The organism is Aeromonas enteropelogenes (assembly GCF_000819845.1).
Lineage (GTDB): Bacteria > Pseudomonadota > Gammaproteobacteria > Enterobacterales > Aeromonadaceae > Aeromonas > Aeromonas enteropelogenes.
On record NZ_CDCG01000038.1, the window covers coordinates 108,451 to 149,106 of the forward strand.

42 protein-coding genes and 2 tRNA genes are annotated in these 40,656 nt (G+C 61.7%); 13 read left to right on the top strand and 31 right to left on the bottom strand.

All coding sequences use genetic code 11. The features are described 5' to 3' along the window. Positions 1-38: 38 nt before the first annotated feature. A complete protein-coding gene (locus BN1123_RS20470) occupies positions 39-4,205 on the top strand; it encodes an Ig-like domain-containing protein (RefSeq protein WP_156130662.1) in 4,167 nt (1,388 codons plus the stop codon). Positions 4,206-4,273: 68 nt separating this feature from the next. Here BN1123_RS20470 and BN1123_RS16405 read toward each other — a convergent pair whose 3' ends face one another. Then, positions 4,274-4,768: a hypothetical protein gene (locus BN1123_RS16405; protein WP_042028326.1), complete on the bottom strand. Its 495-nt coding sequence runs from the start codon at positions 4,766-4,768 to the stop codon at positions 4,274-4,276. A 169-nt stretch (positions 4,769-4,937) separates the two neighbouring features. Here BN1123_RS16405 and BN1123_RS16410 point away from each other — a divergent pair, with 169 nt between their 5' ends. Then, the gene (locus BN1123_RS16410) at positions 4,938-6,902 is read left to right on the top strand and encodes a sensor domain-containing protein (protein ID WP_042028327.1); all 1,965 of its coding nucleotides are present in this window, start codon (positions 4,938-4,940) and stop codon (positions 6,900-6,902) included. A gap of 54 nt (positions 6,903-6,956) precedes the next feature. Here the strand turns inward: BN1123_RS16410 and rraB are convergent, their stop codons facing one another. Continuing rightward, the gene (rraB, locus tag BN1123_RS16415; protein WP_042028378.1) at positions 6,957-7,292 is read right to left on the bottom strand and encodes a ribonuclease E inhibitor RraB; all 336 of its coding nucleotides are present in this window, start codon (positions 7,290-7,292) and stop codon (positions 6,957-6,959) included. Positions 7,293-7,523: 231 nt separating this feature from the next. On the opposite strand from rraB, the gene BN1123_RS16420 reads away from it, so the two are divergent. The 3 genes from BN1123_RS16420 (at position 7,524) to BN1123_RS16435 (ending at position 9,404) form a co-directional block, all read left to right on the top strand. Further along, a tRNA-Phe gene (locus BN1123_RS16420) sits at positions 7,524-7,599 on the top strand. A 4-nt stretch (positions 7,600-7,603) separates the two neighbouring features. After that, positions 7,604-7,679: transfer RNA gene (locus BN1123_RS16425), tRNA-Asn, on the top strand. A 450-nt stretch (positions 7,680-8,129) separates the two neighbouring features. Then, on the top strand, positions 8,130-9,404 hold the full coding sequence (locus tag BN1123_RS16435; protein WP_042028330.1) for an alpha/beta hydrolase: 1,275 nt from the start codon (positions 8,130-8,132) through the stop codon (positions 9,402-9,404). A gap of 57 nt (positions 9,405-9,461) precedes the next feature. On the opposite strand, the gene BN1123_RS16440 is transcribed toward BN1123_RS16435, so the two are convergent. Beyond that, positions 9,462-10,439 (bottom strand): cytochrome-c peroxidase, encoded by a 978-nt coding sequence (locus BN1123_RS16440; protein WP_042028331.1) that lies wholly within the window; start codon positions 10,437-10,439, stop codon positions 9,462-9,464. Positions 10,440-10,888: 449 nt separating this feature from the next. Between BN1123_RS16440 and BN1123_RS16445 the strand changes: the two genes are divergently transcribed. Continuing rightward, on the top strand, positions 10,889-11,614 hold the full coding sequence (locus tag BN1123_RS16445; RefSeq protein WP_042028332.1) for a carbonic anhydrase: 726 nt from the start codon (positions 10,889-10,891) through the stop codon (positions 11,612-11,614). A 59-nt stretch (positions 11,615-11,673) separates the two neighbouring features. Here the strand turns inward: BN1123_RS16445 and BN1123_RS16450 are convergent, their stop codons facing one another. Genes BN1123_RS16450 through BN1123_RS16530 form a run of 17 tightly spaced genes read right to left on the bottom strand, consistent with a single transcriptional unit; the run spans position 11,674 to position 26,637 of the window. Further along, a complete protein-coding gene (locus BN1123_RS16450; protein WP_042028333.1) occupies positions 11,674-12,918 on the bottom strand; it encodes a beta-ketoacyl-ACP synthase in 1,245 nt (414 codons plus the stop codon). Beyond that, positions 12,915-13,640, bottom strand: coding sequence for a 3-ketoacyl-ACP reductase FabG2 (locus tag BN1123_RS16455; RefSeq protein ID WP_042028334.1), 726 nt, complete (start codon positions 13,638-13,640; stop codon positions 12,915-12,917). The genes BN1123_RS16450 and BN1123_RS16455 overlap by 4 nt, the downstream gene beginning before the upstream one ends. Further along, positions 13,637-14,098 (bottom strand): hotdog family protein, encoded by a 462-nt coding sequence (locus tag BN1123_RS16460; RefSeq protein ID WP_042028336.1) that lies wholly within the window; start codon positions 14,096-14,098, stop codon positions 13,637-13,639. Before BN1123_RS16460 ends, BN1123_RS16455 begins: the two co-directional genes overlap by 4 nt. Beyond that, on the bottom strand, positions 14,095-15,261 hold the full coding sequence (locus BN1123_RS16465; protein ID WP_042028337.1) for a beta-ketoacyl-[acyl-carrier-protein] synthase family protein: 1,167 nt from the start codon (positions 15,259-15,261) through the stop codon (positions 14,095-14,097). The genes BN1123_RS16460 and BN1123_RS16465 overlap by 4 nt, the downstream gene beginning before the upstream one ends. Continuing rightward, on the bottom strand, positions 15,258-15,812 hold the full coding sequence (locus BN1123_RS16470) for a DUF3261 domain-containing protein (protein ID WP_042028339.1): 555 nt from the start codon (positions 15,810-15,812) through the stop codon (positions 15,258-15,260). The genes BN1123_RS16465 and BN1123_RS16470 overlap by 4 nt, the downstream gene beginning before the upstream one ends. Next, positions 15,812-18,127: an MMPL family transporter gene (locus BN1123_RS16475; RefSeq protein WP_052449277.1), complete on the bottom strand. Its 2,316-nt coding sequence runs from the start codon at positions 18,125-18,127 to the stop codon at positions 15,812-15,814. Before BN1123_RS16475 ends, BN1123_RS16470 begins: the two co-directional genes overlap by 1 nt. Next, complete coding sequence (locus BN1123_RS16480; protein ID WP_042028382.1) at positions 18,114-18,713, bottom strand: outer membrane lipoprotein carrier protein LolA; 600 nt, start codon at positions 18,711-18,713, stop codon at positions 18,114-18,116. Before BN1123_RS16480 ends, BN1123_RS16475 begins: the two co-directional genes overlap by 14 nt. After that, positions 18,713-19,135: an acyl-CoA thioesterase gene (locus tag BN1123_RS16485; protein WP_156130664.1), complete on the bottom strand. Its 423-nt coding sequence runs from the start codon at positions 19,133-19,135 to the stop codon at positions 18,713-18,715. Before BN1123_RS16485 ends, BN1123_RS16480 begins: the two co-directional genes overlap by 1 nt. Next, positions 19,128-20,678 carry an HAL/PAL/TAL family ammonia-lyase gene (locus BN1123_RS16490; RefSeq protein WP_412149760.1) on the bottom strand — a complete coding sequence of 517 codons (1,551 nt, stop codon included), beginning with the start codon at positions 20,676-20,678 and terminating at the stop codon, positions 19,128-19,130. The genes BN1123_RS16485 and BN1123_RS16490 overlap by 8 nt, the downstream gene beginning before the upstream one ends. Positions 20,679-20,685: 7 nt before the next feature. After that, the gene (locus BN1123_RS16495; RefSeq protein WP_042028346.1) at positions 20,686-22,362 is read right to left on the bottom strand and encodes a glycosyltransferase family 2 protein; all 1,677 of its coding nucleotides are present in this window, start codon (positions 22,360-22,362) and stop codon (positions 20,686-20,688) included. Next, positions 22,359-22,724, bottom strand: a complete 366-nt coding sequence (locus BN1123_RS16500; protein ID WP_042028348.1) for an ApeI family dehydratase — start codon at positions 22,722-22,724, stop codon at positions 22,359-22,361. The genes BN1123_RS16495 and BN1123_RS16500 overlap by 4 nt, the downstream gene beginning before the upstream one ends. Further along, positions 22,724-24,100: an AMP-binding protein gene (locus tag BN1123_RS16505; RefSeq protein WP_042028349.1), complete on the bottom strand. Its 1,377-nt coding sequence runs from the start codon at positions 24,098-24,100 to the stop codon at positions 22,724-22,726. Before BN1123_RS16505 ends, BN1123_RS16500 begins: the two co-directional genes overlap by 1 nt. After that, the gene (locus BN1123_RS16510; RefSeq protein WP_042028350.1) at positions 24,097-24,663 is read right to left on the bottom strand and encodes a COG4648 family protein; all 567 of its coding nucleotides are present in this window, start codon (positions 24,661-24,663) and stop codon (positions 24,097-24,099) included. The genes BN1123_RS16505 and BN1123_RS16510 overlap by 4 nt, the downstream gene beginning before the upstream one ends. Beyond that, a complete protein-coding gene (locus BN1123_RS16515) occupies positions 24,663-24,908 on the bottom strand; it encodes an acyl carrier protein (RefSeq protein ID WP_026457247.1) in 246 nt (81 codons plus the stop codon). Before BN1123_RS16515 ends, BN1123_RS16510 begins: the two co-directional genes overlap by 1 nt. A gap of 4 nt (positions 24,909-24,912) precedes the next feature. Beyond that, complete coding sequence (locus tag BN1123_RS16520; protein ID WP_042028351.1) at positions 24,913-25,173, bottom strand: phosphopantetheine-binding protein; 261 nt, start codon at positions 25,171-25,173, stop codon at positions 24,913-24,915. After that, positions 25,154-25,948 (bottom strand): lysophospholipid acyltransferase family protein, encoded by a 795-nt coding sequence (locus tag BN1123_RS16525; protein WP_042028352.1) that lies wholly within the window; start codon positions 25,946-25,948, stop codon positions 25,154-25,156. The genes BN1123_RS16520 and BN1123_RS16525 overlap by 20 nt, the downstream gene beginning before the upstream one ends. Next, the gene (locus tag BN1123_RS16530) at positions 25,933-26,637 is read right to left on the bottom strand and encodes a beta-ketoacyl synthase chain length factor (RefSeq protein ID WP_042028353.1); all 705 of its coding nucleotides are present in this window, start codon (positions 26,635-26,637) and stop codon (positions 25,933-25,935) included. The genes BN1123_RS16525 and BN1123_RS16530 overlap by 16 nt, the downstream gene beginning before the upstream one ends. Before the next feature lie 274 nt (positions 26,638-26,911). On the opposite strand from BN1123_RS16530, the gene BN1123_RS16535 reads away from it, so the two are divergent. From BN1123_RS16535 to BN1123_RS16545, 3 genes are read left to right on the top strand one after another with little or no spacing between them, the layout of a single operon-like run. Continuing rightward, positions 26,912-27,307: a hypothetical protein gene (locus BN1123_RS16535; RefSeq protein WP_026457251.1), complete on the top strand. Its 396-nt coding sequence runs from the start codon at positions 26,912-26,914 to the stop codon at positions 27,305-27,307. Positions 27,308-27,319: 12 nt separating this feature from the next. Continuing rightward, on the top strand, positions 27,320-28,381 hold the full coding sequence (locus BN1123_RS16540; RefSeq protein ID WP_042028355.1) for a methyltransferase: 1,062 nt from the start codon (positions 27,320-27,322) through the stop codon (positions 28,379-28,381). 42 nt (positions 28,382-28,423) lie between these two features. Beyond that, positions 28,424-28,621, top strand: coding sequence for a hypothetical protein (locus tag BN1123_RS16545; protein WP_042028357.1), 198 nt, complete (start codon positions 28,424-28,426; stop codon positions 28,619-28,621). Between the two features lie 44 nt (positions 28,622-28,665). On the opposite strand, the gene BN1123_RS16550 is transcribed toward BN1123_RS16545, so the two are convergent. Both BN1123_RS16550 and BN1123_RS16555 read right to left on the bottom strand, forming a co-directional pair. Further along, a complete protein-coding gene (locus BN1123_RS16550) occupies positions 28,666-29,574 on the bottom strand; it encodes a pseudouridine-5'-phosphate glycosidase (protein ID WP_042028359.1) in 909 nt (302 codons plus the stop codon). Then, positions 29,568-30,659, bottom strand: a complete 1,092-nt coding sequence (locus BN1123_RS16555) for a PfkB family carbohydrate kinase (RefSeq protein ID WP_042028360.1) — start codon at positions 30,657-30,659, stop codon at positions 29,568-29,570. The genes BN1123_RS16550 and BN1123_RS16555 overlap by 7 nt, the downstream gene beginning before the upstream one ends. Positions 30,660-30,863: 204 nt before the next feature. On the opposite strand from BN1123_RS16555, the gene BN1123_RS16560 reads away from it, so the two are divergent. Continuing rightward, a complete protein-coding gene (locus BN1123_RS16560; protein WP_026457773.1) occupies positions 30,864-31,316 on the top strand; it encodes an RNA methyltransferase in 453 nt (150 codons plus the stop codon). Positions 31,317-31,341: 25 nt separating this feature from the next. Here BN1123_RS16560 and BN1123_RS16565 read toward each other — a convergent pair whose 3' ends face one another. Further along, positions 31,342-32,103 (bottom strand): type 2 periplasmic-binding domain-containing protein, encoded by a 762-nt coding sequence (locus BN1123_RS16565; protein ID WP_197064525.1) that lies wholly within the window; start codon positions 32,101-32,103, stop codon positions 31,342-31,344. A gap of 174 nt (positions 32,104-32,277) precedes the next feature. Here BN1123_RS16565 and BN1123_RS16570 point away from each other — a divergent pair, with 174 nt between their 5' ends. Beyond that, on the top strand, positions 32,278-32,709 hold the full coding sequence (locus BN1123_RS16570) for a universal stress protein (RefSeq protein WP_042028361.1): 432 nt from the start codon (positions 32,278-32,280) through the stop codon (positions 32,707-32,709). Between the two features lie 55 nt (positions 32,710-32,764). Here the strand turns inward: BN1123_RS16570 and BN1123_RS16575 are convergent, their stop codons facing one another. The 4 genes from BN1123_RS16575 to crp form a co-directional block, all read right to left on the bottom strand. Further along, the gene (locus BN1123_RS16575; RefSeq protein ID WP_042028362.1) at positions 32,765-33,397 is read right to left on the bottom strand and encodes a murein L,D-transpeptidase catalytic domain family protein; all 633 of its coding nucleotides are present in this window, start codon (positions 33,395-33,397) and stop codon (positions 32,765-32,767) included. A 177-nt stretch (positions 33,398-33,574) separates the two neighbouring features. Continuing rightward, positions 33,575-34,669 carry a porin gene (locus BN1123_RS16580; RefSeq protein ID WP_042028363.1) on the bottom strand — a complete coding sequence of 365 codons (1,095 nt, stop codon included), beginning with the start codon at positions 34,667-34,669 and terminating at the stop codon, positions 33,575-33,577. Positions 34,670-35,037: 368 nt separating this feature from the next. Further along, positions 35,038-35,838: a putative RNA methyltransferase gene (locus BN1123_RS16585; protein ID WP_042028364.1), complete on the bottom strand. Its 801-nt coding sequence runs from the start codon at positions 35,836-35,838 to the stop codon at positions 35,038-35,040. Positions 35,839-35,953: 115 nt separating this feature from the next. Next, complete coding sequence (crp, locus tag BN1123_RS16590) at positions 35,954-36,592, bottom strand: cAMP-activated global transcriptional regulator CRP (RefSeq protein ID WP_005335304.1); 639 nt, start codon at positions 36,590-36,592, stop codon at positions 35,954-35,956. 326 nt (positions 36,593-36,918) lie between these two features. On the opposite strand from crp, the gene BN1123_RS16595 reads away from it, so the two are divergent. Continuing rightward, positions 36,919-37,323: an OsmC family protein gene (locus BN1123_RS16595; RefSeq protein WP_042028365.1), complete on the top strand. Its 405-nt coding sequence runs from the start codon at positions 36,919-36,921 to the stop codon at positions 37,321-37,323. Positions 37,324-37,372: 49 nt separating this feature from the next. Continuing rightward, entirely contained in the window at positions 37,373-37,669 is a 297-nt protein-coding gene (locus tag BN1123_RS16600; protein WP_026456727.1) for an MliC family protein, read from the top strand. A gap of 116 nt (positions 37,670-37,785) precedes the next feature. Here the strand turns inward: BN1123_RS16600 and BN1123_RS16605 are convergent, their stop codons facing one another. From BN1123_RS16605 to BN1123_RS16620, 4 genes are all read right to left on the bottom strand, one after another. Continuing rightward, positions 37,786-38,319: a DUF4136 domain-containing protein gene (locus tag BN1123_RS16605; RefSeq protein ID WP_042028366.1), complete on the bottom strand. Its 534-nt coding sequence runs from the start codon at positions 38,317-38,319 to the stop codon at positions 37,786-37,788. Positions 38,320-38,334: 15 nt separating this feature from the next. Further along, entirely contained in the window at positions 38,335-39,204 is an 870-nt protein-coding gene (locus tag BN1123_RS16610; RefSeq protein ID WP_026456725.1) for a phosphoribulokinase, read from the bottom strand. A gap of 52 nt (positions 39,205-39,256) precedes the next feature. Then, complete coding sequence (locus BN1123_RS16615) at positions 39,257-39,481, bottom strand: YheU family protein (protein WP_042028367.1); 225 nt, start codon at positions 39,479-39,481, stop codon at positions 39,257-39,259. A gap of 158 nt (positions 39,482-39,639) precedes the next feature. Next, positions 39,640-40,626, bottom strand: coding sequence for a hydrolase (locus BN1123_RS16620; RefSeq protein WP_042028369.1), 987 nt, complete (start codon positions 40,624-40,626; stop codon positions 39,640-39,642). Between the last annotated feature and the right edge of the window lie 30 nt (positions 40,627-40,656).

Consider the following 40,656-nt stretch of genomic DNA (forward strand, 5'->3'; position numbering starts at 1 on the left):
GCGCCGATCTGAGCGGGCTGGCGGATGGCAACCTGACCGTGGTGGCCAGCGTCACCGACGCGGCGGGCAACCCGGCCAGCGCCACCGACGACACCACCTTGCTCGACACCACCGCCACTGTGGCCCCGACCGTGGTCATCACCGAAGACAAGAACAACGACGGCGTCATCAGCCGCACCGAGATCGACGGCACGGTGGGCGTGCAGGTCACGCTGCCGGCCGGCGCGGTGGCAGGGGATGTGCTGACCGTGACCGGCCAGGCGCCGATCACCCTGACCCAGGCCCAGATTGACGGCAAGTTCCTGACCTTCGAGTACCCGCGCCCGGTACAGGGGGGCTCGATCGAGGTGGTTGCGACGCTGACTGACAAGGCGGGTAACGTCTCGCCGGAAGGCAGTGACAGCGCAACCATGTATGAAAATAGCGCCCCGCAGGGTGACGATGTCAGTGTGACAACACGGGAGGATACCCCTGTCTCAGGCAAGCTCACGGCGAGTGATGTAGATGGGGATACGTTGACCTTCGTGAAGGCGAGCGAGCCTGCCCATGGAACGGTCAAGGTCGACGGGAAGGGCAACTGGACCTACACGCCCGGCCAGGATTACCACGGCTCCGACAGCTTCACGGTCACGGTCAGCGACAGTAAAGGGGGTAGCGACACCATCACGGTCAATGTGGGCGTAACCCCGGTGAATGATGCTCCCGTGCTGGTTGATGATAACGGCGCCCCGCTGGGTGAGGACATGAGTGTCACCACACCGGAAGATACTCCGGTGTCGGGCTCACTCAAGGCCAGCGATGTGGATGGCGATAAGTTGACCTTTGTGAAAGACAGCGATCCGGCCCATGGTTCGGTGATGGTTGATAAACAGGGGAATTGGACCTACACCCCGGACAAGGACTACCACGGTTCCGACAGCTTCATCGTCATGGTGAGCGACGGTAAGGGCGGGCGTGACACCATCACGGTCAATGTCGGCGTGACCCCTGAGAACGACGCTCCGGTCACCGAAGGAGGTTATGCCGCCGGGGTTGAAGATCAGCCCCTCTCTCTGAAATGGGATGATTTCAAGGCGAGCGATGTCGATAAGGATGCGCTGGCACTGCGTATTACCTCACTGCCCCGAGACGGCGCGCTGCAATATCGTAACGACCAGGGGCAATGGGTGGCTCTGGCTGTGGGGCAGGTGCTGAGTAAGGCCGATATCGATGCGGGTCGTCTGCAATTCGTTCCCGATCTGCACGAGGCCAGTGGCTCTGCGTCTCAAGTGCAGGATGGCGGGGCGTTGGGCAATCGTCAGCCTGATTATGCCGCCTTCGATTTTGTCGTGACCGATGGCCAGAGTGACAGCTCGGCAGGCAAGTTCGTGATCGATATTCGACCTGTCAGCGATGGCGTGCTGCTCAAGGCGACGTTGCTTCCGGGCGGTGGTACGGGGGCCGAACTGGTGACTGCGGCCGAGCATTTGATTGCCGGCAAGCAACCCAATGCGAACGCGACAAGCGGTAACGATTATCTGGTTGGCCACGGTGGGCAGTGGGTACTGGGCAATGGCGGTAACGACGTCATCAAGTTTGGCAGCGGAATAGCCTTCCAGGCTAATGGCGGTGAGGGCAATGACACCATCATAGGTGGCGCCAGTGTGCAGGATTACCTCAATGGTGGAGCCGGCAACGATGTCTTGATTGGCGGCAAGATAGCCAGTTCCTCTATCACTCTGATCGGTGGGGATGGCAATGACAAGCTGATCTCCCAAAGTCTGAAGGCGACCACCAGCTACTACGGTGATGCGGGGCAAGACACTGTCTATTTACCGGGAAGCATGGGCCAGCTCAAGTTGGTCACGACCGGCCTTCCGCCCAGCTGTGATTTTCTTCTGGAATATCGTGACCCCGCGACTGGTGCCACGACCAGACATGACTTCTATAGCGTGGAGACCGTCTACCTGAGCGATGGCAAGTACCAGTTTGAGAGCGGTACTCTGGTGAAGGCTGCAGACCTTATCAAGCTGAACATTGACGTCGATCTGATTGATTCGGACGGTAGTGAGCGATTCACCAATGTGCTGATTAAGGGGCTGCCGGACGGCGCCACCCTGTCACAAGGGAGCAAGCAGGCCGATGGTAGCTGGGCTCTGCCGGCATCGGCCCTCGATGCAGAGGGTAAGACCTCGCTGCAACTCGAACTGCCGGTGGGTTCCCCTGCACTGAAGTTGACCGTGATTGCCGGCTCGCAGGAGTACAGCAGCTCCGGCCTGGCAGTGGGAGATCCCGCCAGCACTACGCTGGACCTTGGCTTCTTCGGCAAGGCGGCGGACAACCCCAACGGTGATAACCGGGTCGAAGGAGGGGCAGGTGATGACGTGCTGCTGGGGGACATTGGTGGTGTGAAGAGCAATGTGACCCCCGGCAAGAACTACAACATTGCGTTGGTGATCGATACCTCCGGCAGTATGTCGGAAGGGTTGAATGGCCGCACGGCGATGAATGGCACTTCCTCTAAGATGTCGCTGGTGATCGAGGCCCTGCAAAAGCTGGTTGGCCAGCTGGCCGTGCATGATGGGACTGTGAACGTCAAGCTGATTGGGTTCAACGACAGAGCCACTAGCCTGCTGGAGATCTCCGATCTCAATCCGGCCAAATTGGCCAGCTTGCAGAGCCAGATCAGCAAGCTGACTGCGGGCGGTGGTACCGATTATGACGATGCCTTCCGTGAGGCATCCAGGTGGTTTGCAACGTCTCCAGGTAGCGGTTCGGGCAAGGTGTTCGAGAACCAAACCTTCTTCCTCACCGATGGGGAGCCGACGAGCAGCATCAACGATGCTCTGAGAGAGTTCGCGACCCTGTCTGACCAGAGCAGCGTCAGGGCTATCGGCATCGGCACAGCCGTCAAGCAGGATACGCTGGAATTCTTCGATAACACGGGAACGCTGGGCCTTGGCGGTAGCAAAGACTCGGTAACAGTCAACTTGCTCTATGGTTGGGGCATGAACGGCAATGGTGGCCGCGACTACATGCAAGGTTGGGTAGCATTGACCGACAATAAAGACCACGCGGGAATGCAGAAAGCGACGGTTCACTACACGCCAACGCTACAGGTTTCCTATGGTGAGCAGGCCAGTTTCAACCTCGGTGTCGATGCCCGGATTAATGGGGGAGACAAGTCTCACTACTGGTTTGAACGCTGGGATAACGGGCGCTGGGTGCGGGCGAGTGACGTGTCGGAGGTCATGGGGGATATCACTAGTCCCTTACTCGGCGAAGGGTTCTATCGCGTAGCCTTCTCTATTTACGAGAATGGTAATGGTAATGACGCGCTTCTCTTTGTGAGGGATGAGGCTAGCAAGACCTTGTATTTCCCGACCGGCGAGGTGGACATCATCACGCAGGCCCATCAGCTGGAAGCCTTGTTAACCAAGGGGTCGGTGACCAATACGCCGGCGGAGGTGGGGAGCGATACCGTGCTTGGTGGCGAGGGCAATGACATCCTGTTTGGCGACAGCATTAACACCGATCACCTGCCGTGGGGAGTCGATGGAAATCCGGCCAAGCCGGCGGATTGGGTCGATGGACAAGGTCTGGATGGTCTCAAGGCGTTTCTGACGCTCAAAGAGGGCAGTGCGCCCAGCGAGGTGGCGATTTACAACTATATCGAAGCCCACCATGGGGATCTGGAAGTGTCCCAAGACACGCGAGGCGGGGACGATATCCTGTACGGTGGCCAAGGTAACGACATCCTGTTTGGTCAGGGCGGGAATGATATCTTGTTTGGCGGGGCCGGTAGCGATCATCTCTACGGCGGCGTTGGTAACGACATCCTGGTTGGCGGGCTTGGCAACGACATTCTCAAGGGTGATGCCGGATCCGACATCTTCACCTGGTTGAAGGGGGATGCCGAAACAGGCAAGGTGGCCAAGGACTACATCGTTGATTTCAGCAAGTCGGAAGGTGACAAGCTGGATCTGAGCGATCTGCTGGATCACGATGGTTCTCATAACCAGAACGATCTGAAGAGCCTGCTCTCCGTGTTTGAGGACAAAGAGGGAGTACATCTGAAGGTCCAGGAGAGCAGTACAGCGCCCGTGACCCAAGAGATAGTGCTGACAAACCATACCTTCGACAGTCTGACCGGGGGCTCAGGCACCACGGCCAATCAGGTCATCGACTACATGTTGCAGAACAACATGCTCGATATCGACAAGTAATCCCGGTTAGGGGTAACAAAAAGCGGCAGAGAAATCTGCCGCTTTTTTATTGATCGAAGAGCGTGAAATCAGTTGCCGAGGGTAGCGAACAGGCTCTGCTCCAGGGTGCCGCGAGAGACGCAGACCGGCTGGATGGAGGGGGCGGGCACGCGCTCGCCGGACGACTCGACGAAGAACAGCTCGGTGTTGCCTTTGACGTTGACGGTGGCCACGCTGTTGTTGCCGCTCTGGGTGATGATCAGGTTGATCTGCAGGTTGGGGTTGCCCAGTGCGACCTTGGCACCCATGGTGCCGCAATCGAGCCACTCCAGCCCGTCGGCGGCCTGGCTCACGCTGGCGGTCATCAGACCGGAACCACGCTGGCTGTTCTCGATGCTCAGACCATGATCCGCGAACCATTTCTCGGCGCGCGCCCATACCAGATCCACCGGGATCGCCATCTCCTGGGTGTTGTTGGTGGCCTTGGCAATCGGCGGATTGTAGCGATATGCCTCACCACCATTGTTGTCACCTGCACAACCAACCAGCAGCAGCGCCAGGGCGCCCCCCATTATTTTTTTCATTTTTCTCTCGTCCATAAACAGGCCATTGGCCAACCGGTGCCCATTATCGCCGGCGCGCCATTTTCTGTCAGCAGGCATCCTGCATCCAACGTCTCGTCAATTTGTCCGCCGCTTTACAAAATGAGTTGTCTATCATAGATTTGCTCGAAATTCCTCCATAAGCGCCTCCGTGAACAACATCCTCACTCCGGATCTGCTGCAACAGATCATCGACCACTTGCCCATGAGTATCTTTTGCCGGGATAAGCAGGGGCGTTATCTGTTCGTCAATCGCCGCTTTGCCAGCGAGGCACAATGCGCCTCACCGGCGGAGCTGGTTGGCAAGACGGATGCACAGATGCCCTGGGGGGATGTGTTTCGCAGTGAAGACGAGAAGCTGCTGGCAGAGGGGATCCCCCTGCTTAACCAGCAGCTCTATTGCCAGAACGGGGAGCGGGGCAGCTGGTCGGAGACCCACAAGATCCCCCTTTACAACGAGGCGGGGGAGCCCTGCGCCGTGTTTGGCGTCGTCAACGAAATTGCCGAGCGCAAGTCACTCGAGGAGACATTCAGGAAGCAGCAGCTGTTGCAGCGCTTTCTGCTCGATGCGATCCCGGATCTGATCCGTTTCGATGACCACAACGGTGTCTTGCTGGAGTGCAACCAGGCGTTTCTCGACTTCGTTGGCCACAACGCCGAGGAGGTACTGGGTCAGCAGAGCCAACATATTCTGGCGGCACCTCAGGGTATGGGGCCCGGAGAGTGCTGCCTGCTGGATGCTCGTGGTCAGGGGAGACACATGGATATCACTCGGGTGGATGTGCCCGGTGGCGATGGCCACTCCCTGGGAACGCTGACCCTGGGGCGCGACATCACGGGCCTGCGCACCACCCAGGCCCAGTTGCAGCAGGAGCAGCATTACGACAGCCTGACCGGGCTGCTCAAACTCTCCCGTTTTTTGCAGACCAGCCGTCATCTCGGCACCCGTAACGCCACCCTGGTGCTGATCGACCTGCACCATTTTCGCGAGATCAACGATCGCTTCGGGATCCGGATCGCCGACCGCCTGCTAAGCCAGGTGGCCAAGCGTCTGCAGCAGCTGGCGCCTCCCCGTACCCTGCTCTGCCGGGTGGCGGCCGATGATTTTTGCCTGCTGTTGCCCGAGCTCAGCGAGCCGCTCTCGACATGGTGCCGCCATCTTCAGAAACAGCTGATGGAGCACTACCTGATTGAGGATCACCGCATCCAGATCCCGGTGTTTCTGGGGCTGGCCCAGGGGCGGGCGGGCGATGCCGAACGATTGCTGAGCCATGCCGAAGCCGCCCTGGCGCAGGGCAAGCAGTTGCAGCAGAACTACACCCTGTTCGATCCCGCACTTCATGCCAGGCTCAAGCGGCGTCAGCTGATCGCCTCCCAGTTGCCGCTGGCCATCAAGGCCGCCCAGCTGGTTGCGGTCTACCAACCCATCATCTGCACCCGCAGCCATCGGCTGCATGGTACCGAGCTGCTCTGCCGCTGGCCCCATCCAGAGCTTGGGATGATCTCCCCCGAGGAGTTCATCCCGCTGGCGGAGGAGATGGGCCTCATCGGCCAGCTCGGTCAGCTGATGCTGGAGCAGGGCTGCGCCCAGTTGGCCCAGTGGCAAGCGGCACTGCCGGACATGGTGCTCTCCATCAACCTGTCACCGCTGCAGTTTCGGGATCCGGGGTTGTGCGAGCTGGTGCAGGGCTGCATTGCCCGGCACGGGCTCAAGGCAAGTCAGCTGGAGCTGGAGATCACCGAAGGGGTCTTGATGGAAAATGCCGACGAGATAGAGACCAACCTCGACAATCTGCTGGCCGCCGGTTTTCAGCTGGCCATCGACGATTTCGGTACCGGCTACTGCTCGCTCGCCTATCTGCCCCGCCTCAAGGTGGCGACCCTCAAGCTGGATCGCAGTTTCACCCAGGGACTGGAGAGCAACACGGCCACCGCGGCCATCATTCGCTCGGTGATTGGCCTGGGTCATGAGCTGGGGATAGGGATCACCGCCGAAGGGGTGGAAACCCCGGAGCAGCAGCAGTGGCTGATGGAGGCGGGGTGTGATCGGCTGCAGGGGTATCTCTTCAGCCGCCCCCTGCCGCCGGAGGAGTTCGCCGCCACCTATCTGGCGTAACGCCCCAAACAACAAGGCCACCTGACGGTGGCCTTGTTGTTTGATGAGGGGACATCACTCCTGGAAGTAAGTGCCCCAGCCATCGTAATCCACCCCGTATTTCTCGAGGATGGGCATCATCTTGGCGATATCGGCGACGATCGCCTCGACATTCAGCTTGCTCTCGCAGGTGGCATCGAAGCAGAAGATGGTGGCGCCGTCATCCAGCTCCATCTCCTCGGCATCGGTTACCTCGAAGCCGGCCTTGAACAGATCGACCGCGGCCTTCTCCAGACGGTCGAAGTCCTGGCAGGCGAAGTGGTGCTCAATGTCGTAATCCGCATCGGGATTGCTGCCGTCGGCCAGCAGTTCATTGACGATTTCGGTGGTCTCTTCACGCCACTCTTGCATATTCAGACTCATGTTGCCTCCAGGCGTTATCATTGCGGCAAAGCATACTCGCAGAGTGCATCCGGCTCAATGCGGCAGATCGGTGGTGGCAGGATAATGTTGCTGGCAGGCCCCCGTATCACCTTGAAATGGTGAATAACTGCCCGTTACGTTCAGATGTTGAGCGAACGCGCTTTTTATCTTGCATGGCGGTTGACACCCGGCGCCGGAAAGGGTTTAATGCGCGCCGTTGCCCAGATAGCTCAGTCGGTAGAGCAGGGGATTGAAAATCCCCGTGTCGGCGGTTCGATTCCGTCTCTGGGCACCACAATTCCTCCTTAGTTCAGTCGGTAGAACGGCGGACTGTTAATCCGTATGTCACTGGTTCAAGTCCAGTAGGAGGAGCCAAATTCGAAAAGCCCGCTCAATCGAGCGGGCTTTTTTCGTTTATCAGTTGCTGTTGCAGGCGGCCAGAAACAGGGTAGCCCCGCAGGTGGCGCCGAACACCAGCATGCCGGTCTGCAGCACGCCGCCAGGGCTTGCCATCTTTTCCTTCTTTCTGACCCTGATCCACCTGGGTTTCATCACGCTCTTCTCTCTTCTCTCTTCTCTCTTCTCTCTGCTCGCAGTGTCCATCGGCCTGCACTTTACGTGCCGGCGTACGTGCCGGCGAGCCATCTTGGTCGAAGGCAACATGGACGTCAATCGTCCTTGGCGAAGATGTTTCCGGTCGCTGTGGCTTGCGCCATCCTGAGTGTTTAACTCATTGTTAATGTTTTGAAAAACCGAAGTGACCCGGCATCTTTGCAACGTTATGATGAGACCCTCCATGTTCCCATCCTGACGGAGAGATCCCAGATGAACAGCCCCCTGCACTATGTCCTGGACGGCATCCATTGCGAGCCGCATTTTTATACCGTCCCGCTCGATCACGACGATCCGGATGGCGACAGCATCACCCTGTTTGCCCGCACCCTCTGTCGCAAGGACAAGCTGGATGACAAGTTACCCTGGCTGCTCTATCTGCAAGGGGGGCCGGGCTTTGGGTCACCGCGGCCGACCGCCAACAGCGGCTGGCTCAAGCGGGCGCTGCAGGAGTTTCGGGTGGTGTTGCTCGACCAGCGGGGGACCGGCATGTCTAGCCCGATCCATGGCCAGCTGTTGGCTGCCATGACGCCGGCGGAGCAGGCGGCGTACCTCAGCCATTTTCGTGCCGACAACATAGTGCGTGATGCCGAGTTCATCCGGCTGGAGATCTCTCCTTCCCATCGCTGGAGCCTGCTGGGGCAGAGCTTTGGCGGCTTCTGCTGCCTCACCTATCTCTCTTTGTTCCCGGACAGCCTGCGGGAGGTCTACATCACGGGGGGCGTCGCCCCGATCGGGCGCAGTGCCGACGAGGTGTATCGCGCCACCTATCAGCGGGTTGTCGACAAGAACCGCGCCTTCTTCGCCCGCTTCCCCTATGCCCAGGGCATTGCCAACCGGCTGGCCACCCATCTGCACCAGCACGATGTGCGCCTGCCCAACGGCCAACGGCTGACGGTGGAGCAGTTCCAGCAACAGGGGCTAGATCTGGGGGCCAGCGGCGCCTTTGAAGAGCTCTACTACCTGCTGGAAGAGGCCTTTATCGGGGAGCAGATCAACCCGGCCTTCCTCTATCAAGTGCAGGGGATGCAGCCGTTCAACACCAATCCGCTGTTTGCCGTGCTGCACGAAGCTATCTACGCCGAAGGGGAGGCGACCCGCTGGGCGGCCGAGCGGGTCCGAAGCGAATACCCCCTTTTCGACTGGGAACCGGGCAAGGACTTCGCCTTCACCGGCGAGATGATCTTCCCCTGGATGTTCGATCAATTCCGCGAGCTGGTGCCCCTCAAGGAGGCGGCCCATCTGCTGGCACAGAAGCGTGACTGGGGCCGGCTCTATGATCCCGCCCGGCTGGCTCGCAACAAGGTGCCGGTGGCCTGCGCCGTCTATGCCGAGGACATGTATGTGGAATTTGATTACAGCCGCGATACGCTGCGCACACTGGGCAACAGCCGCGCCTGGATCACCAACGAGTATGAGCACAACGGCCTGCGGGTCGATGGTGAACTGGTGCTCGATCGCCTCATCGCCCTGAACCGGGATCGCTGATCCGCCTTGGGTTGTGTTGCATGAAAACAGGGGCCTGATGGCCCCTGTTTCTATTGCTCAGCTCTTGACCACCGGCTTCGGGGTGTCGGGCTGGGAGGGGGGCAAGATAGGCAACACTATTTGGGGTTGTTCACCGGTCAGGCTCTTGAGGTAGGCGGTCATGTCTTCGGCCTCCTGATCCGTCAACTGCTGGCCCAGCTGGATATCGGCCATGATCTGCACCGCCTCTTTCAGATCCCAGATCGAGCCGTCGTGGAAGTAGGGATAGGTCAGCTCGATATTGCGCAGGGTGGGCACCTTGAACCAACCGATGAACTGCTTCTCACCGGTGACGGCTCCGCGCCCCTGGGCCGGGTTGTCGGTCTTGAACGGCTTGACCAGCCCCATCTTCTGATAGGAGTTGCCACCGATGGCAGCGCCGTTGTGGCAGGCGGTACACCCCTTGTCCTTGAACAGCTGATAGCCCTTGAGCTGCTGCGCCGTCAGCGCCTTGCTGTCGCCCTTCAGCCAGCGATCGAACGGCGCATTGGGGGTGACCAGGGTCTCTTCGAAGGCGGCGATGGCATCGGTCACCTCCTTGATGTCGAACTCTGCCTTGCCGTAGACGGCGTTGAAGCGGGCGCGGTATTCGGGCAGGGTGCGCAGGGTCTCCACCGCCAGCTTGTGGCTGAAGGCCATCTCCAGCGGGTTTTCGATGGGGCCGGCCGCCTGGGCCTGCAGATCCTTGGCCCGGCCATCCCAGAACTGCACGAAGTTGAGGCTGGAGTTGAGCACGGTCGGCGAATTGATCGGCCCCTCCTTCCACTTGTGACCGAGGGAGCTGACCTGGTTGTCCACGCCCCCCGTGGCCAGGTTATGGCAGGAGTTGCAGGAGATGGCATTGGATTTGGAAAGTCGCGGCTCGAAAAACAGCATCTTGCCCAGTTCGACTTTTTCCGGTGCGCTCACCTTGGCTGCTTCTATGGGTTGAATGGGTTCGCTTGCCCAGCCCATCCCGGGCAGGGCCAACACCATTAACAGACAATATTTATTCATTCTTTTTCTCTCCCTTTTGGCTGTGCCTAACAGCAGCCCCAGCCTGACCGGGAAAGCCTGGTTGTTATTTGCTCAAGATCAATTGGGCACAACAAAAATCACATTAAAAACAATGAATTGGATAATTGCGGACGGACTGGTGGCGGGGTCTTGCGAGGAAAAAACGTGCGAATTTCTGACCAATAATTTATGGCCTAATTCATCGTTTCCCATAGCCAATTAATTAGATTGCTACCATTGAATAAAGCGATTATCCAATATGCAGAGACAGCGAGTTTATTAATTAGATCTATTTAAAATGCATTATTAAATGCCATCAATAACTCGACTGCTAATAATAAATATTCCGGTCTGAACCACTGCACCCTGCATTCCAGAAATGCCGCCCTCTTTACCTGCCTCGATGAGGAGAGGGGCGACCCGCTTTTCAATCAAGATAAGGATGCATGATGAAAACGTCTCTGCTGGCTTGCAGCCTGTTGCTTGCTCTTCCCGCGTTTGCTGCGGCCCCGCACTGGGAATACAGCGGGGCGGCTGGTCCCGACCACTGGGCCAAATTGACGCCGGAATTCAGCCCCTGTGCGGGCAGCAACCAATCTCCCGTGGATCTGACCGGCCTGGTCGAGGCCGATCTGCCCCCTCTGGTGTTTCACTACCGTACCGGGGGCGAGTCCGCAAGCAACAACGGTCATACCGTGCAGATCGGCTATGCCCCGGGCAGCACGCTTGAGCTCGATGGCATGAGCTTCGAGCTCAAGCAGTTCCACTTCCACGCGCCGAGCGAGAACCATATCAAAGGGAAATCCTATCCGCTGGAGGGGCATCTGGTACACGCCAATGGCAAGGGGGAGCTTGCCGTGGTGGCGGTGATGTTCGAGGTGGGCAAGGCCAATCCTGTGTTGGCCGAGGCGTGGCGGCAGCTGCCAATCAAGGCGGGTGAGAGCCATGCCCTCAAGGCACCGGTTGCGGTCGAGCAACTGCTGCCCGCCAAGCGTGACTACTACCGCTTCAGCGGCTCCCTCACCACGCCCCCTTGCTCGGAAGGCGTGCGTTGGCTGGTGCTCAAACAACCGGTCGAGGCCAGCCAGGCCCAGATCGATGCCTTCAAGGAAGTGATGCACCACCCCAACAACCGGCCGGTGCAGCCCCTTAACGGCCGTGTCGTCCTGCAATAAGGAATGAAGAGGGGGAAATAGAAAGATGCCAGTCAGCGTTTGCCGACTGGCATCTTTGCTTATGGCTGCGAGTTGTCCCAGCGCCGGAAGATAAGGGAGGTGTTGATGCCGCCAAACGCGAAGTTGTTGGACATCAGGTATTCGATCTCCGGCAGCTCGCGGCCCGCCCCCGTGATGTGATCGAGGGGGGCACAGGCCGGATCCGGGTTGGCGAGGTTGAGGGTCGGAGCGAACCAGCCATCGTGCATCATCTCCAGCGACAGCCAGGCTTCGATACCACCGCAGGCCCCCAGGGTATGGCCGAAGTAGCTCTTGAGGGACGAGATGGGGGTCTGGTCACCGAAGATGGCGGCGGTCGCCAGACTCTCGGCGATGTCGCCGCGCTCGGTGGCAGTGCCGTGGGCACTGATGTAACCGATCTGCTCGGGGGTCAGCCCCGCCTGATCCAGCGCCATCTGCATGCACAGCTGCATGGTCTGGCTCTGGGGCTGGGTGACGTGGGCCGCGTCGCAGTTGGTGGCAAAGCCCACCAGCTCGGCGATGATGGGGGCGCCGCGCGAGAGTGCGTGCTCCAGCTCTTCCAGCACCAGGGTGCCGGCCCCCTCACCGATGACCAGGCCGTCGCGATCCCGGTCAAAGGGGCGCGGGGTGAGCTCGGGGGTGTCGTTGAGCTGACTGGTGGCGAACAGGGTGTCGAACACCACGGCTTCGGAGGGGCAGAGCTCCTCGGCGCCGCCCGCCACCATCACTGTCTGGTAGCCGTGGCGGATCGCCTCATAGGCATACCCAATCCCCTGGCTGCCTGAGGTGCAGGCACTGGAGGTGGGGATGACCCGACCGCGCAGGCCGAAGAAGAGGCCGGTATTGACCGCCGCCGTATGGGGCATCATCTGCACATAGGTGGTGGCGGTGATGCTGGCGGTGGTCTTGTCATTGAGCATGGCGCCAAAGGCGCTGATGGGGGCCGTACTGCCGGTGGAGGAGCCGTAGGCGATGCCGGTGCGGCCATCGGTCAGCACAGGATCACCCAGCAGCCTTGCCTGCTCCAGCGCGAGCTCGGTGGCCACGGTGGACATCTCGGAGACGCGACCCATGGCGCGGGTCTTCTTGCGCGGATAGTGGGCCGGCAGGGAGAAATCGGTGATGGGGGCCGCCAGCCGGGTGTTGAGCCCGTCGTAGACGGCCCACTCCGGCATGGTCACCACGGCGCTGCGTCCTGCCTGCAGGCGTGCCTTCACACTGGCCCAGTCGTTGCCAAAGGCGGTCACACCAGCCATGCCGGTGACGACGACACGTCGGTTCATATCAGGCCTCCGTTGATGGAAATCACTTGCCGGGTCACGTAGCCGGCGATGTCGGACATCAGGTAGGAGACCAGACCTGCCACTTCGTCCGCCTGTCCCATCCGCTTGAGGGGGATCATCTTGAGCGCCTCGCTCTCTACCTCGGGGCTCACCATGCCGGTGTCGATAAGGCCGGGGGCCACGCAGTTGACCGTAATGCGCCGCTTGGCCAACTCCAGTGCCAGCGCCTTGGTGGCGCCGATGAGGCCCGCCTTGGAGGCGCTGTAGTTCACCTGGCCACGGTTGCCCATGATGCCGGAGACCGACGACAGGGTGACGATGCGCCCGCCGCGGCGCAGCCCGATCATCGGCATGATGCAGGGTTTGAGCAGGTTGTAGAAGCCGTCGAGGTTGGTGTGAATGACGTCGTCCCACTCCCCGTCCGTCAGGGCCGGGAAGGCGCCGTCGCGCACGATACCGGCGTTGCAGACCACGCCGTAGTAGGCGCCGTGCTGCTCGATGTCGGCCTCAAGGCGCTCGCGGCACTGCTCCCGATCGCCGATATCGAACTGGATCAGGCGCCCGCTCCCGCCCTGGGCGACGATGTCGTTGAGGGTCGCCTGGGCGCCCTGCTGATCCCCGTGATAGTGGACCACCACGGCAAAGCCGTCGGCGGCCAGTTTCAGGGCGATGGCCCGGCCAATCCCCTTGCTGGCGCCGGTTACCAATACGGTCGAGTTCATTGTGACTGGGTCTCCAGTAAGTCTGTCAGTTGGGCCGTCGTGGGCTGGTAGGTGCTCAGGCGCGCCTTGGCGCACAGGGTCTCACCTTGCAGGATGCGGCATTCGAAGCTGGCCATGCCGGCGTCCTGCAGCAGGCAGTGCGCCTCGATGCGCAGCAGGCTGCCGGCGGCAAACGTGGGCAGCTGGCTCTCGTATTTGCGGGTGCCGAGCAGCATGCCGATACGCACCGGCTCGCTACGCTGATGCGCCTGCAAGCCGGCCCAGGCGGCGATGGTCTGGGCCATCAGCTCGATGCCGCACCAGCCGGGCAGATTGCCCTGTGCATCGAGCAGCAGGGCGTGCCGCTCGCCCACCCGGGTCTCACAGCTGATGCTCTGCGCCGCAAACACCGTGACGCGATCGAGCAACAGCATGGGCGCCTGGTGAGGCAGCAGTTGTTCTATGGGAGGAAAAGTCATGGTGCCTCTTTGCCAAAGATAAGGCTCACGTTGTTGCCACCGAAGGCAAACGAGTTGGACATGATGATGCGGGCCGCCCCGGCCTCCCTGACCAGCGTGAGCGGGGCAAGACTCGGGTCTTGCTCTTCCCCTTGCGGGGGCAGCGGCAGGGCGCGCTCCAGGAGCAGGCAGCACAGCGCCGCCTCGGTGGCCCCGGCCGCCCCAAGGGTGTGGCCGGTCAGCACCTTGGTGGAGCTCACCGCCACCCCGTGGGGGAAGAGGCGCGACAGGGCCAGGCTCTCCATCTCGTCGTTAAGACGGGTGGCGGTACCGTGGGCGTTGACGTAGTCGATGCGCTCGGCCTCGAGACCGGCGCGCGCCAGCGCCATGCGCATCGCCCGCTCGGCCCCTTCCCCTTGCGGGTGCGGCGCCGAGATGTGCCAGGCATCCGACGACTCCCCATCCCCCAGCAGGGCCAGGGGGGCGGGATCGCGGCTCACCAGAAACAGGGCCGCTCCTTCGCCGATGTTGATGCCGTCGCGCTCCGCCGCAAACGGACGGCAGCGCCGCTCGCTCAACGACTCCAGGCTGTCGAAACCGTTCAGGGTGAGGCCGCACAGGGCGTCGGCACCGCCGACCAGGGCCACATCGGCCTGGCCGCTCTCGAGCAGGCGGCGCGCCGTGATAAAGGCCCGCGCGCTCGACGAACAGGCGGTCGAGATGGTCATCGCCGGTCCCAGTATGCCCAGATGCTCGGCAAGAAAGGTCGACGGGGATCCCAGCTCCTGCTGGGCATAGTCGAAGCGGGGCGACATCGCTTCACCTCTTAGCTGCGCCGCCACGGCCACCTCGGCCTCGCCGATGCCGGAGGTGCTGGTGCCGAGCACCAGGGCCACCCGATCCGCGCCCACCCGGCTGATGGCCGCGCTCACCTCGGCTTCGATGTCGGCCAGGGCGGCGAGCAGCAGTCGGTTGTTGCGCGAGTCGTGGCGGGGCTGCGCCACCCCGGGCAGCGGATCGCTCACCCGTCCCACCGGCGAGGTGCGGCCATCGACCAGGGTCCAGTGCTCTTTATCAAGGGGGCTCTCAGCCCGGCTATGCCACCCGTTGAGGGCGTCGCACACCGCCTCCTTGCCGCGGCCGAGGGCATTGATAAGGCTGTAGGCGTGAATGTAGAGGGTCATGGGGCCAGGCTCTCCAGTGTCAGGGCATAGCCGAAGCGGTGCTGGGTCAGGCTGACCGGCTCGCGCTGGCCCTGCCAGGTGTGGTAACGGATCTCGGTGACCAGCTCTCCGGCGGGGTCGGTGAGGCGCCGGAGATCCCCCTCGTCCTTGAGCTGCCAGCCGGCGGGCAGGCGGGGCTGCCAGTCGGCCACGGGCCAGTAGCAGAGCATGACATCCGCCAGCACCTGGGCGGGGGGCGGCAGGGCGTTACCCGGCAGGGGAAGCAGGCGCTCGCTATGAATGCCGCTTCGATCGTACTGCACCTTGAACAGGCGTGCCCCGGTGGGCATCAGGCCGACCAGGGTGATCCCTTGCGGGCCCGCCTCCAGGGCGGTGAGCAGCTGGTACTGCTTGCCCTGGGCGCTGGCCAGCAGCAGTTGCTGGCGGGTGAGAGGTTTGGCCAGGGTGGGCGCCGGCAGCGACAGGGGGACGTTCGGGGCGATAAAGGCCTCCACCCCCTGCCGGCTGCTGCAGCCGCCCAGCAGCAACAGCAAACACATCAGATATCTCATCATGACTCCGCAGCCGGCCGCGGGGCCAGCACCATGGGCGATAACAAAAACGCGGTAAAGATCCCGCCGCTCAGCACTATGCCAAAGCCGGCGATGGCCGGGGTGTGGCTAAGCGCCAGCAGGCCGAAGGCCAGCAGGGTGGTGAGGTGGGCGAGCAAAATAGCCAGCAGGGTCGACTGCTGGCGTCCCGGGTCCTCGCCGCAGTGGGCGAAGAAGAGGCCATAGTCGATGCCGATACCGAAGATGAGGCTCAGCGCCAACACCCCGAAGAGGGTCAGCGGCTGCTGGCTGAAACCGAGCAGGGCCAGCCCCATGGCGATGGCCAGGGCGTTGACCAGCAGGATGCGCGCCGCGACGCGCCAGCCGACGCGCCGCCAGAGCAGCCCGGTCACCAGCAATACCGCCACCAGCAGCAGCTCGGCCAGCTTGAGGCGATAGTCGGCGAAGAGCTGGCTCCACTGGCTGCGCTGATCCTGCCACACCACACCATCCAGTTCGGTGGCGAGGTTGGCCAGGGCGGCGGCGTCGTGAATACCGGCGAGTGGCACCCAGATGCCGATCCGGCCATCAGGCAAGGAATGCCAGAGCAGCCGGCTGCCCTCGCTGACCGGGCTCGCCAGCCAGGTCTCTGGGGTAAGCGGCGAGAAGGGGCGTCCCTTGGTCTCCACCGGCAGGCCGGCCCCCTGGAGCGCCGCGATGACGCTCGGTTGCAATTTCATGATGGCGTGATGGTCCGCCTGCTGGCGGGCCAGGGAGGGGAGCCACTGGCTGATGGCGACGAATTGCTCCAGCTGTCCGCGCTGACGGGCCTGCTCGAGGTGGCCGGCCAGGGTCTCGAGGCGGGTGAGGGCCTGCTCGTCATCGCGTCCGACCACCAGATAGCCAGTCATGCCCCCCTGCTGGCCAGTCAGCTGCTGGATCTGGCGCTCCTGCGCCTGCAACTGGTGCGGCAGGGGTTGCAGCTTCTGGATGTCGTCATCCACCACCAGGCGACTCACGCCGATGGCGCTGATGACGAGAACCAGCAGCGGTAGCCAGCGGCGCAGGCCAGCGGGCTCGCGCCAGGCGGCAATCCAGCGCGCCTGCCAGCGGCGGATGGGGAGCGGCCCCTGTGACAATTCCCCGATCCAGGCCGGGAAGAGCAGCAACACGGTCAGGAAGGCGGCCAGCAGGCCGGCCAGGGCGCAGACCGCCAGCTGCTGCAGCCCGGGGAAGGGGGCGAGCCAGAGCAGGGCATAACCGATGAGGGTGGTGAGCAGGGCCAGGCTCAGGCCCGGCAGCAGGTGGGCGCGGGTCTGGGCCGGCGTCTCGTGGCCGTGCAGACGCCGCTCGCTTAGAAAGTGGAGCGCATAGTCGATGGAGATGCCGATGAGGCTGGTGCTGATCACCAGGGTGAAGACGTGGATCTCCCCGAACACCAGCAGCACGGCGCCGAGCCCCCACAGCATCCCCGTGGCCAGCGGCAACAGGGAGAGCAGCAGGGCCCGCGGCGAGCGAAACGCCAGCCAGATGAGCAGCACCACGCCAAAGAGCGACCCCAGGCCGATGGTGGAGATATCCTGCTCGGCCAGGGTGCTGGCGTGCTGGCTATAAAACAGGGTGCCGCGACGCAGCAGCTCGGCTCCGGGGTAGTCCTGTTTCAGCTTATCTTCGGCGCGAGTCAGCTCGGCCAGCAGCTGCCGGTTGCGGGCCATGTCGAAGGCCGAGAGGTTGAGCTCGGCGCGCACCAGATACCAGCGCCGGCCATCGGCCCCCTGGGCGCTCAACCAGCCCTGTTCGCCAAGCTGCATCGGGCTCTTCTGTTCGAGCACGGCGGCGCGGGTCAGCAGCATGGGGTCGGCCTGCCATTCGGCCCGGGAGACGCCGCCGAAGGGGGAGTAGATCTGTCCCAGCACCCACTGGCTCCAGACGCTGGCGCCCCCCTCCAGCCGCGCCCGGGCGGCCGGGGTGAGGTGCTGCCACGCCATCTGCTGTAGATAGGCTTGCCAGGCGGGTGCTAGCTCGGGCTGGGCCCCCTTCACTTGCGCCAGGGCGTCGATGGCTTGCAACTGCCGGCTCCACTCGGTCGCGGCGGCCTCACCGTCTTTGCCAGGAGGCAGGCTCACCAGCCACACCAGCTGCCGGTCCAGGTTGGCGAGCAGCCCGGCGCGCAGCTCGGGGTGCCACTGCTGATGCTCCTCTTTGGGCAGCAGGTCCATCACGCTGGTATTGAAACGGGCGCGGGGCAGGGCCAGCGCCAGAGCGATGCAGACCGCCACGCAGAGCAGCAGCCAGGTCCGCCCCAGCAGGCGCCAGTGTCGTTCAGTGAGCATCAAAGCGGGACTGCTCCTCAGCGCTCAATGGCAGGGGCTTGAGCTGCCAGTTGGAAAAGCGGATCAGGGTGACATCCCCCTGCCTGTCGTGGATAGCGAGGGACGTGAGCTCATGGCTCCCCTTGAGCACCAGGGTGGCGAAGACCTTGTCGAGGGGAGCTCGGATGGGCTCGAGGGTCAGGGTCCACTCCTCTCCCTCGCTGGTGAGGGTGTGGCGAAAATAGCTCGCCAGCGCCGCTTCGCTCGGGTCAAACAGGGCCAGCATCAGGTTGCTGAACTCCAGCAACTGGGGGGTGTCCAGGGTCTGGGTCGGCTGGCCCGGCAACTGCTGCACCATGCGGGTGGGGGTGAGCGTCAGGGTCAGGAGAAAGGGCTTTTGCTGCTGCCACCAGAGCCCCTGGCCCTTGACCAGCAGGATCTCGCCGCCGGATCGCAAGGGTTGGCTCAAGCCACTTATCTGGCGCTCCTGCTCGAAGCGGGCGCTGCGGGCATCGGCGGCGGTGAGCTGACGCTGCACCTCGGCCAGGGTGATCTGACCGGCCAGCAGGGGCCAAGGGAGCAGGGCCAGCAGCAGCCAGAGGCGCGTTATCACTCTGCCACCCCCAGCTTGTCGAGCAGCACCCGGGGCGAGGCGAGGCACATCTCGCCACTCTCCTTGCTGACCGCCACCTGCACCGTGTAGCCCTTGCTGGTGCGTTGATGGGTCGCGGGATCGTAGAGCAGGTAGTCAATCTTGAGGCGGTTCTGGTATTCCACCAGGGTGGCACGCACCCGCACCGTCTGGCCAAAACGCAGGGGCGCCACGTACTTCATCCGCACATCGATGACCGGCCAGAGGTAGCCGGAGGCCTCCATCTGCGGGTAGTTGTAGTCGATGCGATCGAGCAGGGCGCAGCGGGCCAGCTCGATGTAGCGCAGGTAGTGGCCGTGCCAGGCGACGGCCATCATGTCCACGTCGTGAAACGGGACTGTGACGTCGACTTCGGCGCTCAGTTGCCAGGGCTCAGCCATGGGGCACCTCGTCATAGAGCGGGTAGTGACGGGCCTGCAGGCGCCCCATCAGGGCGCGCAGCTCGGCCTCCAGCGGGCGATCTTCAGTCAGGAAGGGGTGATCCCGGCGCACCGCCTCCACCGTGTGAGCCAGCACCGGGCTAAGGGCGTCGGGCCCCTTGCCCTGCAGGGCGAGGCGCAGTTCCACCCCCTGCACCGCGGCCAGCAGGCTGGCACTCGCCACCTGCTCAGTCAGGGTCAGCACCCGCAGGGCGTCGCGGGCCGCTATGGTGCCCATGCTCACCTTGTCCTGATTGTGACACTCGGTGGAGCGGGAGAAGACGCTGGCGGGCATGGTGTGCTTGAGGGCCTCGGCGGTCCAGGCGGAGGCGCCGATCTGCACCGCCTTGAAGCCGTGGTTGATGAAGCGCAGCGATTCGCTGGCGCCCGAGAGGTTGCTCGGCAGCCCCTGATTGAACTTGGTGTCCACCAGCTGGGCCAGCTGGCGGTCGAGCAGATCGGCCAGGTTGGCCACCGCCACCTTCATGCTGTCCATGGCCATGGCGATGTGGCCGCCGTAGAAGTGGCCGCCGTGCATCACATGCTCCCCGTCACCGTCGATAAGAGGATTGTCGTTGGCGCTGTTGAGCTCGTTTTCGATGAGCTGGCGCCACCAGGGCAGGCTGTCGGCCACCACGCCGATGACGTGGGGCGCGCAGCGCAGGGAGTATCTGTCCTGCAGCCGGTTGCTGTGGTGGGGCAGCTCGCCGCTTTGCAGATCCGCGCGCAGCCAGGCGGCGATCTGCTGCTGGCCCGGGTGGGGTTTGGCGGCAAACAGGCGCTCGTCGAAGTGGAAGGCGTTGCCCTCCATGGCCACGCTCACCAGCGCCGTGATGCGGGTACACAGACGCATCAGGTAGTCGCAGCGGGCGAAGGCGAGGCAGGCGAGCGCCGTCATCACAGAAGTGCCGTTCATCAGCGCCAGCCCCTCTTTCGGGCGCAGCTTGAGCGGTGTCATGCCGAGTTCACGGTAGAGATCCGCCGCCGCCATCAGCTGGCCGTCCCGATAGAGATCGCGCTCTCCCACTAACGCCGCGGCCACATAGGAGAGGGGGGTCAGATCGCCGCTGGCACCGACCGAGCCCTCCTCGGGAATGCGCGGCAGAAGATCTTGCTCCAGCAGCCAGGTGAGGCGCTCGAGCAGGGTGACGCTGACCCCCGAGACCCCCTGCGCCAGGGAGTTGAGGCGGGTGGCCAGCACGGCGCGGGTGGCGGCCGGGCTGAGATTTTCGCCCAGGCCACAGCCGTGGAAACGGGTCAGGTGCAGGGGTAGGGCATCGACCAGATCGAGGGGCACGGCACGGGTGACAGAGTCGCCGTAGCCTGTGGTGACCCCGTAGATGACCCCCTCGTCGGCCAGCAGCCGGTCCAGATAGTCGGCGCCGCGCTGGATGCGGGCACGGAAAGCGGGCTCGGGGTTGAGCGTCGGGGTGGCGCGGCGCTCGGCCAGGGCGACCACCTCTTCAATGGTGAGGGGACGGGCCCCGAATACGATCTCGTGCATACCTTGCTCAATCCTGCTCATCGGTCAGATGCCAAAAGTCAAAAAAGTTGAACCACTCCAGCGGCGCCCGCAGGCAGTGGTATTCCAGCCGGTCGGCATAGTGTTGCACCCTGGCCTCGAGACGCTGCTGGCGCTCGGCGCGGGGCAGGGGAGTGCCATCGGCAAAGGGCTCGAAATGGACCCGAAAACGCCCCTGTTCCCGCAGTCCGAACATCAGATAAGTGGGGCAGCCGAGCACCGCCGACAGGGCAAAGGGGCCCAGAGGGAAGGGCGCCTTCTCCCCGAGAAAATCGGCCCAGACCACGCGTTTCTCTTTGGTCACCGAGGTGCGATCCCCCACGATCACCATCCACTCCCCCGCTTCGATGCGGGACTTGAGCATGATGGCGGTATCGGGCCCGAGCTCCTGCACCTGTACCAGGTTGAGGCCCGAATCGGGGTTTACCTCTTGCATCAGGGCGTTGAAGCGGGCGGCGTGGCGGGTGAAGACCAGGGCCGTAATGCGCACTCCCTGCTCCTGGCTGCCGAGGGCGCGACACAGCTCCAGATTGCCCAGGTGTGAGCCGATGATAAGCGCCCCCTGGCCGCGGGCGGCCTCGTAGTGCTCACGGTTGACTAGCTCGATGTCGTCGAGGCGGATGTCGCCGCGCCAGGCGGCCAGCTTGTCGAGGGCCGCCTCGCCAAAGCGCAGGAAGTGGCGCAGGCTCCCCACCCGCTCTGGCAGGGGATGGCCAAGCTGCCCGGCGCGGGCGGTGAGGCGGGCCAGATAGTTGCGGGAGGCCTCGCGCTGGCGGCGACCGGTCAGCCAGAAGTAGGCGATAACCGGCAGCGATATCACTCTGAAACCGGGGCGCCCGAGCAGCCGGTAGCTCCACAGCAGAGTACGGATGCCGAGCAGGGTGCCACGCTCCGGAGTGCGAGACCAGTGCGCCTTCCCCTTGTTCAGCAGCCTCTTGGGCCAGCGCAGCAGGTGGGCGGCGCCATCGTGCAGCAAGGTCAATACCAGCCGGGTGTGCATCCAGGAGATGCGCAGGTTGTCGTGCAGCGGGTTGAAGTGGGAGAGGCCATCTTCTGGGTAGTGCACCTTCACCGGGATAAAGCGCACCTGTATCCCGCGCCAGTGCAGGCGCACCATCACTTCGATGTCAAAATCCATCCGCTCCCCGAGGGCGCACTGTTCGAGCAGCTCGCAGCTTGCTGTCACCGGATAGACCCGCAGGCCGCACATGCTGTCTTTTATCTCGAACGAGAGGGTCTCTATCCAGACCCAGACATGGGTCAGGTAGCGGCCGTAAAGGCGCCCTTTGGGCACCGACTCATCGTACTGGGGGGCGCCGGAGACCAGAGCCTCCGGATGGCGCCTCGCCTCGGCCAGCAGATCCGGCAGGCGGGCGAGATCGTGCTGGCCATCCGCATCGACCTGCAGGGCGTGGCTAAAACCCAGGCCCCTCGCTGCCAGCAGCGCCGTTTTGACCGCTCCGCCCTTGCCCCGGTTGCGCTCATGGCGCAGCAGGGTGACCCAGGTGGCGTGTTCGGCTGCCAGCTGGTCCAGCCGGGCGGCGGCAACCGGTTCGCTGCCATCGTCCACCAGCAGGCAGGGCAGGCCGAGGGGGGCGAGTTCATCGAGCACGCTGGCAAGGGGCGCGGCGTGGTTGTAGCAGGGGATGATAAGGCAGGGCGTCACGATACCTTGACCCTTCCACTGCTCGCCAGAGGCAACTCGGCCAGGGTCTCGGCGCAGCCGACCCGGTACTCGAAACGCAGCTGGCCGTTGTCTTGTCTCTGTAGCATCAACCAGCACTGCTCATCCGGGCGCAGGGGGCGCTGAAATTTAAGCTGATCCATCCCCTGAAATTCACCAGCAAGCAGCCCTTCCTCGCGGGCGTAGTGGATGGCCAGGTGCAGCTGGGCGACCCCGGGCAGCAGGGGGGCGCCGGGAAAGTGGCCACTAAACCAGGGCAGGAGGGCATCAAGGCGCAGCAGTAGTTGCACGCCGTCGGAGGTGACCTGACGCGCCAGCTGCGTGGGGAGCAGTGAAATATCCATCAGGGGTGTTCTCCGGGAATGGGGGCGGCCGGCTCGTCGAAGGTGCGGCGCAGCGCGACGCCGTCGCGCTTGCCGGCGCCGGTGAGGGGCAAAGCCTCAAAGAGTCTGAGACTGCGCGGCAGCGCCACCGGCTCGAGCCAGGGGCGAAGCCGTTGGCGCAGGGCCTGCAAGAAGGCGCCGTGACCGAGGCGGGCAAGGTTTGCCATCCCCTCCGGGGTCAGCACCAGGGCAACCCCCAGGATCTGGCGGCCAGCCTGCTCAAGGGGCAGGATGGCGGCATCGTGCACCTCATCGAGGGCCAGGAGGCGTTGCTCCACCTCGTCGAGAGAGATGCGTTTCTCCTCGAGCTTGATGATGCGATCCAGGCGGCCCAGCAGGCGAAACTGCCCCGGCTCGCCGCACAGGGCGATGCGATCACTCCCGCGCCAGGGGGCGAGCTCGTCCATAAAGGGAGATCTCAACAGCAGGGTCTGCTGCTCGTCACAGCCGACCTCGACCCCGGGGAAGGGGGTCCAGGGGCAATCCGGGGCGCTGCTCTGGCGCCAGCCTATGCCGCCGGTCTCGCTGCTGCCGTAGATCTCCACCGGCAAGGGACCGAGCAGGGCGGCGCACTGGCGCGCATCCTCATACGCGAGGGGGCCACCGGAGGAGACCACCAGTCGGCAGCCGGGGGCATTGAGATTGGCGCCGAGGCGCGAGAGAAACGCCGGCGAGCTGACCAGTGCCCAGTGCTGGCGCTGGCCGAGCAGCTGCTCCGGGTAGTCGGTCTGGCGGCGGGCAAACGGCACGCCGAGGGCCAGCGGTAGCAGGATGCGAAACAGCAGGCCGTAGATATGCTGGTGGCTGACGCTGGCAAAGAGCCGTGCGCCCGTGAGGGCGGGGCCCCAGAGGGTCGCCTGCACCCGCACCTCTGCCTCGATCAGGGACCAGGGCTTGGCGATGGCCTTGGGCTGGCCGCTGGAGCCCGAGGTGTAGAGGGTGAGGGTCGGCGCCAGGGAGGGGGCGTGGCTGATCATGGGCTGTGCGTCGTCGCCAGCAACGCAATCCACCCGCAGCACGGGGCAGGGAAGCGAGAACGCCTCGTCGCAGAGCATGCCGTCGAAGGCCTCTTGCTCGAACAATTCCTTTAGAGCGGCAAGCCGCTGGTGGCCGGGTAGCACTACATCGTGTCCGGCTATGGCGCAGGCCAGCAGGGCAACGGTGAAGTAGTAGCTGTCGTTCAGACAGAGCGCCCAGCGGGTCGCAGAGCCGCTCTTCAGCTGGTCGGCCAGCGTCATGGCCGTGCGGCGCAGGGTCTCCAGCGTGACCTCACCTTGGGCATCGAACGCGACGACGCGCTTGCCATCGGCCAGCAGCAGTTCATCCAGCAGGGTCATGGTGTACCCCGCTTCATCACTCGTTGCCTAATCAGCCACTCGCCGCCCATCAGGGCGCCCATCAGCAGATAGCTGATAAGGCCGTTGTAGAGGCTCCAGAGCGCCAAGTCCCCCTGCCAGATGGTCCAGCCGGAGAGGGCTCCGTTGGCGATGAAAAAGAGGCACCACACCTGCGTCACCTTGCGGGTGTAGCGAACCCCCTGCTCGGGCAAGTCCGGCGTGGTGAGGCGCGCCAGCCGCTCGACCATGGTCATGGGTTGGCGCAGGCTCGCGCCAAACAGGGCCAGCAGGGTGGCGTTGACCGCCAGCGGGTAGTAGAGCAGCCAGTCGTGCTCGCGAAACAAGAGGTTCAGGAGCACCAGCAGCAGGCCGGTGGCCCCGAGCCAACGGGTCGCCCACTGCCACGCCACCGGCATCGCCGAGCCGGCGATGAGGCGAATGGCAAACAGTGGCAGCAGCAGGAGCGTCAGCAGCTGCCCCTCCCCGGATGACAGGCAAAAGTAGACCAGCAGGGGATAGAGCAGCAGCAGGGCGCCTGCCAGCAGGTTGAACCGCCGCACCATTACTCGGCGATCAGGCGTTCGACGGCGTCGACCACGTCGGCGACCGTGCGCACCGACTTGAACTCTTCCGGCTTGATCTTCTTGCCGGTCAGCTTCTGCAGATGCACCACCAGATCGATGGCGTCGATGCTGTCGAGCTCGAGTTGCTGATAGAGCTGGGCATCCAGGGTCACGGCCTCGGGATCGATCTCGAACAGCTCGACCAGGGCATTGCGGATCTCGTTGAAGATGTCGTCTCTGGTCATGGCCTTATCCTCGCTGTGCGGCGACGAGGGCCGCCAGGGCAGTGACACTGGCAAAGTGGCGACGGGTGTTTTCGTCATCGGCGGAGAGCACTATGCCGTAACGACCCTTGATCGCCAGACCCAGTTCTAGGGCATCGATGGAGTCGAGCCCGAGGCCGTCGTTGAAAAGCGGGGCATCGGCGTCGATGTCGGCCGGCGTCATGCCCTCCAGGTTGAGGCTGTCGATGATCAGTTGTTTGATTTCTTCAGTTAAGGTGTGTTGCATCTTGAGTCCATCGCGGTGCTGGTTGGGTCGGGCTCAATACCCGTTTGAAATAGTGGGTCAGATGACGTGCCGCCAGTGAAGGGGTCTCTTCCTGTGGCAACATCTCCTGAACCTGGCATTGGGGCAGAAATTCTACCGTAAAGACCGGCTTGTGTGCGGGCACCCGAAACCAGGGGTGCTGCTTGGTCAGAAAAGGGGCCGAGCAGTGAATGCGCACTGGTTGCAACCTCGCATTGCAGCGCACGGCGAGGTGGGCCGCCCCCCGCTGCAGTTGCAGCGGCTGGCCCGGCGTGGTGCGGGTGCCTTCCGGAAATATCAACAGCACGCCACCCCGTTGCAGGCGCTCACTGCACAGGGGCAACAATTTTTCGGCCGCCACGTTGGGAATATACCCGGCGGCGCGGACAATACCGGCGACAAAAGGATTATGCCAGAGCGCCTCCTTGACGATGCAGTCGCACTCCGGCATATGGGCCGCCAATAATACGTAATCGAGCAGGCTGGGGTGATTGGCCAACACCAGCACGCCGTTTAGTTGCTGCGGAATATGGTGGAAACGGTAATCCAGCACACCCAATAGTTTGAGAATATTGATAAACAGACGGAAGGTGACCCGGATGGTGGTCTGGGCAAGATGACGCTGCATATCACCACGGACAAACAGCCACAGCAAAGGAAACCAGAACAGAGTCAGCAACAGGCAACCCAGGCCAAATAGGGTAAACCCCAGCATGGTGCCGAACAAGCGCCAGAGCTGATTCAATTTCGCTGCCATAGCCACTCCCGACGCCCGTCGAAAATAGAAAAACGCGACTCATCGGTCAGCAGCGCCCGCCAGCAGGCGAGGGCATCTCCTGTGCCGGTTGCGCATGAGGGCGTTGTCATCACCTCTCCTTGCCACTGCGTTCCCCTGGTCAACACCAGGCCCACCGCGTGGGGTGGCGCTTCATCGGGCAGCCAGGGCTGACTGAAGGCGGGGATCGCGCCTTCGAAGCTGACCACCAGCACCCGTTTCATGCCGTCGGCCAGCATGCCCATCGCCTCCTGCAGCGCGGCAGCAACACTGCCGGTGCCGGCGGCCAAGGAGCTCATGGGGATGGGCTGCTTGCCCTGAATGGAGGTCAAACCGGCGGCCGTGTTGTGCACCGATTGGGAGAAATCGGTGGGAGAGAGGCTGCGCCGCTCGGCCAGGGCGCCGAGCAAGCCCAGGGAGCGATCCAGCTCACCGTGGCGACTGGCAAACACGGCGCCATCCACCGGATGGCGGGAAAGCAGCTCCAGCGCCACCTCGACCGCCAGGCGTCCACCCAGGCTCATGCGCCTGGCCACCATCATGGGGATATGGGGCGTCACAGCGAGTGCCGGAGGCAGCCAGAAGCCATCCTGAGCCCACGCCAGCCACTGCTCACGGGTCGACATGCCCGGAGCCAGGGCGTGGCTTTCAACGATGGAAAAAGTGGGCATTCTGTGCACGAAACGACCTTGATGCGCTAACGGCTGTGATACCAGGGGAGATGTGACCGGACCCACAGAAAGTCGGTTCAGCTCCGGTTAAGGATTCTGAAATAGGGCTGCATATTACCATTATTTTTCTTTATGACCAGAGGGAAAGTGTGAGCTCGCCAATAGGTGTGATGGAAAGTTAATTCACCTTCCTTTATTTATTGAAAGCTTGCAGTTTTTATTGTTTTATTGGGGCGGTTTTTGGCAGGTGTCACAATTTAAAAAGGTTAATAAAATGAAAATATTTAAACTTATTTTTGCAGCCCTCACATTAACGCTGGCCGCAGGCTGCTCCACGACCCAACCGGTCATGAATATGAGCAATAGCCCGGTACCGGCCAATCTCAGCGAACAGACAATTTCTCAGGCAATTATTAATGCGGGTGTCAGTAAGAAATGGGTAATGCGTGAAGAACGTCCCGGGTTAATTAGCGGCCATATTCAAGTTCGCTCACATCAGGCAAACATCAGTATTCCCTATAACACTCTCAATTATTCCATTAATTATGTGAGCAGCGTCAATTTAAGTGACAACGGTAGCGGAAAAATTCACCGTAATTATAACCGCTGGATCAACGGGCTGAATCAGGCCATTCAGATCGAACTGAATCGCGCCAGCAGCTACAAGTAAGGTCGGTGTCTCTTGAACCACTATCACTCCGATAGCCATAACGCACTGGATGCCATCAGCCAGGCCCAGCGGATTGCCTTCGCCCCCATGCTGTTCCAGGCCGCCTGGAGCCTGCGCGAGACCGGCATCCTCGCCAGCCTGGCCGCCTCCCGGGAAGGGGCCACTGTGGCCACTCTCGCCCATGAGACCGGCCTGACCGAGTATGCGGTCGGCGTCTTGCTGGACATGGGCCTGGGGGGCGGCATCTGCTACGTCCGCGAGGAGCGCTACCATCTGGGCAAGGTGGGGCAATACCTGTTGAGCGATCCCATGACCCGGGTCAACATGGATTTTGTCCAGCACGTTTGCTACAAGCCCCTCGCCCATCTGCAACAGGCCATCGAGAGTGGTACTCCGGCCGGCATCAAGGAGTTTGGCGACTGGCAGAGTCTCTATCCCCATCTTAAGGATCTGCCGGAGCCGGCGCGCGGCAGCTGGTTTCGCTTCGACCACTTCTATTCGGACTGGGCGTTCAAGCAGGTGCAGGATCTGGTCTTTGGCTACGAACCCCGTCACCTCTACGATCTCGGCGGCAACACCGGCAAGTGGGCCCTCTCGTGCGCCCGGCGCAATCCCGAGCTGGAAGTGACTATCCTCGATCTGCCGGAGCAGATCGCCATGGCCGACGAGCAGATCCGCGAGGCCGGGCTGGCAGGTCAGGTCCGGGGTTATCCGGTCAACCTGCTTGAGGAGCGCCAGCTTCCCGGTGAAGCGGATATCTGGTGGATGAGCCAGTTTCTCGACTGCTTCGGCCACGACGAGATCGTCGCGCTGCTGCGGCGCATCCGTCGCAGCATGAAGCCGGGGGCGCGCCTGTGCATCCTGGAGCTGTTCTGGGATCGGCAACCGTTCGAAGCGGCGAGCTTCAGTCTCAATGCCACCTCCCTCTACTTCACCTGCCTGGCCAATGGCAACAGTCGCTTCTATCACTCGAAGGAGCTGTACCAGTGTCTGCGGGAGGCGGAGTTCCATGTGGAGGCCGATCACGACATTTCGGGACCGGGCCATACGCTGCTGGTTGCGACGCCGCTGTGAAGCGGGTAAACAGTAGAGCCTGACTGATTGCATGGAGCCGTGATGAAATACCTGCTGCTGATTGCCGCCGTGTTGCTGGCGGGCTGCGCCGAGTTGAAGGGGGCGGGGCGTACCATAGGCCATACGACTCGTGATGTGACCCGCGAGATAGGCCATACCACGCGGGATGTGACCCGGGAGATCGGTCATGGCACGCGCGATGCGGTCAAAGGGATTGGCAACGAGATCCAGAACCAGTAAGACAAGAAGGGCCCGCGGGCCCTTCTCTCATTGGGGAGCCTGATTTACAGGGCGGCGGCGATGCGCGCCCCCAGGGCGGCGTTGCTGAGCACCAGCTGGATGTTGGCCGAGAGCGAATTGCCGCCGGTCAGTTCGCAGACCCGGGCCAGCAGGAAGGGGGTAGAGGCCTTGCCCTTGATCCCCTGTTCGTCCGCCTCACCCAGAGCCTGAACGATGGCCGCATCGATGTCGGCCCTGGGCATGGCATGCTCGGTCGGAATGGGGTTGGCCACCACGGCGCCGCCAGCCAGCCCCAGCTCCCATTTCAGACGCAGTGCCTCGGCAATGGCCGCCGGAGTATCGAGCCGGTAATCCACCTTGAAGCCGCTCTCGCGGGTGTAGAAGGCGGGCAGCTCCTCGCTCTGGTAGCCGATGACGGGCACCCCTTGCGTCTCCAGATACTCCAGGGTCAGGCCGATGTCGAGAATGGACTTGGCACCGGCGCAGACGACGGCGACCGGCGTTTGCGCCAGCTCTTGCAGATCTGCCGAGATGTCGAAGGTCTCGGGCGCGCCGCGATGCACCCCGCCGATGCCACCGGTGGCAAACACCCGGATCCCCGCCATGGCGGCGATGATCATGGTCGAGGCGACCGTGGTGGCCCCCATCCCCTTGCGTGCCAGCACGAAGGGAATATCGCGTCGGCTGCATTTGGTGACGGCGTGGCCGGCGCGGCCCAGCGCCTCCAGGGAGTCCCCATCCAGCCCCACCTTGAGGCGACCATCCATGATGGCGATAGTGGCCGGTACGGCGCCGTTGTCGCGTACCACCTGCTCGACCCGGCGGGCCGTCTCCACGTTCTGCGGATAGGGCATGCCGTGGGAGATGATTGTGGATTCGAGGGCCACCACAGGTTTGCCTGCGGCCAGGGCGGCGGCGATTTCCGGCTGGATATCAAGGTATGCGTTCAGCATGAGTACTCCTCCAGTATGCGGTCAACGGCGGTCTTGGAGAGACCGGAATAAACGGTATCGGAACAATTGACGGTGAGGGCGGCGCAGCCCAGGGCGAAGCGGGCCGTGCTGGCGATGTCGTGCCCCTGCAGCCAGGCGTGGGCCAGACCGGCCATGAAGGCATCTCCACCGCCGGTAACATTGAGCACCGGGCTGCCGAGTACCGGCAGATGGCCCTGCAGCTCGCCGTCGCTGTAGAAAATCCCCTGATCCCCCAGGCTCAGAAACAGCCGCTGCACCCCGGCACGGTGGAACCAGGCGGCGGCCATGGACCAGGTCTCGGGTCCGGCGATGGTCATGCCGCACAGCTTCTCCGCCTCGCTGCGATTGGGTTTGAGGGTATGGATCCGGCCGAGCCAGGGGCGAATTTTTTCCACCTTGGCCACCGAGACGGTGTCGACGAAGATGGCGTGCTCCCCCTGGCGCTCGAACAGCCAGTCGAGGGTGTGGATGGCAAGGTTGGTATCCAGTACCCAGAGCCGGGCGCCGGCGAGAAATCCGGCCAGGGGGGTGAGCCTTGCGGGGGTGAGCTGATCGATGATCGCCATGTCGTTGATGGCGCAGCTCATCTCGCCGCTGCCGTCGTGCAGGCTGAGATAGCAGGAGGTGGCATGGCCGTCCAGTACCTGGGTCTGGCGCACATCGACCCCCGCCTTCTGGCTCACCTCGAGTAGGTGATGGCCATATTGATCGTTGCCCACTGCGGTCAGCAGCCGGGTATCGGTGCCGAGCCTGGCCAGATTTTCGGCGATATTGCGCCCCACGCCACCGGCTGAGGTACGCACCTTGCCTGGGTTGGAGTCGCCAATCAGCAGCTGGCCATGGCTGGTGCCGCAGATATCCATGTTGGCACCGCCGACCACCACCACGTAGGGGCCTTCCCGCAGCACGTAGCCTCTACCCTGCACATATCCCTGGCGGATCAGGCTGGAGATATGGCTGGCCAGCGCCGAGCGGCTGATGCCGAGGCGATCTGCCAACTCCAGCTGGGGGATCATGGGGTCTTGGCGCAGCAGGGCGAGGATCTCTTGTTCACGCTCAGTCATAGACAAACATCCATTTGCAAACGTTTGTCTATTATTTCCATTCGCTCTTTTCGCGCCATTGCGGCATATGGAAAGTGTTGGTGAGCGCACAAAAAATCGTCATTGGGTTAGCGGGCGTTGCCGACGCGGTCGGAAATCGCACTTTTTGCGGGTCGGGTGCACCATTGCTGCTTATAATGCCGGCCGCAAAGAGGAGAAGAAATGATGGTAAAACGTTCGTTCTGCTGTGTGGGGCTGGTCAATCCCAAGTCACCGGAAAATGTGGGCTCTGTGATGCGGGCGGCGGGTTGCTACGGAGTGGATGAGGTCTACTACACCGGCCATCGCTTTGAGCTGGCGCGCCGGTTTGCCACCGATACCAAGCAGATGGTGGACAAGATCCCGCTGCTGGGGGTCGATGATCTGCTGGCCTTTATCCCCGAGGGCTGTGTGCCCGTGGTGGTGGATCTTATCGAGGGGGCCACACCGCTTCCGGAATACCAGCATCCCGAGCGGGCTTTCTACATCTTCGGACCCGAGGATGGCACCCTGGACCCCGCCCTCTATGGTGTGGTCAGGGATGTGGTGTATGTGCCGACCCGGGGCTGCATGAATCTGGCCGCATCGGTCAATGTGATCCTCTATGACCGCCTGGCCAAGCAGCACAGGGCTGACTAGGGGATAACCATGTCTCGCCTTGATGTCATCGGGGGGCAGCCTGCTTTTCCAGCTCCTTGATGAATCCCTGATAGTAGTCATAGAGATGGTTGTGGCGATAGATATCGGCCAGCCTGCCCTGACGGATCAGGGAGGCCATGTCTTGATCCCAGATCCGCTGCAGCTTCGCCCCCTCTGCGGTATCGGAAAAAATGGGGTAGGTGGGGATCCAGCGCAGAAAGGTCCGGTACAGACCGGTGGGGAGTTCACCGTCGGAATAGAGCACCCCGGCCGTCAGGAAGTAGCGATAGCGCCCCTTGTTCAACAGCTGCAGGGCCACCTCGTCACTGTCTATCTCGTGCCACTTCATGGTGACCGGGATGTATTTGTCCAGCGCCCAGCCCCGTCGCCATAACACATGCTGTCCCTGCAGGCTGGATTCTCCCCCCCACTGGGGTTGCCACTGCTTGAGCATGATCACCGTCAGATCATCGGCAGAGGCGGGAAAATATGGCTGCCGCACTCCGCGCACTTCGTCAAGATAGACCCCCATCGCCATGTCCCCCCCTTTTTTGGCGATCAAGGCCAGGGAGCGCTTGTAGGGCACAATATGGTGGATTACCCGGTAACCATGGGGTTGGTAGATGGTGCGCACCAGCTCGAGATAGACCCCCTTGCCATCCGCTTGGCAGAAGCCGGGCCAGTCATCGCAATAGACATGAAGGGACGCTGCGCGGCTGCCAAAAGAGGCGCACAGGCAACAGAGCAACAGAAAACCGATACGCAGTAGAGTCAGAACAGGCTCCATGGTGACAAGCGAGTCATGCTGAGCCTTTACTTTATACCAAGGTATGGGTAGCGGCTATGCGCAGAAAAACTCGGATGCTCATTTTGCGACAGGGTCGAGGGTTCTTTTTCAAGTAGTTGTTATGATGGGGTTAAAGATTCAATAGTGACCCAACAACAGAAGAGGAGACTGCTTATGTCATCGATCAAGACGCTGCTCTGCCCCGTCGATTTTTCCCACATGTCTCAAGCGGTACTCGACTACGCCGTCTTCATGGCCCAGACCCATCAGGCCCAGCTCAAGCTGATCCACGTGGTCGATCAACTGCACGGCTTCGACAGTTACAAGATCCTGCACATGACGGCCATTGAGATTACCCATGAGATGGAGCGTCAGGCCAGAACCCAGCTCAAGGAACTGATAGCGACGCAGCCCATTCCCGCGACCTTCGATATCCGTTTTGGCCGGGCGGCAGACGAGATCGTCATCCAGGCAAAAGAGGATGAGGTGGACTTGATCGTCATGGGCAGCCATGGCCGCTCGGGGATCACCCATCTGCTGGTGGGCAGCGTGGCCGAATCCGTGGTGCGTCATGCCCCTTGCCCCGTGCTGGTGGTGCGCAAATAGGGCGTCGTGCTGATGGGATGATCAGGGCCGGCGTTTGCCGGCCCTTTTTGTTGCCTCAGCCATGGGCGTAGATGACGCTCCCCCCCTTGATAGCATCAATGATGGCCCTGGCCTGCTCCTTGGGCAGGGCGGGGCATCCCCAGCTGCGACCCAATTTGTTGTGCTTGCGCAGATGGGAAGGGCTGGCGTAGGCCGCGCCATGCACTACGATGGCCCGTTTGCGGGCATTGCCATTGAGGGCCGGGGTCAGGCCATCGAGGCGCAACGAGTAGCCATGCTTGCCCTGATAGGTTTCCGCGGTACGGTAGACCCCGAGGGAGCTCTTCAGGGAATTGGGCTGATTGGAGAATTGACGGGCGGCCAGCTCGCCGGAGTTGCGGCCATGGCTGACCCAGGTGTGATAGAGCAGTTTGTGCCGTTTCATGTCGATGACAAACAGGCGGCGCAAGGTAGAAGGTTGGCTGTAATCGATGATGGTAAGGATGGGTTTTTGCTTGTGGCGTACGCTCTGGTAACCGTAAAGCGCCTTGCGAAACGTCTCCCTGTCCAGCTTGCCTGCCAGTCCCAGCTGGCGGTAGAGCGTCTGATCCCAGCTTGCATGGGCCTGGTTGTCCAGGCTGATGGCGACCAGCAGCAGTGGCAACAGCAGCCACGCCAGCCAGTATCTGTGTCGGGCGTATTCTCTCATCCGTGAATTACCTCGCTATTCCCGGCCGTCCAGGCTTTCGCAGATAGTCCGTTATCCGCTCGATAGTTATATGCAAGGTATTGAAAGGGCGCAATAAAAAAACCGGCCGCAGAGCGGCCGGAAAGAAATTCATACAATAGGCATTGCTTTCACAGGGGGTAACACACTTCCAATTGCTTAGAAGTTGTATTGCAGGGCAACAGCGACGATGTCGTCGGTGTTCTGGCCCAGCTTGCTGGTGCTGGAACCATTCTCTTCGTCCAGCAGGTTCAGCTTGTAATCAACATAGGCGTTGAAGTTGTCGGTGAAGTAGTACCAGGCACCGATGGAAACATATTCGGTGTAGGTGTCATCGATACCACGTGCATCATCTTTCACGTCGGTACGCAGGTAAGCCAGAGACGGCTTGAACTTGCCGATGGTGTACTGGGCAACGGCTTCGTAACCGTCATGCTTCTCGGCGTAGCCGTTATAGCCATTGCCGATGAACATGTAGTCTTCACCGTGGGCATAGGTAGCAGCCAGGTAGAGGTCGCCGGTTGCGTACTTGACGCCGACACCCATCAACTTGGCATCGTCATTGCCGCCGAAGGTGGCGTAACGAGCCTGCTCGTCGGTCTTGCCAGCCTGGTTGTAGGCAGCAGACAGACCCAGACCCATATCGAAATCGTAGGAGGCCGCTACGGCGAAGCCTTCAGCGGAGCCTTTCTTGTTCCACACACCGCCATCGTAGCCGATGCTGTCGGAACGACCGGAGTTCTGCGGATCATTGTTGCCGGTGAACTGGGCACCCAGGGTCAGACCGTTGTAGGTGTACAGGTACTGGGCCAGACCGTTGGTACGACCGGTACCGAATACTTCGGTGCCTTTGCCCAGGCCGTCACCACCCCATTCGGGCAGTACGTCGGTGTAGTCGTTAACGATGCGGAACAGACCGTCCTGACGGCCGTAGCTAAAGGCACCGAAACGATCGTGCTTGATGCCGGCGTAGGCATAACGCAGTTCATCGTTGTCAGAACCGGAGGTAGGCAGGTTGTACTCGACAAAACCGAAAGCCTTCATTTCCGGGGCAATCTTGGTTTCACCGCTCATGTTTACACGGAAGTAGCTGGCGTCGCCTTCGGAACTGTCGTCATCAGTACCGTAGTACATGCCCTGAGCACGACCACCGATGTCCAGTTTGGTGTCGTTCTGGTTGTATACGGTTGCGGCATTGGCACCACCGGCCAGCAACAGGCTGGAGATGGCAAGAGTCAGTGCAGACTTTTTCATAATGCTTATTCCTCTGTAATAAGACTTCCGAACCTGTTTCTCGGTTCTATTGGATCGGAGGAGCTCCGATACCCACAAGGTAGGAGTCGAAACCTTGACTGGCGCTGAATGCATCAATGCTTAATTAACCTTGAGACATCCGCTACGACAGTTAATTTCTTGCGATTAAAAAAGTAGCATAAAAAATTAACTTAATTTTATTCAATGAGTTAATTGGTGAGGATGAGTGAGCAGGGATGTGGATGTGAGCCAATAGTATCCCGTAAGCCGGAAGTGGCAGGTTGTGAGGCCGATCACACAGGAGATCGCGGCAAAACAGGGAGGTGGGGGAAAAACAGAGGGGCGAATGGAGCGCCCCCCCGGGAAGATCAGCAGGGTTTTTGCCACAGGGTGAGCAACAGATCCTGCTCCAGCAGATCCGGCCCCTGATGGGTGAAGGCGTGACGTTGTTCGCCGTTGGCTCGCCAGCCGAGGCGACTGGTTTCCAGAATAAAGGTGCGCAGGGCCTGATCCATGGTCATGGCGAACTGGCAACGATCCTGCCCCACCAGCTCGAGGCCGGCGAGGGATGGCCAGCTCAGGGGATGTTCCATGCTCACCGGATTGAGACTGACTCTCAGCTGCCACTGGTGGCGAGGTCCGGGTTGCAGATAGAGCAGATAACCGCCCGGTGCCAGCCAGCTGACCAGTTGCTCCGTCTTGACCTTGAGATCGTTGACCAGCAATACCTGGGCAGTGCCGGGCTGCAGGGGCGCGCGGACCGGATCGGCGATGACGAACTGGCCCTCCGGCTGGGCCTTGCTGGCGGCGAAGATGGTGTTCTTGGCGATATCGACGCCGCCAAATTGCCAGCCGGGCAGCCGCTCGGCCAGTGCGCGGCAGTAGTAGCCTTCGCCGCAGCCGAGGTGGATCAGCTCATGGGCACCGAGTGGGGCGAGCAAGGCTGTCATCGCCTCGATGAGTGGCAATTGGTGTCCCTGTTCCAGAAAATGGCGCTTGGCACGCATCAGGGCGCGGCTGTCGCTGTCCTTGGGATTCTTCTTGCCGGGGATGAGATCCAGATAGCCTTCCGGTGCAGGATCGAAGTGGTGCTTGTTGGCGCAGTAGACCCCACGAGAGACTTCGTGAAGATGCAGGGGGCTGCGGCAACGGGGACATTGAAGATGCATAAAAACTCTCCTGGCTGATGCCATGAAAGGGGAAGGGCGTTCGGGATTATAGGGGAGCGGATCGAAAAAGGCTGCCGTGGCAGCCTTTTTTATCCGGTAGCCGGTATCGGGTCGCTCAGCGGGTGCCGAAGACCACGATAGTCTTGCCGTGGGCGGAGATGAGCTCCTGCTCTTCCAGCATCTTGAGGATGCGGCCGACGGTTTCACGGGAACAGCCGACGATCTGGCCGATCTCCTGACGGGTGATCTTGATCTGCATGCCATCCGGGTGGGTCATGGCATCCGGCTGTTTGGCCAGGTTGAGCAGGGTCTGGGCGATCCGGCCGGTCACATCCAGGAAGGCGAGGTTGCCGACTTTCTGGCTGGTATGTTGCAAACGCTTGGCCATCTGGCCGGAGAGGCGCATCAGGATATCCGGGTTGACCTGGATCAGCTGGCGGAACTTCTTGTAGGAGATCTCTGCGACTTCGCAGGAGCCTTTGGCACGAACCCAGGCGGAACGCTCAGGATTCTCGTTCTCCTCGAACATCCCCATCTCGCCCAGGAAGTCGCCCTGGTTCAGGTAGGAGAGGATCATCTCTTTGCCCTCATCGTCCTTGATCAAGACGGCCACAGTGCCCTTGACGATGTAGTAGAGGGTTTCCGCTTTTTCACCCGCGTGGATCAGGGTGCTCTTGGCGGGATACTTATGAATGTGGCAGTGCGACAAGAACCATTCCAGGGTGGGATCGCTTTGCGGTTTGCCAATAACCATGAGAATTCCTCTGTAGTGTCTTTTTATGGACTTGTGCGTCCGGGCAAGCTGCCAACCTTGCCATTCCTTGTAGTGGTCGCAGTAGGATAAGAGCCTTTGTCTGTGCTGACAAGGCTTTGCGGGCTTTTGAGGATCCCTTGGAGTCATGCCTGCTGCGCCGTTCGCGTCATTCTAGGGAAGATGAGCGGGGGATATGTTGATTTTGATCTATTTCCATTCCAACTCATCCGTTACGGCGTCGGTATGGGCACAAGGGTGCCGAACGGAGGGGGAGTGGGGTATGCTATGGACATCATGAGCATAATGACAATACGAGGATGCGTGAGATGAAAGCCAAGGTCAGCTGGGTAGAGGGCATGAAATTTACAGGGGAGAGCGAGTCCGGCCACAAGGTGGTGCTGGATGGCGCCAACCCTGGTGAAGGGGCAAGCCCGATGGAGATGATCCTGCTGGCGGTCGGTGGTTGCAGCTCCATCGACGTGGTCTCCATCCTGGAGAAGGCGCGTCAGTCTGTGACCGCCTGCCATGTGGAACTGGCCGGCGAGCGGGCAGATTCGGTGCCACGGGTTTTTGAAAAGATCCACCTGCACTTTGTCGTCACCGGCAAGGAGCTGGCCGAAAAGCAGGTGGCCCGTGCGGTGGACCTGTCGATGGAAAAATACTGTTCCGTTTCCCTGATGTTGGAAAAAGCGGTACAAATTACTCACAGTTATCAAATTCTTGAAGCCTGATAACCCGAGCGTTGTTTCGTTGATAACGCCACGACATAAGGAAAGTGCAATGAAAAAAATGATCGTTCTGCTTCCTCTGTTGGGTCTGGCGGCGTGCAGCAGCCCGCAACCTACCCAGTACCAGTACAGCCAGTACCAGTGCGGGGAGGTGATGCTGGCCGTCACCTATGATCCCCAGGCTGACATGGTGCAATTCCCCTATGGTGGGCTCTATTACAAGCTGGATCGGGTGGAGTCACAATCAGGCGAGAAATACTCGGACAGTGTGACCACTTTCATGAAGCAGGACAAACAGGCCACGTTGGTACAGAAGAATGTCACCCAGCTGACCTGCACCCTGCAGTAAGCATAAGGTCTCGTTCCATGACCTGAGTCTGTTGCCGATGTCGTGGTGATATCGGGGTCAAAAAAGGGCGGCTTGCCAGAGACAAGCCGCCCTTTTGCATCTGTGCCGAACCCGGGTCAGTGGCCGGGCACCGAGGAGAGCAGTTCGGCGGCCAACTGCTGGCTCAGTTGCTGGCGCTGGCTATCGGCAATGGCGACATCGCTGGCCAGGGAGATGGCGCTGCTCCAGACCGCCTGCTGGGTGCGCCGATCGAGCAGTACGATGGCCAGGGTGCCTTTGCGCTCACCGGCCTTGGTCTGCAATCCCGGCGTCATGCCAAGGCGTGCGAAGATCTGGCCATCGCTGACATCCTTTTCACCCGCAACGCCGATGGCGACCCAGAGATCCGCCTCATCGAGGGGCACGCTCTGCCACCCTTTGCCATTGAGTTGCTGGCTGACCGCCTGCTGCAGGGGATCGAGCCACCCTTCGGCATGGGCTCCGGCAAACTGGAACTGTTCGGCCAGGGCGTAGCGCGGTGTCGCGCCGAATGGCCAGTCACTGGCCGGCCGAACCACCATGGTGCCCGCCTCGACGGTCGGCGCAGCCGGGCCCGTGCTGCAGCCACCCAGCAGGGCCGCCAATCCCACAGAGATAAACGCTAACCGCATCATAAACTCCTTGGCTCAGGTGATCTTGCCGGTTTCGATCAGTTGCTGGATGAGGGGACGCAGGATCAGCTCCATCGCAAAACCCATCTTGCCGCCCGGTACGACGATGGTATTCATGCGTGACATGAAGGAGCCATCGATCATCGACAGCAGGTAGGGGAAATCCACCTGCTTGATGCCACGAAACCGTATCACCAGCATACTCTCGTCCAGACTCGGGATCACCTTGGCACTGAAGGGGTTGGAGGTGTCCACCGTCGGCACCCGCTGGAAGTTGATGTGGGTGCGTGAGAACTGGGGGGTGATGAAGTTGATGTAGTCATCCATGGAGCGGACGATGGAGTCGGTCACCGCCTCGCGGGAGTGCCCGCGCTCCGAGGTGTCGCGAATGAGTTTCTGGATCCACTCCAGGTTGACGATGGGCACCACGCCGATGAGCAGGTCCACGTGGCGGGCCACGTTGTGCTCGTCAGTGACCACGCCGCCGTGCAACCCCTCATAAAACAACAGATCGGTCTCGCTCGGCAGATGTTGCCAGGGTGTGAAGGTACCCGGCATCTGGTTGAAGGGGACCGCCTCGTCGAAGCTGTGCAGATAACGGCGATACTGGCCGCTGCCTTGCTGGCCATACTCCTGGAAAAACGACTCCAGCAGGCCGAAGTCGTTGGCTTCCGGGCCGAAATAGCTGATATGGCGCCCCTGTTCGCGCGCCTTGCGGATCGCCACATCCATCTCCGGTCGGGTGTAGCGATGAAAACTGTCCCCCTCCACCACGGCCGCGTTGTAACCCAGTTGATGAAACATGGAACGAAAGGCGATGGTGGAGGTGGAGGTGCCGGCTCCGGACGAACCGGTAACCGCAATAATGGGATGCTTGGCCGACATAGAATGCTCTCTTCCTTGGGAGTTCCGTTATAAAGGCAGGCTTCGTGCCCGGTCAAGCCAACTCGATGAAGCGATCCTTGGGCACTATGTTGACCGACTCGTGCAACTCGCTGTAGACGATGACGGCGGAGCCTTGCTGCAACTGGGCTTTGACGGTCTCGACTTTGCGGGCGAGGGGCACATCCTGCTCGCCATATTCGGTGCCTTCCTGCAGTACAAAATGTTCGATGAGATTGGTCAGGGTTTCGCTATCCAGCTCTTGCCAGGGGATGATCATCGGTAAGTCTCACAACAAAAAAAGGGCTGTCGGGTCATTGTTATGCCCGCTTGCCCGAGTGCAACTCCTTTTTACGCCTTACGGGTACTCTAGCGGGTACTAAAGCGTCACCTGGCGATGGATCAGAATGTGCACCCGGGCAAAGTGCAAAAGGGGGGTCAGTTCGGTGTGGCCGCCTGGGCTTGCTCGGTTATCCAGCGGCTGATCCGCTCATCCAGCCAGAATCTGGGTCGCCAGGGCGTGCCGTGCAGGAATCCCACATGGCCGCCACGCTGGCTGAGCTCATAGCGCACCATGGGGTTGAGCTGTTCGGGGCGCGGGATCACTGCCTGCGACATGAAGGGATCGTCGGCGGCGTGGATGATGAGCGTCGGGATCGGGATCTGGCGCAGCAGGGGCAGACCGGAGCAGCTCTGGTAGTAGTGGCCGGCGTTGGTGAAACCATGGAGCGGGGCGGTGACCCGCTCGTCAAAGTCGCGCAGGGTGGCAATGCTTCGCACCTGCTGTGGTTGCCAGCGTTCGCCCGCTTTCTGTTGCTGGTGGATCTTGTTTAACAGGTTGCGGCGCATGGTGCGCAGCAGATAGTTCTGGTAGACCTTGGAGAAACCCTGGTTGACCCGGTTGGCACAGCTTTCCAGTTGCAGGGGGGCCGAAATCACCACGGCCGCTTTCAGTGCCGCCGGACAGGCGCGAGCCAGCAGATTGACCAGCATGTTGCCGCCCAGCGAAAAGCCGATGGCAATCAATGGTTTGTCCGGAAAGCGTCGGCTCAGCTCAGCAATCACTTCCAGTGCATCGCCGATGGCCCCCGAGTGATAGGCCTGCAGGTGGCGATTGGGCTCGCCGCTGCAACCCCGAAAGTGCATCAGCACCGCCTCTCGCCCCTCCTGTTGCAGGTGGCCAAACAATCCCTTGGCGTAGTGGGAGTGAATGCTTCCCTCCAGGCCATGGAACACCACCACCAGCGGCTGGGCATCTTGGGCAATTTCCCCGCTCCAGGCGAGGTCGACGAAATCCCCGTCCGTCAGTTCAAACCGCTCGGCCACGAAGCGGGCCGGGGTCCGGCGCAGCCACTTTGGCAATATGGTTTGCAGATGGGGGTTGCGGGCCCACCAGGGGGCCTGAAAGTGACTCTCGGTCAACATGGGTCTGTCGGTTCCGGTTGTAACGGCGGG

Coding starts and splice junctions, on each gene's coding strand:
- BN1123_RS16405 (WP_042028326.1), bottom strand. CDS start 4,768: ATGAAAAAAATAATGGGGGGCGCCCTGGCGCTGCTGCTGGTTGGTTGT.
- rraB (WP_042028378.1), bottom strand. CDS start 7,292: ATGCAAGAGTGGCGTGAAGAGACCACCGAAATCGTCAATGAACTGCTG.
- BN1123_RS16435 (WP_042028330.1), top strand. CDS start 8,130: ATGAACAGCCCCCTGCACTATGTCCTGGACGGCATCCATTGCGAGCCG.
- BN1123_RS16440 (WP_042028331.1), bottom strand. CDS start 10,439: ATGAATAAATATTGTCTGTTAATGGTGTTGGCCCTGCCCGGGATGGGC.
- BN1123_RS16445 (WP_042028332.1), top strand. CDS start 10,889: ATGAAAACGTCTCTGCTGGCTTGCAGCCTGTTGCTTGCTCTTCCCGCG.
- BN1123_RS16450 (WP_042028333.1), bottom strand. CDS start 12,918: ATGAACCGACGTGTCGTCGTCACCGGCATGGCTGGTGTGACCGCCTTT.
- BN1123_RS16455 (WP_042028334.1), bottom strand. CDS start 13,640: ATGAACTCGACCGTATTGGTAACCGGCGCCAGCAAGGGGATTGGCCGG.
- BN1123_RS16460 (WP_042028336.1), bottom strand. CDS start 14,098: ATGACTTTTCCTCCCATAGAACAACTGCTGCCTCACCAGGCGCCCATG.
- BN1123_RS16465 (WP_042028337.1), bottom strand. CDS start 15,261: ATGACCCTCTACATTCACGCCTACAGCCTTATCAATGCCCTCGGCCGC.
- BN1123_RS16470 (WP_042028339.1), bottom strand. CDS start 15,812: ATGAGATATCTGATGTGTTTGCTGTTGCTGCTGGGCGGCTGCAGCAGC.
- BN1123_RS16485 (WP_156130664.1), bottom strand. CDS start 19,135: ATGGCTGAGCCCTGGCAACTGAGCGCCGAAGTCGACGTCACAGTCCCG.
- BN1123_RS16490 (WP_412149760.1), bottom strand. CDS start 20,678: ATGCACGAGATCGTATTCGGGGCCCGTCCCCTCACCATTGAAGAGGTG.
- BN1123_RS16500 (WP_042028348.1), bottom strand. CDS start 22,724: ATGGATATTTCACTGCTCCCCACGCAGCTGGCGCGTCAGGTCACCTCC.
- BN1123_RS16505 (WP_042028349.1), bottom strand. CDS start 24,100: ATGACCCTGCTGGATGAACTGCTGCTGGCCGATGGCAAGCGCGTCGTC.
- BN1123_RS16510 (WP_042028350.1), bottom strand. CDS start 24,663: ATGGTGCGGCGGTTCAACCTGCTGGCAGGCGCCCTGCTGCTGCTCTAT.
- BN1123_RS16515 (WP_026457247.1), bottom strand. CDS start 24,908: ATGACCAGAGACGACATCTTCAACGAGATCCGCAATGCCCTGGTCGAG.
- BN1123_RS16520 (WP_042028351.1), bottom strand. CDS start 25,173: ATGCAACACACCTTAACTGAAGAAATCAAACAACTGATCATCGACAGC.
- BN1123_RS16525 (WP_042028352.1), bottom strand. CDS start 25,948: ATGGCAGCGAAATTGAATCAGCTCTGGCGCTTGTTCGGCACCATGCTG.
- BN1123_RS16530 (WP_042028353.1), bottom strand. CDS start 26,637: ATGCCCACTTTTTCCATCGTTGAAAGCCACGCCCTGGCTCCGGGCATG.
- BN1123_RS16535 (WP_026457251.1), top strand. CDS start 26,912: ATGAAAATATTTAAACTTATTTTTGCAGCCCTCACATTAACGCTGGCC.
- BN1123_RS16545 (WP_042028357.1), top strand. CDS start 28,424: ATGAAATACCTGCTGCTGATTGCCGCCGTGTTGCTGGCGGGCTGCGCC.
- BN1123_RS16550 (WP_042028359.1), bottom strand. CDS start 29,574: ATGCTGAACGCATACCTTGATATCCAGCCGGAAATCGCCGCCGCCCTG.
- BN1123_RS16555 (WP_042028360.1), bottom strand. CDS start 30,659: ATGACTGAGCGTGAACAAGAGATCCTCGCCCTGCTGCGCCAAGACCCC.
- BN1123_RS16560 (WP_026457773.1), top strand. CDS start 30,864: ATGGTAAAACGTTCGTTCTGCTGTGTGGGGCTGGTCAATCCCAAGTCA.
- BN1123_RS16565 (WP_197064525.1), bottom strand. CDS start 32,103: ATGGAGCCTGTTCTGACTCTACTGCGTATCGGTTTTCTGTTGCTCTGT.
- BN1123_RS16570 (WP_042028361.1), top strand. CDS start 32,278: ATGTCATCGATCAAGACGCTGCTCTGCCCCGTCGATTTTTCCCACATG.
- BN1123_RS16575 (WP_042028362.1), bottom strand. CDS start 33,397: ATGAGAGAATACGCCCGACACAGATACTGGCTGGCGTGGCTGCTGTTG.
- BN1123_RS16580 (WP_042028363.1), bottom strand. CDS start 34,669: ATGAAAAAGTCTGCACTGACTCTTGCCATCTCCAGCCTGTTGCTGGCC.
- BN1123_RS16585 (WP_042028364.1), bottom strand. CDS start 35,838: ATGCATCTTCAATGTCCCCGTTGCCGCAGCCCCCTGCATCTTCACGAA.
- crp (WP_005335304.1), bottom strand. CDS start 36,592: ATGGTTATTGGCAAACCGCAAAGCGATCCCACCCTGGAATGGTTCTTG.
- BN1123_RS16595 (WP_042028365.1), top strand. CDS start 36,919: ATGAAAGCCAAGGTCAGCTGGGTAGAGGGCATGAAATTTACAGGGGAG.
- BN1123_RS16600 (WP_026456727.1), top strand. CDS start 37,373: ATGAAAAAAATGATCGTTCTGCTTCCTCTGTTGGGTCTGGCGGCGTGC.
- BN1123_RS16605 (WP_042028366.1), bottom strand. CDS start 38,319: ATGCGGTTAGCGTTTATCTCTGTGGGATTGGCGGCCCTGCTGGGTGGC.
- BN1123_RS16610 (WP_026456725.1), bottom strand. CDS start 39,204: ATGTCGGCCAAGCATCCCATTATTGCGGTTACCGGTTCGTCCGGAGCC.
- BN1123_RS16615 (WP_042028367.1), bottom strand. CDS start 39,481: ATGATCATCCCCTGGCAAGAGCTGGATAGCGAAACCCTGACCAATCTC.
- BN1123_RS16620 (WP_042028369.1), bottom strand. CDS start 40,626: ATGTTGACCGAGAGTCACTTTCAGGCCCCCTGGTGGGCCCGCAACCCC.